The organism is Candidatus Babeliales bacterium, from assembly GCA_035455925.1.
In the GTDB taxonomy this organism is placed as follows: Bacteria; Babelota; Babeliae; order Babelales; family Vermiphilaceae; genus SOIL31.
In genome coordinates, this window is sequence record DATIEE010000016.1 from 1 (window position 1) to 40,797 (window position 40,797).

Annotated in this window: 33 protein-coding genes; 9 read left to right on the plus strand and 24 right to left on the minus strand. The window is 31.7% G+C overall.

The features are described 5' to 3' along the window. Nucleotides 1–38 precede the first annotated feature (38 nt). The 5 genes from VLB80_02620 to VLB80_02640 form a co-directional block, all read right to left on the minus strand. Complete coding sequence (locus VLB80_02620) at nt 39–260, minus strand: hypothetical protein (GenBank protein HSC25087.1); 222 nt, start codon at nt 258–260, stop codon at nt 39–41. A gap of 571 nt (nt 261–831) precedes the next feature. After that, nucleotides 832–2,328: an ankyrin repeat domain-containing protein gene (locus VLB80_02625; GenBank protein ID HSC25088.1), complete on the minus strand. Its 1,497-nt coding sequence runs from the start codon at nt 2,326–2,328 to the stop codon at nt 832–834. Nucleotides 2,329–2,516: 188 nt separating this feature from the next. Continuing rightward, nucleotides 2,517–3,755, minus strand: coding sequence for a cell division protein FtsZ (gene ftsZ, locus VLB80_02630; GenBank protein HSC25089.1), 1,239 nt, complete (start codon nt 3,753–3,755; stop codon nt 2,517–2,519). Between the two features lie 33 nt (nt 3,756–3,788). Next, the gene (gene ftsA / locus VLB80_02635; GenBank protein ID HSC25090.1) at nt 3,789–5,021 is read right to left on the minus strand and encodes a cell division protein FtsA; all 1,233 of its coding nucleotides are present in this window, start codon (nt 5,019–5,021) and stop codon (nt 3,789–3,791) included. 14 nt (nt 5,022–5,035) lie between these two features. Then, nucleotides 5,036–5,731, minus strand: a complete 696-nt coding sequence (locus VLB80_02640; protein HSC25091.1) for a hypothetical protein — start codon at nt 5,729–5,731, stop codon at nt 5,036–5,038. Nucleotides 5,732–5,881: 150 nt separating this feature from the next. Here VLB80_02640 and VLB80_02645 point away from each other — a divergent pair, with 150 nt between their 5' ends. Then, complete coding sequence (locus tag VLB80_02645) at nt 5,882–6,247, plus strand: hypothetical protein (GenBank protein ID HSC25092.1); 366 nt, start codon at nt 5,882–5,884, stop codon at nt 6,245–6,247. A gap of 128 nt (nt 6,248–6,375) precedes the next feature. Here VLB80_02645 and VLB80_02650 read toward each other — a convergent pair whose 3' ends face one another. Beyond that, the gene (locus VLB80_02650) at nt 6,376–7,119 is read right to left on the minus strand and encodes an RNA methyltransferase (GenBank protein HSC25093.1); all 744 of its coding nucleotides are present in this window, start codon (nt 7,117–7,119) and stop codon (nt 6,376–6,378) included. Between the two features lie 117 nt (nt 7,120–7,236). Between VLB80_02650 and alr the strand changes: the two genes are divergently transcribed. Together alr and VLB80_02660 are read left to right on the plus strand one after the other, a co-directional pair. After that, entirely contained in the window at nt 7,237–8,331 is a 1,095-nt protein-coding gene (gene alr / locus VLB80_02655; GenBank protein ID HSC25094.1) for an alanine racemase, read from the plus strand. A gap of 67 nt (nt 8,332–8,398) precedes the next feature. Then, a complete protein-coding gene (locus VLB80_02660; protein HSC25095.1) occupies nt 8,399–8,878 on the plus strand; it encodes a deoxynucleoside kinase in 480 nt (159 codons plus the stop codon). An 8-nt stretch (nt 8,879–8,886) separates the two neighbouring features. Here the strand turns inward: VLB80_02660 and VLB80_02665 are convergent, their stop codons facing one another. From VLB80_02665 to VLB80_02725, 13 genes are all read right to left on the minus strand, one after another. Further along, nucleotides 8,887–10,137: a hypothetical protein gene (locus VLB80_02665; protein ID HSC25096.1), complete on the minus strand. Its 1,251-nt coding sequence runs from the start codon at nt 10,135–10,137 to the stop codon at nt 8,887–8,889. A 42-nt stretch (nt 10,138–10,179) separates the two neighbouring features. Further along, nucleotides 10,180–11,409 (minus strand): hypothetical protein, encoded by a 1,230-nt coding sequence (locus VLB80_02670; protein ID HSC25097.1) that lies wholly within the window; start codon nt 11,407–11,409, stop codon nt 10,180–10,182. Between the two features lie 38 nt (nt 11,410–11,447). Continuing rightward, nucleotides 11,448–12,851, minus strand: a complete 1,404-nt coding sequence (locus VLB80_02675) for a hypothetical protein (GenBank protein ID HSC25098.1) — start codon at nt 12,849–12,851, stop codon at nt 11,448–11,450. A 168-nt stretch (nt 12,852–13,019) separates the two neighbouring features. Next, a complete protein-coding gene (locus tag VLB80_02680; GenBank protein HSC25099.1) occupies nt 13,020–14,258 on the minus strand; it encodes a hypothetical protein in 1,239 nt (412 codons plus the stop codon). 152 nt (nt 14,259–14,410) lie between these two features. Further along, the gene (locus VLB80_02685) at nt 14,411–14,815 is read right to left on the minus strand and encodes an Hsp20/alpha crystallin family protein (GenBank protein ID HSC25100.1); all 405 of its coding nucleotides are present in this window, start codon (nt 14,813–14,815) and stop codon (nt 14,411–14,413) included. Between the two features lie 212 nt (nt 14,816–15,027). Next, nucleotides 15,028–15,762, minus strand: a complete 735-nt coding sequence (gene truB / locus VLB80_02690; protein HSC25101.1) for a tRNA pseudouridine(55) synthase TruB — start codon at nt 15,760–15,762, stop codon at nt 15,028–15,030. Between the two features lie 10 nt (nt 15,763–15,772). Beyond that, entirely contained in the window at nt 15,773–16,978 is a 1,206-nt protein-coding gene (gene tyrS / locus VLB80_02695; protein ID HSC25102.1) for a tyrosine--tRNA ligase, read from the minus strand. Between the two features lie 10 nt (nt 16,979–16,988). After that, nucleotides 16,989–17,705 carry a hypothetical protein gene (locus tag VLB80_02700; protein ID HSC25103.1) on the minus strand — a complete coding sequence of 239 codons (717 nt, stop codon included), beginning with the start codon at nt 17,703–17,705 and terminating at the stop codon, nt 16,989–16,991. A 95-nt stretch (nt 17,706–17,800) separates the two neighbouring features. Further along, a complete protein-coding gene (locus tag VLB80_02705; GenBank protein HSC25104.1) occupies nt 17,801–18,616 on the minus strand; it encodes a hypothetical protein in 816 nt (271 codons plus the stop codon). A 79-nt stretch (nt 18,617–18,695) separates the two neighbouring features. Beyond that, nucleotides 18,696–19,061: a hypothetical protein gene (locus tag VLB80_02710; protein ID HSC25105.1), complete on the minus strand. Its 366-nt coding sequence runs from the start codon at nt 19,059–19,061 to the stop codon at nt 18,696–18,698. Nucleotides 19,062–19,402: 341 nt separating this feature from the next. Then, nucleotides 19,403–20,407, minus strand: coding sequence for an HAD family hydrolase (locus VLB80_02715; protein ID HSC25106.1), 1,005 nt, complete (start codon nt 20,405–20,407; stop codon nt 19,403–19,405). A 110-nt stretch (nt 20,408–20,517) separates the two neighbouring features. Beyond that, nucleotides 20,518–20,910, minus strand: coding sequence for a 4'-phosphopantetheinyl transferase superfamily protein (locus VLB80_02720; GenBank protein ID HSC25107.1), 393 nt, complete (start codon nt 20,908–20,910; stop codon nt 20,518–20,520). Beyond that, on the minus strand, nt 20,907–22,439 hold the full coding sequence (locus VLB80_02725; protein ID HSC25108.1) for a YifB family Mg chelatase-like AAA ATPase: 1,533 nt from the start codon (nt 22,437–22,439) through the stop codon (nt 20,907–20,909). The genes VLB80_02720 and VLB80_02725 overlap by 4 nt, the downstream gene beginning before the upstream one ends. A gap of 209 nt (nt 22,440–22,648) precedes the next feature. On the opposite strand from VLB80_02725, the gene VLB80_02730 reads away from it, so the two are divergent. Together VLB80_02730 and VLB80_02735 are read left to right on the plus strand one after the other, a co-directional pair. After that, on the plus strand, nt 22,649–25,456 hold the full coding sequence (locus tag VLB80_02730) for a hypothetical protein (GenBank protein ID HSC25109.1): 2,808 nt from the start codon (nt 22,649–22,651) through the stop codon (nt 25,454–25,456). 43 nt (nt 25,457–25,499) lie between these two features. After that, nucleotides 25,500–26,762, plus strand: coding sequence for a hypothetical protein (locus tag VLB80_02735; GenBank protein ID HSC25110.1), 1,263 nt, complete (start codon nt 25,500–25,502; stop codon nt 26,760–26,762). Nucleotides 26,763–26,851: 89 nt separating this feature from the next. Here VLB80_02735 and VLB80_02740 read toward each other — a convergent pair whose 3' ends face one another. Next, nucleotides 26,852–27,835: a hypothetical protein gene (locus VLB80_02740; protein HSC25111.1), complete on the minus strand. Its 984-nt coding sequence runs from the start codon at nt 27,833–27,835 to the stop codon at nt 26,852–26,854. Between the two features lie 243 nt (nt 27,836–28,078). On the opposite strand from VLB80_02740, the gene VLB80_02745 reads away from it, so the two are divergent. After that, on the plus strand, nt 28,079–28,903 hold the full coding sequence (locus tag VLB80_02745) for an alpha/beta hydrolase (GenBank protein ID HSC25112.1): 825 nt from the start codon (nt 28,079–28,081) through the stop codon (nt 28,901–28,903). Here VLB80_02745 and nusB read toward each other — a convergent pair. Next, nucleotides 28,825–29,328, minus strand: a complete 504-nt coding sequence (gene nusB / locus VLB80_02750) for a transcription antitermination factor NusB (protein HSC25113.1) — start codon at nt 29,326–29,328, stop codon at nt 28,825–28,827. The genes VLB80_02745 and nusB overlap by 79 nt on opposite strands. A 40-nt stretch (nt 29,329–29,368) precedes the next feature. Beyond that, nucleotides 29,369–29,935: an elongation factor P gene (efp, locus tag VLB80_02755; protein HSC25114.1), complete on the minus strand. Its 567-nt coding sequence runs from the start codon at nt 29,933–29,935 to the stop codon at nt 29,369–29,371. A gap of 172 nt (nt 29,936–30,107) precedes the next feature. Here efp and glyA point away from each other — a divergent pair, with 172 nt between their 5' ends. Together glyA and VLB80_02765 are read left to right on the plus strand one after the other, a co-directional pair. Next, nucleotides 30,108–31,337, plus strand: a complete 1,230-nt coding sequence (gene glyA / locus VLB80_02760; protein HSC25115.1) for a serine hydroxymethyltransferase — start codon at nt 30,108–30,110, stop codon at nt 31,335–31,337. A gap of 258 nt (nt 31,338–31,595) precedes the next feature. Continuing rightward, entirely contained in the window at nt 31,596–32,381 is a 786-nt protein-coding gene (locus VLB80_02765) for a hypothetical protein (GenBank protein HSC25116.1), read from the plus strand. A 93-nt stretch (nt 32,382–32,474) separates the two neighbouring features. Here the strand turns inward: VLB80_02765 and VLB80_02770 are convergent, their stop codons facing one another. Then, entirely contained in the window at nt 32,475–36,065 is a 3,591-nt protein-coding gene (locus tag VLB80_02770; protein ID HSC25117.1) for an ankyrin repeat domain-containing protein, read from the minus strand. Between the two features lie 160 nt (nt 36,066–36,225). On the opposite strand from VLB80_02770, the gene VLB80_02775 reads away from it, so the two are divergent. Further along, a complete protein-coding gene (locus VLB80_02775) occupies nt 36,226–37,524 on the plus strand; it encodes a DUF1343 domain-containing protein (protein ID HSC25118.1) in 1,299 nt (432 codons plus the stop codon). A gap of 121 nt (nt 37,525–37,645) precedes the next feature. On the opposite strand, the gene VLB80_02780 is transcribed toward VLB80_02775, so the two are convergent. Continuing rightward, on the minus strand, nt 37,646–40,797 hold a 3,152-nt coding region (locus tag VLB80_02780), incomplete at its 5' end, for a hypothetical protein (protein HSC25119.1).

Sequence of the window (40,797 nt, forward strand, 5' to 3'; positions counted from 1 at the left end):
CACCGCCCATAACAATGCATATTCTTTTTGTTTTTTGGTCAAAGAATATGAATTACAAGAAAGAATTCTATCAAGATTATGATGAGAGCAAAGATAATTAAACCTTGATGAGGTCTTCCTAATGCATTTTTTGTTTGTGTATCACAAAAAGTAATTACATATGTGGCTGCATCTGAACATTTTATCAATTCATCCATAGCAAAAACAGTTGATTCAAAAAAAATCATTATCCATAACAAAGCAATATAATATTTATTCATAAAAACTCTTTTGATATATTAATTAGAAAGTTCTAATATGAAGTGCAAATTTTTAAGTGATAAACTGTTTCTGAAAAAAAATAAACACTACCAAAAAGGTTACATCTGAAAGTTTACACTCAATTGAAAATCGAAGAAAGAAAAATAACATTTGATTTATGACAAAAAAGAACAAAGTTTAAAAGTTATTGGAAACATAATTGATCGGAGTAAATCAACTATTTTACAAGAGCTTAGGCGTAATAGATACGATAAGAAAATACCATATTTGTCTGATAGAGCAGATCAAATGGCAAAAAGAGCGTAAAAATAAACTTCTACCAAAATTGGACCACTTTGATAATGACGTGGAAACAAAAATATCAACCGAAACTATCTATCGGTACGTTTATTCAGAAAAGTATAAATCTTTAGGGTTTTACAAATATCTCGCCACAAGAAGAGAAAAACACTCAGAACAAGCGGAAAACAAAATGCAGTTATTTGTTTATATTAGTTAATATGCTTTAACTAACATTTTTAATTACACCAGGTCGATACAACAAGAATAAATCAATCTACTAAAAATTGTTCACCATATTGATCTCACAACATTCCAACAATTAAAAAGATAATATTTACTCCACAAATCTTTTTTACACAAAGCACCATGCTTACGTAAAATTTTTGTAATTTTAATTTTGTTCAATTTAACTAGATCAAGAGGCGTTTTATTGTCATCATTAACACTATTGATATTAACTTCTTTTGTATTTACTAATAATTTAATGATTGCTGTATCGCCGAATTTTACAGCAATATGTAAAGGGGAGTTACCATCTATATTACATTCATTTATTACATATGGACTATGTTTTAACAATATCGTAACAATTTCAGAATGCTTATTGTGACAGGCAATAGAAAGAGGTGTTTCACCTCCTAACGTTTTTAAACTTGTATTAATATTCTTGTAACTAAGTAAATGTTTCACTATTTCTATCTGACCATTGTATGAAGCAACATGAAGTGGCGAATACTTAAAGTAACATATATTTATTGCGTTTGGGTTTGCAAGGCATAATATTTTTACACAATCAAGATGTCCCTGTTGTGTGGCAACGTAAAGAGGAGTTGCTTCACCGGTAAAAATAGCGTTTATATTTTTATCCGTTAAAAGAAGTTGTACTGTATGCATGTTTCCTTTAAAAGACGCAATATGTAAGGGGGTATGTTTATTGTTAAATAACTCGTTTACATGAATCTCTTTGTGTGCAAGTAAAATTTTTATAACCTCATTATACCCATTTTGTGCAGCTACATACAAAGCAGAAGGTTCTTCAGAATTTGCCGAGTTAAAGGTGATAGTTTTTTGCGCAGCCAAAAGTTTTATAATTTCAATATGATTTAGAGAAACAGCTATTATAATAGGTGTCAATTTATATGTATTTGCTATATTAAGTTGTTTACACCAAACTTCTTCTTTAAGAAGAATCTCAAATATATTAGCATCTCCTAGTACTGCGGCGATATAAAGTATATTATTATTGTTCCAATGCTTACAAACATAATGTTGTTCATAGTTTTTTTCTTTTATGCATTTTTGTAGAGCCTGAATATCTTTAGTAAAAGTTGCAATAACAAAAGGTGGTATTATAGGAGCATTAACCGAAAGTGCGCTGCCATAAGATTGTAAAAGTTGAATCATGTGAGAATCATTATTGTGCTGCGCAATTGTTAATGGATGAAGTTTTAAAAAAAGATTATTTGCATTAGCGTCAGCGTCACATTTAAGTAGATTTTCTACCGTTATATATTTTTTTCTTTGCACCGCCCATAACAATGCATATTCTTTTTGTTTTTTGGTCAAAGAAGATGAGTTACAAGAAAGAATTCTATCAAGATTATGATGAGAGCAAAGATAATTAAACCTTGATGAGGTCTTACCTAGTGCATTTTTTGTTTGTGTATCACAAAAAGTAATTACATATGTAGCTGCATCTGAACATTTTATCAATTCATCCATAGCAAAAACAGTTAATTCAAAAAAAATCATTATCCATAACAAAGCAATATAATATTTATTCATAAAAATTCTTTTGATATATTAATTTTATTAGCAGTAATAATTACAAATAATATATCATGCAATGTTATTATAAGCAATTAGGCATAAAAATATAAGGCCAATAAACTTATACTTATATAATTCATTTACCTTATATTTTTATGTAATTGAATTTTATCAACATCCACTCATACTCATGCAAAAAACCACTAATTCTTTTGACGCATAAATGTTGGTATATCTAAATCGTGCGAATCTCTTGCTCCACCGAATGTATTCACCTGCTCCAACGAATCTGTATGATGTTTTGATGTATGATATTTTTCTTTATCTGTAATCATTGAAGTTTCAATTTCTTTATTTAAAGATAATGGTACTGATGCATTGAATGATAATGCTGCTTCATTGTTATGCATAATTTTTTCTTGATATATATGCGTCTCTTCCATTAATATCTCTTCATTTTTCTGTGTAGCGGGGCATTCAAAATCAGTAGCTATAATAGTAACAATAACTTCATCATTAAGATTCTCATCTATAACAGAACCAATAATAATATTGGCATCCTCATGCGCTTGCTCATAAACAACTGATGCGGCCTCACTAATTTCATGTAAACCAAGTCCTTTGCCACCCGTGATATTGCATAGTACTCCATGCGCGCCAACAACACTCATATTTTCAAGCAAGGGGGATGATATTGCCTGTAAAGCTGCATGACGTGCACGTCCAATACCTGAAGCCTTTCCTGTACCCATTACCGCAAGACCACGATCTTTCATAATGGTACGAATATCAGCATAATCAACATTAATGTGTCCTGGTCTTGTAATAATATCGGATAATCCACGCACTGATTGACTCAAAATTCCTTCGTTAATCATTGCAAATGCATCAATCATTGAAACATGCTGATCAACAACTTCAAGCAATTTTTGATTTGGTATAACAATTAATGTATCAACGTCGTGCTTAAGTCGTTCAATTGCTGCCTCTGCTACTGATGCACGACGTTTACCTTCAAATAAAAAAGGTCGTGTTACAATAGCAATTGATAAAATACCTTTTTCACGCAATGCTCGCGCAATTACAGGTAACCCCCCAGAACCAGTTCCACCACCCATGCCACCAATAATAAAAACAATGTCAGCTCCACTAAGAGCTTCCATTACTTTATCCAAATCTTCTTCTGCCGCGCGCTTACCAATCTCTGGATTTGCCCCAGCCCCCAACCCTTTTGTGGACTTAACACCAATCTGAATTTTATGTTGTGCTTTTGAAAATTCCAATGCTTGTGCATCAGTATTTGCAACAACAAACCCAATTCCCTGGCATCCTGCTTCTATGATACTATCAACTGCGTTACCTCCAGCACCACCAATACCAATCACTTTAATCGATACCATAGACTTTGGACGCTGTAGCGATTCTTGTTCAAATTCTATCATTATCTCTCCCTTTTTTTTATATTCATTGCTCTATTAAAAAAAATCTGATACCCATGATTTCATTCGCTCAAAAATGCGTCGTCTTAATCCCTCATCTTTCAAATGCATTTGCATCTTTTTATCATTATGTAAAACATACACTAATAATCCATACCCTGTTGCATATAATGGGCTTTGTAAAGTTTCAACTAAATCAAATAAAACACGTGGTTTGCCAATACGTACGGGACAATCAAAAATTTCTTCCGCTAATTCTCGTACGCCTGCTAACAAAGAACCACCACCAGTTAATACAATTCCGTTCGTCATAAATTGTTGTAAATTACCTTTTTTAATTTCTTCATTAATTAAACTAAATAATTCTCTCATGCGTGGTTCAATAATTAAAACCAGATCAGAAAGACGTACAATTTGTAAATCCTCTCCTTGCATCATTTCAACTTCAACAAGTTCCTCAACTTCAATAAGGCTGCTCATCGCAAATCCATAACGCTTTTTTATTCTTTCCGCTTCGTTTTTCATAATCCGCAATCCAATTGCTATATCATTGGTAACATGATTACCTGCTACAGGAAAAACCATAGTGTGTTGTACGGCACCATTTTTATAAAACGCGACATCTGATGTCCCACCACCAATATCAATAATACCAACACCCAATTCTCGCTCATCTTCACTCAATACAGCATCTGCTGATGCTAGTTGCTCTAATATAATATCATTAACGAGTACACCAGCGCTTTGGCAACAATTTAATAAATTTTGCACCGATGAAACGGCACCAGTAATAATATGAGCAAGGACTTCAAGACGTACTCCATACATGCCAATGGGATCTTTTACGTAATCTTGACCATTAACAATAAATTGTTTTGGTAAAATATGTAAAATTTGACGACCTTCAGGAACGGCAATTGCTTTTGCCGATTCAAGAACATTTGTAACATCAGATTGTCTAATTCGATCATGTTTAATGGGAGTAACTCCCGCAGAATTGAGTACGCCAATATGGCTACCAGAAATACCAATATATGCTGATTCAACCGTAAATCCCGCCATCATCTCAGCTTCTTTTACCGCACAAGAAATAGAGCTAATCGTTTTTGCAATATCAACAACTACTCCTTTTTGTAAACCATATGACGGTGATTTTCCTATACCAATAATTTCAATTTGATCGCCCATTTTTCGTGCGATAAGAACACAAATTTTTGTTGTACCAACATCAATAGATACAATAATATTATCCTTAATAAGTCGTGCCATAATCACTCCTTTTTTTATGTCTTATAAGCAATAATATAATGAGCAAATCGCGTATCTGCTATCCAAGTAATTCCTTTATTAAATCCATTTCGTGTATCAATATTTTGTTTTATCAATACACATTGATCGAATGTATTGAGTAATTTTTCTTGATCAACGGAAAACACAATAATAAATTGAGGATATTTTTTATCAATAAGATGAATACAATGTTCATTTATCAATTCAAGATTATATGTTTCATAAAAATTTACTGGTAAACTTTGCAATACGGAAGAAATAATTAGCGGTTTTTTAAGAAGAGCATCATGCAAAACTGTAATTTTTGGAATTGCCTCAATAGCATGTATAGAAAAAAAATCACGCGAAAGAAGTTTATTATAAGACGTAAGAACTAATGTAGTGTTGATGCAACATAGTGGTTTTTGAGAATGTATTTTAATAGCAACTTCTTCGGGTCGATAGGAAAGCTCTATTGCGGTAAGTACAGGAAATTGCTCTTTTAAATGATCGATTATTGCATGGGCAGATAGATTTTTTTGTAATAAAATACCTAAAGAGTCATTTATTGCAGAAAAACATGCATCAGAAAGAAGGTTACTTTGTGAACACCGATATTTTTCAACAGAAAAAAAAGTGGCTGAATTCCATCTCAGCCCAATAACAATCATTAGCAATAACGTAGCAACAATTAATATATATTTTCTCACCTTATCCCTCCCTATCTTTATTGTATTACTCTTTTGGGAGCAAAATAGTCAATAATTAATCTCAATTTTACTAAAATTGACAAAATAACAATTATTGCCACACTGATATCTGAAATATAAATATATAACTTATCTATCAGAAAGATTATTGTGAAAAAATTGTCATATTTGTCATTTTTTATTGCATTGTTAACAGGAAGCTATAGTGTAGCTATGGATTCATTAAGCAAACATAATGGAATCTATCCCTATCAAGTAGAAATAACGGTCAATATTACTGACTGTCGTCAAGAGCCAATTAAAGAATATAAAGTAAAGTGCAACGTCCCTCTCACAAACGGTTTTTTGTCTTCTATAAAGAATATAAAAAATACTTTAGCCACTGCAACGGGATCTGACAACGCACAAATTATGTTCATGATTGGTGACATAGCAGCGGACAATGACGCGATTTATCTTTATGGACATGATCTTTATATACAACAAAACAAAGCTATAATCACGTGCAAATCTTAATATAACGGTTGGATATTTTTGCCTTTATAATTTAAAATTTTATAAAAAATTAAAAAACAACTATCAACACAAATTAATCAAATAATTTAATTCGTTGATAGTTGTTTTTTTTTATTAAATATTTATTATTAGCTATTTTTTTGACGATATTCGGAAATCAAAAATAATAAAATTCCCGCAGCAACAGAAGCATTATATGAGATATCGCTTTCTTTTTGTGGTAATGTTACATGAATGCCTGATGATAAAATTGATTTGGAAATACCAGTTCCTTCACCACCAATTACTGCACATAATGGCATTTTATATTTACATGTTACTGCATTTTCACCATCAAATGTTGCTAAATAGGGAGTATAGCCAGCGTTTTTCAATTCAATAATTGCTGATGAAGCTGATTGTGCTACATACATATCAAGATGTTCACTTAAACCTGCTGATGATTTAATAGCAACACCAGTTAACTGCGCTCCACCACGTTTAATAAGAATTGCACCATCAACACCAGTACAATATGCTGAGCGTAAAATGGCACCTAAATTACGTGGATCTTGTACCCCATCAATCATAACCAAAAATTTATGCTTTTTAGGATCAAAAAATGATTTACGGTAAGGAAATGCATGGGTCCATGCGACAACACTCTGATGATCAGTTGTTCCAACCATGCGATCAAGTACTTCACGAGCAACATATTGAATAGGTACAGGATACTTAGGCCATAATTTTTGAATTTCTTCAAATGACTGTGGTGTTGGTTTGGTTGTATAGAGTGAAATAAGCTTACGTCGCTTGGCTTTTAATAATTCTACAATTGGATGAATACCAAAAATAAGTTCACCTTTGGTCTCTTTATCTTTCTTTTTTATCATGGAAATAGTCCTTATGTTTTGTGCAATTACACAAAAAAATGAAATTTATATAGAGTATATTATACTATAATAACGACAATTTGCCTATTAAAGAGCTGAAATAAAACAGGAAAATAAATGTTAAAAGAACAAACATATATTACCATTAGTAAATCCGCTTTTAATCATAATGCTGTTTTTTATAAGCATATAATTGGACCTTCGAACAAAATTGCCGCGGTTATCAAGGGTAATGGATATGGTCATGGCCTTCATCAAATGGCTCTTTTATGTAAGGAAAATGAATATATTAATGTTTTATGTGTTGCGCAGTTATCGCAAGCGCTTGCTATACAAAATTGCAGCAAGCCAACTCTTGTCCTTGGTTATAGTGATACCAATCCTGAACTAGCTATAAAAAAAAATATTCACTTTATGGTTGATAGCATAGAATATGCACAGCAATTCAATGATTTAGGTAAAAGACACTCATATCAATTTCCTGTTCATGTAAAAATAGATACTGGTCTTTCGCGAATGGGAGTTCTTGCCAGTCAGGCGGTAGTATTACTTAAGCAGTTACGAAAATTAGATTATATACAAATAAGTGGGATTTTTAGTCATTTTGCTGCTTCTGATAGCAATCCTGAATTTACTATGCATCAATACAATCAATTTAATACAATTCTTGAGGAACTCAAAGACAACAATATTACCATTGAAAACATACATATGAGTAATACTGTTGCAATTACAAGCGTTCACTATCAACCTTACTTTAATTTTTTTCGCATAGGTGCTGGGCTTTATGGGTTTGGACCTGAATCATCTCAATTGCGACCAATTATGACATGGAAAACGCATATAACTGCTATTAAAATAATTCCCGCTAACTCATATGTTAGTTATGCTTGTATCTACCAAACAACCCGCATCACCAGAATTGCGCTTTTGCCTATTGGTTATTATGATGGATATCAATTTCGATTTTCAAATAAAACATTCGTAAATATTAATGGTTTTTATGCGCCTGTTATTGGTCGTATCGCAATGAATGTAACCATCATTGATATAACTGATATTGATGCACACATTGGAGATGAAGTAATTATTCTGGGTGGAGAACACTCTAGAATTGATGCACATAATCTTGCACAAATTGCTGAAATTAAAAATGTAAGAGAAGTTTTAACAGGAATAAACCCAGAGATTCAACGTATTATCATAGAATAACGTTTAAAATAACACTTTATGATATAATTAAATAATGTAACATTTCATAAAAAAAACAGGATAAATTATGCTTATCTTTGACGGTACCATTGGCGCTGATATAGATATTTTTTTAACACGTGTGCGCGAAGAAACTCTCTTTTGTACAGTTATGCTTTATGAAGATTGGCTCGCAACACATAGTAACTGCTCAAATCATCACGAAGATCATCCTGATGGTATAGTTTATTTACGCGTATCGCCAGAAATAGCTTTTACACGAATACAAATACATACTTTATCATCAAAATCCGCATTATCTTTTGATACTATTCAACAGATTTATCAACAAAAAGAAGATCTTTTTATAGAAAAAAAGAATAATCCATCATTATTACAGCATCTTCCTGTTTTAGTTTTGAATGGCAATAACGACTTTCAAACAGATTTTGCACAATTCTATAATCATCTTTTTTATATAAAAAAATTTTTAAAAGAAATACAAGATCAAAAAGATATATCACAGGGTATATATAAAGAAAAAACCCCTCATCGTCATTGTTGCTAACATCAAGCCTATCTAGTATTTTGCTGCATTTTTTCTCTAATTATTTTTTGAAAAATAGTTTCAAACTTATCATGATATTTTTTTAATTGCTTTGATGTTGCAGTAGAATAACGAAATATTTTAACTCCTGATTGAGGATTAAGCAATATATTTGAAGTTAAAAAAAGGCGAGCTTGATACCTATTAATATTTTCGATACGATCTGGATAATTTCGATAAAATTTTAAAAAATATCCTAAACTAAAGTCATTTTCATCGATACGTTCTAATAAGTTTTTAAAAACAATATTATTCTCTTGTTCTCGTTTAAATTCTTCTGCATAATGGACTATCGCTGGAGCAGTTTTGGAGAACTGTTTATTTGTTACACTATCCATTATTAAATTTATAGTTTTTTTATGCGCAGGAATACCACGAATCCATGATAAATAACCGACTTCATCAACTTTATTTTTTGGAATAAATAGTTGTACTATAGTTTGCTCCGATGTTTTATACAGATCAACAAGGGCAATTAATGTATCAATATATGTATGCGGCAACCCAAATTTATCCATAATAGCTATATAGGTTGCACGCGTAGGACGTAAATGACCGCGAGATTTTATAAAATATTCCCAGGCGCACTCAGGTTGCACACCAACATTACCAAAAATTGCTAAATTAACAGATAAAAGCAATTGCCCTAATTCATGATCATTAATTAAACCGTTTTTTTTTAACTGAGAAATTAAAAAAGTTTGCACTATGGATGGTATTTGTATGTCTTCAAATCGTAAAAATATAAACTGTTGTAGTAACGTCTGAGGTAATCCATTAAAATGAAAAAATAATCGTGTATAAAGATCTTGCGGAACACGCCAAACATTATCTATACCATGATAAAAAACATAATCATCACTATATTTCTTTTCTTGAGCTAACATTGTATCAATAATCTTTTGATAAGGCTTTATATTATAATGCGATGCAATTAATTTTTGTATTTCTGGTAAAGACATATGTGCCTCTGACTGCGTAAATCGATCTTCATGTACAACATTACTACCTCTAGTTATATTATTACGTAATTGTCCTTGTTCTGATGAAAGTTCATGAATTTGCTCCAAAGATAGTTTTGTTGCTGGAAGCACTATTTTTTGATTGCTATCTTTATGTAAAACAGCAGAACAAAGAGCACTATCAACTACCGTTAATAACAATAATATTAAAGCAATAAAACCTATTTTTTTACATAATGCATGCACAGTAAGTTTCACTCTATTACTTTCTTGTTTTAATACATATTACTTACAATCGTATTATTTTTTTGTACTAATAATTTTATCAACAATAGCATTCAAGCGATTTTCATATTCCTTCATTGTCTTGTTATCAACTTCATTATGTCTAAACATCATCACTCCTGACGTAGGATTTAATAAAACATCATCTGCAAAAAGAAGTCGTGCTTGAACATAATTCATATTTGGTACATTTAAAGGATCACTACAATATTTATTGAGATAATCATTCAAACTATAATAACCCTTTTCAACCTCACTTATCATCTCTTTAAATAGAGGATTTTTACTTTGTTCTGTTTTAAATTGATCTTTTAATCCTGCCAGTGCCCATAAAGCTCCGGGTTTACCAGCTTTGCCTTTATAAGTCCTGTTGGCAATATTTGTCCTTACCCAATCAATTGATGGTTGATGCGCAGGAATACCAGTAGCCCATGCTAAATAACCAATATCATCAATCAAATTTTTAGGAACAAATATTTGTAAAAGCGTTTGTTGCTTTGTAGTAAATAATTTTTGTAATGCTATTAATTCTTGAATGTATACATCTGATACACCAAATTCATCCATTACATCTTTATATAATGATTGGTTAGGTTCTGAATGTTGTTTTGGTTTCATAAAATATCGCCATGAACTTTCACTACCAAGTCCAGTATTACCAAAGAGCGATAAATTTGCTGATAATAATACACCACGAGCTTCATTATTATCATCCACAAGACCACTTTCGGACAATGAACTTAACAAAAATTCTTTTGCTTCTTGCGGTACTTTTCGACCCCTAATTCTCATAAAGGTAAAATTTCCCTTTTTTTCTGCTGGATTAAAATGATTAAAAAGCTTTGTTAACGTGTCTTGCCATACGATCCAAGCATTACTCATGGTATGATAAAAGGCCCAATGACCCTGCCTAAATTCTGCCTCTTTAGCCATACAACGCGAAACAATATTCATATATCGGACGACCTCAAATGTGCCGGTAAATTCTTCAGTAACCATTTTTCTTAATGTTGGTACTTGAAAATAGGCTTCAGTTTGGGTAAATTTTGTTTGTGTTTCTATAGACTCTTCAGATGCAGGAATAGTTGGTATTTCTATGGAAGGAATAATTGGAGTATTTATAGGTTGCTGACGATTCTCTACTTGTGTTGGAATATTCGTTACTCGCGGTAAAACACTTGTCCAAAAAAGTACTATCAAAGATAATGCTAATCCTCGCATATAATAGAATTTACCTATAAACATTTTAATCTCCTCATTAATCTTTCAATTTTTTATTTTTTTTAATGGTTTGGTAAAGCTGTCTTTTCATGTGCTTTAACTTCTTTTGCAGCTTTCTTAGCTTCCGCTTCTTGCGCATCAGCTTCTTCTTTAGCTTCTGCCTTTATTCTTTCAAATATTGCTTCATTTTTCGCACGATCAGCAGTTTTTTGCGCAGATGTTTTGCTATTTTCCTGAGCAATAATTTTTGAAACTAGAGTATCAAGTTTTTTTAAATAGGCATCTTGAATATCTTGTGGAGTTGTAAAATAACTAAAAATTTTAACCCCTGATGCTGGATTTTGTACTATATCTTTTGTTATAAGAAGTCTCGCCTGCAACTCATTGGCATTCTTAATTGCAAAGGGATCATTCCGAAACACATCCATAAATCCGCTAATTCCAAAGTCACCATTATCCGCAGCCTGTATCAATTCTTTGTAAATAGGATTATTTTCATCTCTTTTAAACTGTTTCATTACCGATTTCACTGCTTTACCCGTAAAATGACCAACTCTTGGTTTATCTGCCATTCTCTCTTCCATAAGTGTCATTGATTTTGGATGGGCAGGAAAACCAAGGATCCACGCCAAATAAGCAACGTCATCAACTTTATCTTGCGGGATACAGAACTGCAACAAAGTTTGTTCAGAACTTGCATGCGAAAGCATATCTGACAATTCACCTGTTTCCTTTATTAATTCATCGAAATTATAGGTTACATCAAAAGAATCTATAACTTGTTTATAATTTTGTGGAAATGGCCACTTATGACTTTTAGGTTCTATAAAGTAATTCCAGGTGCATTCTCCCGGAGAACCAACATTACCAAACAATGCAAAATTGGTTGAAATTAAAACGTCCCTGACCTCTTGCGCATTGTCATTTATACCAGCATATTCCACAAGATGTTCACGTAAATAATCTTGAGCCTTTATACTTGGCAAATCACTAAATCGCACAAAGGTAAAATCTTTGACTGAAATTTGTGGATTATAATGCGCATACAATCCTTTATACAAATCTTGTGGTACACGCCACCCATTACTAGTACCATTATAAAAAACATAATGACTGTTTTTTAATTCTACTTCTTTATTTAATGCCGCTGCAACAATATTTAAATATGGAGTAACCATTTCATTAGGAGTCTTTTGATTTTCCGGTTGGTTAATATCTCCCGGTACCCGCATAATAAATTTCGACATTTTTTCTTTCACTTCATCCAGCTGCATATGAGCTTCAGATTGTACATATTCATCATTTTCAGATTTTATTATAGCAGCGCCTTGTTGTTGCGCCTTTGCAAGCTCAGTTGTTAGCGCTTGAGATACAACTCTCGCTTTGCTAACAATAAAAAATAAAAGTAAAACTACACAAAAACTTAATTGTCCTTTTCTTACTATATTTCTCATCAGATTACTCATCGCACCCCTTTCTTTTTTTTAATTCAAACAAAAAATATTTAAATTAATTTTTAAATAAAAATATATACCTGATATTATTGTAATTAAAATAAATACAAATCAGCAATAGTTTTAATAAAAAAAGACCGGAATTAACTTCGGTCTTTTTTTTATTAAAAATTATGACAGTTATTCTGATAAAACTTCAACCTGAACTGGTTTGATTTCTTTTTCCGCAATTAATTTATCAATAATGATATTAAGCTTTCTATTGTATGCTCTTAATTTGTCTTGCTCAACCATTGAAAAACGATAAAACTTAACATCTGATTCCGGATTGAGTAACACATTCGGTGTAAATAGTAAACGTCCGGTTACATCATTGATTTCTTTAATTTTCCATGGAGTATTGCGATAAATTTTTAAAAATGATGCTAAACTAAACTCACCCTCTTCAATACCTTCCATCATATCCTTGTATAATGGATTTGTATTTTTTTCCTTAGCAAACTTATCAGTTAATTTTTCCATAAGCGGACTTACGTGCCTTGTGAAGCTTTTTGATTTTGCATTTTTTAAAATCCAATTGATAGTGTCGCCATGAGCAGGAATACCTTTTACCCATGCTAAATAACCAATTTCATCAATTTTGTCTTGCGGAACAAGTACCTGAATAATAGTATCTTCCTTGGTATCATATATATTAACCAAGGATATCAGTTCATCAATATAGTTATGACTTAAGCCAAATCGATCCATCATATTCTCATATAATTCACGATCAGGAGTTTTATGTCCTTGCGGTTTTACAAAATACTCCCAAGAACATTCACCCGGAAATCCTACATTACCAAACAAAGAAAGGTTTACCGATAAAAGAATAGCGCCTGTTTCTGTGTTATCATCAACAAGGCCCTTAGACTTAAGTTCATTAATTAAAAAACTTTGTGCAGTCGAATTAATAGCTTCATTACCAAACCGCAAAAATTTAAAATCTTTTTTAACATCTATCGGGTTTTCATATGCATATAGACGAGTATATAAATCTTGTGCTAATCGCCAAACGTTAGATGTGGTGTTATAAAAAGCATAATGCGTATTTTTATATTTAGCTTCATTAGCTAAAACAGTTGCTATAAGACCTAAATACGGCTCAACTTGATAATTTTTTCTAATTAACTTTCTTATATTTTCTAGCTGTAAATGTGCTTCTGTTTGTGTATAACGATCAGACTTCAATGCAACAATTTCTTCATTTTCCATATCATTTGTTGCATCGCGCTCTAACTGAGAAGATTCTTCTTTCCCTAAAGCTAATCTACCTGAAACATTAATATCTCTCCCACTAATACTAACAAAAAATACTAGTAAATTAACGAAAAAGGTTACTTTGTTTTTTTTAAAAATACGACTCATCAAGGTGCGCATGATATTCTCCTTTTAAACAATAATGACAATAATTATATTAAATTTCTAACTGATATTATTATAATTAAGATAAGTACAAATCAGCAATAGTTTTAAAAAAAATTACCTGGAGTTTATCTCCAAGTAATTTTTAACTATAGAAAAAATAGTTCTTATCTGCGCATAACTTTAATTTTTTTAGTTTCTTCTTGTTCAATCTTTGGTAAGGTGATTGTTAAAACGCCACCGTCAGATAATTCTGCAACTATACCTGATTCATCAACAGCACATGGCAAAGTTATAAAACGAGAAACACTACCATACTTAATCTCTTTATGGTAATAATCCTTGTCATTAACCTCTTTTTTTTCTTTACGCTCAGCTGAAACATGTAATTCATTATTATCAACATGAACATTGATATCCTCTGCATCGATACCTGGAACATTCATTGTAACAATGATATTACCATCTTTCTCATACATATCATGTGCCAAATCAAAATCCTGAGATCGCATTTTTTTAAATTCCCATAAATCTTCAAGATCAGCAAATGGTCGCCACTTAATCATAGACATATCATTTCCTTTTTTATTAAAATAACTCATACTACTACCAACCTGCAAGATACAAAATATAAAAAAAATAAATATCTTTATATTTTTCCGTATAATCATTTAAACTCCTTTTAAAAAATCTATTAATTCTATTAGAACTTATTATACGAAAAGTAAAACAAGCAAATCAAGAAACTTTTTCAAAAAAATTTATTATATAAGAAAAAAATTAATTAACAGTCTGGCAACATAGTATCAACAGAAATAATAAATCGATTAATATCCTCAATAGAAATGATAGCTTTTAAATCTATTGCCTGACTAATTACAAATGGACCAATTGCAGTGCGTGCAAGCTGATACGTTGTTGCACAACTTCCTACATTAATTGCAATATCATTAATAAGTGTACGAATATAGGTACCACGAGAAACACGAGCTTGAATAGTAAAATAAGGCATATTATATGATAATAATCGCATATCATATAATTGTACCTCTTTACGTTTACCTTCGGCAACCTCACGCAATTGTTCTACGCTTATAATTTTTTGACGTGCTAGCGCATATAATGGATTACCATGATATTTAAGGGCAGAATAAAGCGGGGGAACTTGTTCGTATGAAGAACCAAAAGAAATTAATGATGCATACAAGTCCTCTTGTAATGGAATTTTATCAGAAATTGAAACAATAGTACCCGTGTGATCAAGAGTGTCAGTTAACTCACCGCATTTGCCGGTGGCAATATATGTTTTTTCCATCAACATAAAGCGCGCAAGATGACGAGTTGCTTCACGCCCTAGCGCAATAATAAGTAGTCCTGATGCGAAAGGATCAAGCGTTCCCGCATGACCAATTTTAATTTTTTGTCTTAAAATTCTTTTAAGATAACCTATGCATCCATACGAACTAATACCGATAGGTTTATTAATTAATAGAAATCCTGACGTAATAAACATATTCATAAAAACTATATTATGTTTTTAACCCTATTTTATAAATACGATGTTTACCAACCTTAATAATGCTACCTGTTTGCCATGATACAATAGCTTTAAAATCGGTAATTGTAACATCATTTAAATGAACCGAACCAGATTCAATAAGTCTCTTTGCTTCAGATGAGCTTATTACCGCTCCTACGATTTTTAATAATTCGACTATCCACACAGGATTAGCAAAATTATATGGTAGCAATACTTGTTCAGCCTGTGAATAATCACGATTTTGAAATAATGCTTCAAAATGAATACGTGCTTGCTGCGCTTCATTAATAGACCAAAATTTAGCCACAATTTCCTGTGCCATATTTTTTTTTAAATCCATGGGATGAATTATACGTGCAGCAACGTTTCTTTGTAATTCCTCAATTTCATGCGTGTTTTTTGCCAGCAATAATGAAAAATAATGCCACATTAAAGTATCTGATATAGACATTAATTTACCAAACGCGTTATGTGCTAATTCATTTAATCCAATTGAATTACCTAATGATTTTGACATTTTATGCACACCATCAAGTCCAATAAGTAATGGCATAGTGATGGCAATCTGTCCTTTTTGACCATAGTGCTCTTGTAAAAAACGCCCCATTAGCAAATTAAACGTCTGATCAGTGCCACCTAATTCTATATCTGCCTTAAGTACCACTGAATCATATGCTTGAAATACAGGATAGAGAAGTTCATGCAGCCCAATTGACTCATTATTTTTAATACGTTTATCAAAATCATCACGTTCTGTAATACGAGCAAGTGTTACTTTAGACAGTAAAGCAACTACATCAGCATTTGTTAATTGTGATAACCATTCACTATTATATCGAATGGTGATACGTCGTGGATCTAAAATTTTACCAACTTGATCAAAATATGATTGTAAATTAATCTTTATTGCTTCAGCACTTAATGCAGGACGTGTTTTATCGCGACCAGTTGGATCACCAATCTGAGCGGTAAAATCACCTATTAAAAAAATAACTTCATGTCCAAGATCTTGAAATTGCTTTAATTTCGAAAAAACGACAGTATGTCCTAAATGTAAATCTGGTGCAGTTGGGTCAGCACCTAATTTTATAATAAGTTTTTTTCCACTTTTTAGTGCATCAATGAGCTCAGTTTCAGAATAAATATTAACAGTTCCGGAATATAGTTGTTCAATTGTTTTTTCTATTGTATTCATAAAAAGCTACCTATCCTGCAATGCCTATCACGTGAGCTATAATAAGACCTATGTGTGAAATTAAATAAACTGATAATAAACGTAATAAGGGAGAAAAAAATAAAATAAGCAAAATGGGCAAACCAATCGTTATATAATGAGCATATTGAGCAATCTTATCATAACGGTTTGCAAGCACAAAAAGCAGATAATTACTAAAATTAATAATAAAATATAAAGTACCCAAAACTACATTAAGATAGACGAATGCAAATACAATAAACCCGATAGAAATTGTTAATGATGATAATCCTGGATACATATTTGCAATAGGTAAATGTGATACATTATAGGTTAAAACCATATACCGCATCACCAAAAGAATATTAACATCAAAAATAGCTAACAATGCAATTATACCTAGAACACTAAGCATAAAATTCATCACTGTATCAGAAAGATACGCTGCAGCAAGCTTTAATGTGCGATATGGTGCGGTAATTAATAAAGGATTAATTGGCACCATTCGTCCCCATCCAAAATAAAAAGTAAACAGAAAGAAAAGTCCAATAGGATCAATGTGTACCATTGGATTAGGGGTTAGAAATCCTAAACGAACCCCTGTTTCATCCCCCATCTCATATGCAACCCATGCACGAAACATATTCGAGATTGTAATCACCACAAGATAAGCAACAAAAAAAGTAATAATACCAATAAACATTTCAGCAGTATGTGATGTAATCATAATGGTTATAAACTCATAAATTAAATAGTACCAACAGAAAAAGTTTACCTTGATTTAATACATGGGTCAAATTAGATATCTATTTTATTGCCATGTTATCTTGATGTTGTTAACCATTCAGCATCATCTTTATATAACTCATGTACATCTGATTCTAATGACCATGTTGCATCGCGGGCGGTTTTGCCAGGCATAAAGGATTTAAGTTTTTTCCCTTGCTGATCTAAGTATGGATTAGTTGTACTATCCATACTAGTGCCATCAATAAATTGCCAAGGTGATTTTTTTTGAGAATTATATTGACCCTTTTTATTGGGAAAATAATCAACCTCAAAAGGAAATTTAAACCATACAACTCTTTCTTTTTGACCTGTTTTTTGTTCATCAGAACGTATACAATGCGAAGGTTTCCATAAAGAACCTTCTTGCATTTCACCTTCACTCAAAATTTCACGAAAATAAGGGCTGTACTTGCGTCGATAAAACCCATACGTAGCCTCACTATATTTAAAATTATGATCTGTATATACTGGTTGTTTTTTTATACCTGACTTACAGCGAATCCAATTTTGCGTATACAATTGATTCCAATTACATTCAACAGCATATAAAACATTACTCATATCTTCATGAATGCTTACTGATGCAAAAGGATGATTTAGTTGAATTGTAGTTTGTGGAGGAGAACTTTCTAACCATGCATACCAACCATTACTCCATGACATAGCGAGTATAATATCTTTAAGTGAAACTTGATGAAAGCTATCTTTTAAAATAGGAATTATATGGTTTATAATTATATCTAATGGTAAGTCTTGATTGAATAACTCTTTACTTATGGAAATATCTTGTTTTTTAAATACTAAAGCTATTTCATTAATCTGCTTTTGTGCCACATATGAACGTTTCAATCTCACAGCCATTGCTGTAAGGTTATTAAAAGCATCAATTACATTATAATAATAATCATTATTATAAGATGGTCTTTCTTTAATAAAAAAAAAACAAATATGATAACAGATACTTTATCCAATCATAATGGTTTTTATCATCTTGTTCCTCAATCATTCTTTTTACTATAGTACGCCGAGTATTTATTTGATTAAGAGCATTATCACGTAATGATTCATATATATGTTGTTCCACTTTAATTTTTTGATCTGTTGGCATAGCTTTAATAAAATCAAAAGTAAAACGCGGTTTAAAATCTCCATACATAATTTTCTCTACTTCACTGATGGAATCATATTTTTCATTTTCAGGACAATCGTAGTTTTTATCCATAAAAGTAACTGCATGAAATAAATGATTATAACAACTTAATGCCAAACAAAAACAAACTAATTTTTTAAACATTTTTTAAAAAGTTTTCAGAAAAATTTCATAAAAAAATCATACACATATCTTACAAGAATGAATATAATAGTAGTATTTTTAATTTTTATGTCAACTAAGCGTGTTTTTTAATAAATATTTTATTCTCCATACTCCGCGTCAAAGTGGAAAAACAACGGCAATTCAAATGTTTATTAATCAGCTGAATGCTGAAAGCGCATATATAGCATTATATATAAATGTGGAACCTGCCCAAATCGCACGAAGTAGCATCAGGGATGAAATGGAAATTAGGCATTTAATTTATTGTTGATTGAACAAAAACTATAGAATTCAATCAACAAAATATCAATTCATCTCTTTTAAAGGCTGCTTGCCGGTATGGTGTGTTCTCTATTGCTCTTTAATTTTTTTATGTACAATCTAATTTTTCCTATTATCCCTGGATAGCGAATTTCATCAAGAAACATACTATCTGTTGTTTCTGATAAGATATTACATTGAACCAATTCATTAGCAAGTTGTAGTGGATCTTTGAAGTGTATGCCTTGGCGCAATCGATCAGTAGATTCTTGTAATGTATTAAAACCTTCGCTATTAGTTTTTTTATCATCAACAAAGATCATGTTCTTATCTACATTAACTACTTGTGCTACATAATGATAATAAGCAAGTTCAGGTTTTTTGGAGGGAGCATGAAAAATAATATTTGTTGGACATACGGTCAAAGTTTTTTTAGCAAATTCTTTATAACTGGAAGGAGTAGTTGGTTCATTTGCAAAATCTTTTATTTGCGTAATAGTTGATTCATCATTGCCGGGATGAGCTACGAATATTTTGGTTGGAATGTCCGTAAAATCAGCACCAAATGCTTTAGCTGTCATGTCATACGAAATGCGATCCTTATTTGTTGCAAATACAATTTCATAGTTTTTTGCTTTAAGATAATCTAATATTTTTTTTGTTCCATCAATAAAACATCGAGAATTTTCCATAGTTTCAACGAGCCATGCAACATAGTCAGCCAACTGTGGGTTACGCACAGCATGATAAAGAAAATGAAAAGTGAGACCATTTATTGCATTGCCATTTGTATCACAAAGACTTTCCTTAATCCCATCAGCATCTTTTTTGTATTCCTTTTTTATATTCCACAAGGCATTAAGATAGCTTATAGCATTAAAGGTATCTTTTTTTATGCCGCCAAAAACAATATTTAACTTATGTAGAAATGTTTTTTGTATAACAACATCATCAAGATCAAAAATCAAAACTGTATTCTCCGGAGTTAATGTTAGAGCAGATAATCCGACAGTGCTACAAAGAATACCTATAAAAAGAACAACTGATTTATATGTTGTTTTCATATTTTTCCTTATTTTATATTTGTAATACATAATAAGCTTATCATATTTTTACTAGCATTACAACTGCCCTAAAAACAGACTACTAAACCTAAACATGCAAATAAAAAAATTTAATAAAAATATCTTTTCTCAATAACAACAAATGCCGTTGCGGTGGTACGTGAATGTGATAAAGAAAGATGAATAGCAACTGAAGTAAGATCAATTTTTATACCATCATTGATTATTATATAAGGCCGTGTGTCTATTTTGGCAATAATTGTTTGTGCACATAAAGTTAAAAAGGGAATTTTTTGATCAGGATATGCATAAGAAAGTGCTTTATATAATGCTTCTCTTGCAGCAAAACGTGCTGCAAATCGCTCAGCGCTTTTAAGCTTATTTTCTAAACAATAATCAATTTCTTCTTGCGAAAAAATACGCAATAATTTTTTGGATAAATATGTATGCCATAACGCAAATCGCTGTATATCAATAGTATCAACGCCTATTCCACAAATCATTTCATTTCATTTTCAAGATATTGATCTAATGAACGATACATAATAGCTTCTTGAATATGTACAACATCTATTTCATCTGATGCTGCTAAATCAGCAATAGTACGAGCAACTTTTAAAATTTTATGATAGCCACGCATACTTAAATTGAGCTTATCAAATGCTTTCTTAATAATAACTTCTGCTGCCACTGTAAGAATACAATACTTTTCAACCTGATCTGCCGTCATAAAGTTATTATACATTTGATTATTACCAAATCGTTGCATTTGCTTAATGCACGCATTATTAACTTTTTCATACAATACATCGCTACTGTGAACATCGCCAACAGCTTTAATAGAATCATATTCAATAGATTGAACATGTACTTGCAAATCAATACGATCTAATAATGGTCCCGATAACTTACTAATATATTTAACTATTTGTTGACGCGTACAAGTACATTGTCGCTTTTTATCACCAAAAAAACCGCACGGGCAAGGATTAAGTGCTGCCACTAATAAAAATGATGCCGGAAATGAAACACTTTGCGCAACACGCGATATTGAAACAGTTTTACTTTCTAGTGGCTGACGTAATGCTTCTAATGTATCACGTTTAAATTCCGTTAATTCATCTAAAAATAAAATACCATGATGCGCAAGACTAATTTCACCGGGCTGTGGATAAGATCCACCACCAACAAGCCCTGCTTGAGAAATAGTATGATGAGGATTTCGAAAAGCTCGCTGCGTTAATAATGATTGATTAGTAAGCTTTCCGGTAATCGAATAAATCTTACTTGTCTCTAAAAGTTCATCAAATGTCATTGGTGGCATAATTGATGGCAAACGCTTTGCAAGCATAGTTTTGCCTGAACCTGGTGAACCAATAAAAAGAATATTGTGATGACCTGCTGCGGCAATCTGTAACGCCCTTTTTGCCATGTGTTGGCCTTTAACTTGTGCAAAATCAAGCGTTTTGTCATGATCAGTTACTATATATGCATGTTGTGCTGGTGTAATAGTTATTTCATTTCGTAAGTAAGCAATTAATTCAGTTACATGATCAACACCAATAACCTCTAAATCTTTAATTAATGCAGCTTCTTGCATATTTGCTTTAGGAAGAATAATACGTTTTTTTCCTAACTTTTGAGCATCATACGCAATTGCTAATGCGCCTTTTATAAAACGAATACTTCCATCAAGGGAAAGTTCACCTAAAAATAGCGTTTCGTATAAAAAGTCTGGAGAAACTTCGAGAAATTGATTTGCTACCAAAATCCCAATAGCTATAGGCAGATCAAATAATGTTCCCTCTTTTTTTAAATCTGCGGGAGCTAAATTCACCGTAATGCGTTTAGCTGGAAGACGAAAACCTGCATTTTTTAGTGATGTTAAAATACGCTTACTACTTTCTTTGATCGCCGTGTCAGGCAGCCCAACAATATAAAAGTTAACTAATCCAAATGATACATCAACCTCAACTTCCACTAAATGAGCGTCAACTCCAATTGTTGTTGCAGAAAATATTTTTGCATGCATGGTGCAATTTCCCATATGTAACTATTTACGATTTTAAACAAACTTAATAATTAAAATATATATCATAAATTTTGATAATTGGAAATAGATATTCTTAGAGATCCTTAGACAATATATACAAAAGCATCATTAATAAGGGTGGTAGTTTTTCAAAATCATCGTAAACTAAGCAATGTCAATGAGCAACTCAGCAGAAATATGGAGATCGTATGAATAAAAAAATAATTATTTTTCTTGTAATATTCTCATTATATTCATCTTTTAATGGTGCGATACTTATCAAAGGAGATAAAGATGCTTCTGAGGGACATACTTTCTCTTTTAATGTATATCAAAATATTTTTAGTCCTGCAGGAAATTTTTATGAAGGTAGCAATGAAGTTCTTACTACTAATCAAGAATTTTCTCTTTCTAGGCTATTACGAGGAACGAATGCATTTATGCCTCTTATCCCTGAAATAGTAACCTTAAATGGATCTAGTGATGTGGCAAATCCACTTTTTGGTGATAAAATAATCGCGCTTGGTATGTTAGAAACTGAAGACGGATTTTCTGTTCGAGACATGCCAGTTGTAGTTGGTTCACATAATGAATCTACTGTATACCTTCTGGAGAATATCAATAAATTTAACGGTACGATAATGGCTTCATCTAACAATACTCGTGACGCGCTTGGCAGCATATCTCGTGGTATTGTTAACCTTACCACCAACACTACGAGTCATGTGTTTGCTGCTGTAAAGCCCCATATAGGTGAATTTGGTGATCTTAATAGTGGCATCGCTCTTCTGATCCGAGGAACAATTAATAGTTCTGACGCAAAAAATGCTTCAGCAATTAGAATTTTCAGTCAAGTTAATGCTAATACCGGTGCTATTGTTCCTCCACAAGCATTACAACTTGATCCAACATCGCCGGCACTTTTTATTGATACTATCCTTGCAAGTATTACACAAAATAAAATCGCTATGCACTGGGACAATTCATTAGAATCTCTTTTTGTTGGATTAAATGTTACGGCAAATAGTGGAATCACTGATGGCGCTCGTGCCGTTGCTATTGTAAAATTCACAGAAAATGGTGGCATAACTTTACAAGAAATTGCTCCCGACACCGTTTTTTCACCCGGAAATAGGAATAATATTATTGGTGCTCGTGAGGCAGATGTACACGTATCTATCAATAGACTTAATTCTATGTATACAAGTACCGCGCTGAATTACCTCATTACCGTTGGTAGTGTTGGAGATGCGGCTACGGTAAACAATATAGTTTCTGCATTGCCACTTGTTAATACAGGACAATCAAAAAGTATGATTGCACAAAAAAATGCTCTACCAGTGAATATTTTTAAAAATTCTTCTGTGCCTCGTCTAATTGGACGTACTATTAGCGAACCTGCTACTACTCCTGAAGAAATGACGCAATTGACTGATAGTGCAGCACAAGTTGGTGGTGGACCTCTTTTAGCAGGACCTATTAGTAATATTATTGTTCGTGATGACACAGTATTTGCTTTTGTTGGTGAAAATACTCCTGGTGTATATTCATCGCAAGCAATTTTTGATCCTTCAGGCAAAATAAATTCATGGACATTATGGCAACGTGCTGCAGGAACGACCGATACTATTTTTGGTGCAGCGCTTAATGCATTTGATGGCAATTTTATTTTAGCATCAGGTTTAACTGCACAAACCGTTAACACACTACAAAAAACAATATGGTCTGACGGCTCTGCTGAAAGTTTACAGCCTCTTACAGCTATTTTAAATACAACATTTGCTCTTGATAATGGTGGTATACAAGGATTACAAACTTTTTTACCAATTACCCCAGGTTTAAATAAAATTGCTGTTTTGGCAGCTGGCGGCATTGGAACTATTGCGCTTGCACAAACAGGAATAGCAAACAGTAATGATATTATTATTCCAACAGTTGGAGCTGATTTTAATAACGTTGCTGAATTTAACAACGGCATTATTACCACAGATGTTACTGCAACAACAGTAATTATTTCTGGTGGTGAATTAACTAATATTGGACCAATTACCGCACTAGAAATCGCAGCAACTACAACTAATGGTTGGCTATTTGTTGGAGGATCGAATGGCCTTGCAATTTTAGCTAATTCTGATGGAACAGGATGGGATCCTACAACAAATTTAGGTAATAATTTTAGTGGATTGCACAATGGAATGAGCTTTAAAATCATTGGTAATTATAATTTTGTAAAAAAACTTATATATGATGATAATTTTTTATACGTTATTGCGCACAACACTGTTGATCGAATTAACCTCATTACCTCTGATTTCAGCTCTAATAATCTTGATGTCACTACCATTGCATCAAATGGCATTAATACTATTGCTCAAACAGGCGGCTTTCTTGATGGTATTTTCTCTCAAGCAAGTGGTATTATTGCAACAACTAATGGATTATTTCGAATTGGTAACAATAAGGATGTACGTATAATAATTAGTGAATCGGACGCACATTGGACACCGCTACCAATTGGTGAAAGTGCAGGCGCACCGACCTCATTATATGCAGTGACGCAAACTAATCGCGCACAAGATATTACAAGAGGAAATGGTGGTTATTTTTATGTTCTTACTGCTAATGTTGGTATTGACCAATCACGTATTAACAGATTTACAGTACAACCACTTTCTTCTACTGATGTGATGACTGCAACAACTATACAACCATTTGATGATATATTTGTACAAAACATTCCTTCTTTTTTACTTTCATTCGGAGAATTTAGAAGTAATTTTGCAACGGATGGAGCTCTCTATTTTGCCACACGTAATCAAAATAATATTATTTCGCCAATAGCGCTTATTACACCATCATTTCCGGTCCCGCGTGTTGGAGTTGGTAATGTTGGTGATCGTAGTGTACCGGTACAAATAAATTTTCAACAAGGAACCGAAATAAATGCATTTTTACGCAGTCAAGCTTCAGGAAGCTGGATTGCAGCAGGAAATTTTAATACACAAGTACTTGAATAGTAAAATATCATAACATTTTTTAGAAATAACGTAGGATGCTGCAATGACGTGCAGAAAAAAAATAACACTTTCACTCATTCTTATATCATTTACTTGCTCTAACAATACTATAAAATCAATGAATATTGTTAATACATTGTGGCCATATGATACATTAATTCGACCAACATTTAACAATCAACGTTCGTGGCAATTAGCATGGTATTGTGAAGGTGGTTTTCATGACGCTAAAGGATTTAATGATGATGGTGATATAGTTAATCCACTTCGTATTTGGAATAAACAACAAAATTCACTTGCTATGCTTGAAGGCTTTCCTGAAAATAGTCCTATCGCTCAGCTACGTACAGCGCTACTTGATTGCGATAATGGTATTCGTGGCAGATTTAACGTTTGTGGTGACGTGCAAATGAACTTTAATAATTCGTTTGCAGCTCGTTTCTTTTTTGCTAATGATTGGTCTATTGGTCTCTATTTACCCGTGTATCAAATGAAGTTAAAAAATGTTACATTTATTGATCAGACACCAAATCTTGATAATCTAGATAAACTTGTACATACATTACTCACTGATAATTTAGCGCACAATGTACAACAACTTGGATGTCTTGATATAAGCGATTGGAAACGTGATGGCGTTGGCGATCTCACCCTTCTTGTTGAATGGTTTCGTGATTTTTATCAAAATAAACAATTTTTAAAATGCGTACGAGTGAATTGGCGCGTGGGATTAGGCTTTCCAACAGGATTACGTGAAAATATAAACTTATTATTCGCGGTTCCGTTCGGCTATGATGGAGCAGTTTCTATGCCTTTTGGTCTTGGAATTGATCTTACACTGGGAACAAATTTTAAATGCGGTATAGATGTACAATTAACCCAAATTTTTGGCCATACGCGTATACGACGAATAAAAACAGATGTGGAGCAAACAGAACTACTCTTATTACAAACAGCTGCCACATTTAGAGATTATGGTTTAGTGCAACGATTTAATTTGTATGTTGAACTATTTAAGTTTATCAAGGGTTTATCATTCAAGGTGGGATACCAGTTTCTTAAACATGGTGAAGATGAAATTTCATTAAAAACACAGGTATTTTCAAATATTATAGCAAACAGTTCACCGCGATTAGATGAATTCACTATGCATCATGTAATTACTAAATTTACGTATGATTTTGGTGTACATTTACCTGAAGGGCGCACGCGACCTGAATTAGGCTTATTCACTCGTCAGCCATTTAATGGTAAAAATGTTGCTCTTGTGCCCACTATTGGCATAGTACTTTCTGTAGACTTTTAAATAAATTTTTTGAATTTTTATCTTTAATACAAAAAAAAAGCTTGGGACATAAACGTCCCAAGCCTGTCGATTTCTTTTCAAGAATATAATTATACTTTTAACCAATTATTTTTCGATCTTTCTATTTTATTTGCTACCATATCAATAGCAGATGCAACATCATCGAGAATGTTTTTATATGTTTTTGGAACATTTTTTAGTTTTGATCTAAGAGAATGCATTTTATTTAAAACTTCTTTTGCTTGATTAAGTTGCGATGCGGTAATAATATCTTTTGATATAATATCTGATTGAGCAATAATAAAATTCCATTCTTCTATTGCATCATTAAATTCTTTTGCTTCCATGCTACCATCTGGAAATTTTGGTAAAATCATATTCTGCTCATTTTTTCTCATCATACCAGATATGTATCCTTTATTAATTCTTGCACGATTGCCTTGAAAATACCAATTAATTCCATAAGAGATACCAAAGGAAGTACCAACCAATAGACCATTAATTGCGTGTTTTATGGCATTGCTCCACTCTTTCCCCAAAATCCTTTCTTGTTCGAGTATTGCGATTTGTATATCTTTTAATTTATAGTGGAGTTCTCTGAACTGTTTTTGAGCATGACTACGTGTTTCTGTCTGCCCTGGCATTGGACTATCCCAAACCCATCCTTTAATCGTTTTTTCATCTATTTCTGTTCTCTTGCCTTTAATTTGTGTGTCAAGTGCATTTCTGCGGGTTAATAATTCTGATAATGCTATTGCTGCTTGTCGTATTTGTTCTGGAAGATATCCCCTTACTACATCATTACCAAATGTTTTAACATCATTAAGAGCATTAAGTAACTCCTGAGCCGCTATTTTTGCAGATCTAATAGCTTCTTTTTTTTCAACTATCCCTTGAGCTAGTTGAAAATTATGAGCTGTTGTTTTTATTTTGTCACCCAATTCTCGTATCAATTGTTGACCAATTAATGTTGCTTCTGAACTAACATGAATTTTTGTTGGGACAGCATCAACAATAAGTGTTGATAGTGAAATTACCGTTACAAACGCAGTTATATAGACTACCTTTTTCATGAAATATTCCTTTTTTTTACATTAATAACGTAATATTAAACGCGTTGCATTTAATATAGATTAATTTGTTTTAATTTATCAATAAGTTAAAAAAAGTTATATTTTATAATAAAAAAATAGTCATGTATGAACTTTATGAAATCATATATGAAAATAAAACAAATTTAATTTTCATATAAAAATTTGACTGTAAAAATAGTACACTTATGATAAATATAATAGGCCTTTAGAAAAGGAACATATATGTATATTATAAAAAAGATTATTGTCATTATCTGCTTTATTTTTTTATCTACTCAAGCACAATCTGTTTTTATTATTATTCATGGAACATGGGGAGCAGATTGCAGTTGGCATTCACCAAAAGGTGATTTTTTTGATGCTTTAGAAAACGCTGTTTGTCAAAAAAACAGTGCTGTGGTTTCTTTTCGCTGGAGTGGAGGATGTGGGCATGAATCACGCGTAAAAGCTGCAAACAATCTTATAAAACTTATCAAAACATATGCTATTGATACGCCACTCTTTATTATTGCCCATAGCCATGGAGGGACTGTAGCAGTATTAGCATCTCAATTTTTAGCTCAAGAACAAGACAATAAATATAAGATTTGCGCATTATTCACTTTAGGTACACCAATCATGAGTAACTATTTACCTAATATGAATGTTATAGGCTATGTTTATAATCTATTTTCTTTCGAAGATCTTGTCCAAACTGTACTGGGAATTTCCTCTCGAGAATACCCAAAGCATAAAAGAATAGCCAATTTACGCATAATGATTAATGGAAAAGCTCCTGATCATGCTGGCCTACATCATCCGATAGTTGGCAAATGGATTGCATATATCCATCATTATTTTAAAAAATATTTAAATAACCAAAATATTACCAACTACATATCAGAGCCCAGCATAGTCTATTTTAGTGATATCAAGGCTCCTGAATATGCATATGATGAAAAACGAAATGATTTGTTTATAAGGGATCATCAACTTTCGGTACTAATACTTGATTCTTTCCGCAATTCCTTAGAAACCGGATCCAATATACCATTTACAAATTTATAAGCATCTATTTCAGCAAAGCATTTTGCAAGTTCAACGGCTTCATTGATAATAATTCGCTCATCGGTGGGCGTATATTTAATTTCCCAAATAGCAAATAATAAAATTAATTTAGTGCAAACACTAATTCGCTCAATACGCCAATTTGCTAAATAAGGCTCATAAATCTTTTCAAGAACATCTCTATGTTTAATAATTTCATTAGTAATCATAAAAAGTTCCCCGTCCACAGGAATAGAAAGGTCAAATCCTCGATTAAAATTATGTATAATAGATTCTAAAGATTCTTCATAATTAAATGCTTCTGCAGCATATAAAAAATGAAAAATAAGAGAACGAATATCTCGTCGTGATAAATCTTTATATAATTTAGGAGATTGAAAATCTTCCTGCATTATAGCGCCTTCAGCAATAAAAAGTGAACTCATAGCGATACCCCCCACAATAGTATCTTAATCAATAATTTTATTATTTTTTAACTCGTTCCATGTAGCTTTTATCGCGTGTATCTATTTTGACAATATCACCCTCATTAACAAATAAAGGAACTTGAATAACTAATCCTGACTCAAGAGTTGCAGGTTTTGTTGCACCACCCTGAGCTGTATCACCTCTAACTCCTGGCATTGTTTCTTTAACTGTCATTTCCATGAACATTGGTGCAGTTACTGTTATTGGTTTTCCTTCAAAATTGAGAACAGTATACACTTCTTGTTCTTTGAGAAAATCTAATACATCTTCAATTTGTTCTTTATTAAACGACACTTGATCAAAAGTACTTTGATCCATAAAGTGATAGAGCCCACCGTCTGAATAAAGATATTGCATTTCATTATATTCTAAATCTGGTTGATCAAATTTTTCACCAGAGCGAAAGGTATCTTCCCATATAAGCCCTGTTATCATATTTCTCATTTTTGTTTTAACAAAAGCTCCACCTTTTCCTGGTTTTACGTGATGATAATCAAGAATTATGTATGGCGCATTGTTATAAAGGATTTTCATACCTTTTTTGAAATCTGTTGTAGCGATCACTATATCTTCCTTATTGTTTGGGTAATTACTTATATTTTTAGTATAAAAAAAGCCTTTAAAAAAGGCAAATTGACTAATACAACAAAAAATCATTTCAATCTTATTTGATGCGATATCCATCCAATGGTACGCTATAAACGTTAAAAAACATTTTAAAACTTGGAAATCCATTATGTCTTTATATATAACTGATCCACGTATTTATCAGCTTATTGAATCTGAAAAACGCCGCCAGGAAGAAACAATAAACCTTATTGCCTCAGAAAACTACGTATCAGCAGCTGTTATGGAAGCAACAGCTTCAGTATTAACTAACAAATATGCCGAAGGTTATCCAGAAAAACGTTATTATCCTGGCTGTACTGTTATTGATAAAGTTGAATTACTTGCAATCGATCGTTGTAAGCAGTTATTTCATGCAGAACATGCTAATGTACAACCACATTCAGGTTCACAAGCAAATATGGCTGTTTATTTTTCATTGTTAAAGCCGGGCGATACCATTTTAGGCATGAGTTTAAGCTCTGGTGGGCACCTTACCCATGGGCATAATGTAAATTTTTCGGGTACATTGTTTAAAAGTGTGCAATATACAGTATCACCAGAAACAGAACTATTAGATTATAATGCTATTGAACAACTAGCGCACGAACATATGCCCCGACTTATTGTTTCAGGAGCATCAGCATATTCCCGCATCATAGATTTTGAACGCCTTGCTGGTATTGCTAAAGATGTTAACGCTTTATTGCTTGCTGATATAGCACATATTGCTGGATTAGTTGCAGCCGGACTTCATCCAAGTCCCATCAATTACGCAGATTTTACTACAAGTACAACCCATAAAACATTGCGTGGACCTCGTGGGGGACTTATTATGACATCTGCTGCTCATGCAGCTAAAATTGATCGTGCAATTATGCCAGGTATGCAAGGAGGTCCTTTAATGAATACAATTGCTGCAAAAGCTGTAGCATTTAATGAAGCATTACAACCATCATTTATTGACTATCAAAAACAAATTATATCTAATGCCCAAGCAATGGCTGATGAGCTCATTATATTAGGGTATCGCATTGTGGCGGGTGGTACTGATAATCATCTATTTATTGTTGATATACGTTCAAAAAATATTACCGGATTAAAAGCTGAAATTGCTTTAGAAAAAGCTGGCATCACCGTAACGCGTAGTTGTATTCCCTTTGATACAGAAAAACCATGGATTACAAGCGGCATTCGCCTTGGAACTCCTGCAATTACTACACGCGGCATGCACGCAGTTACCGCTCGTCAGATTGCGCATTTAATTGATGATGCAATTCGACACCATGATAATGATGTTGTATTGAATGCAATTAAAGTTAAAGTTCGCGCATTATGTACAGAATTTCCTATTAACTAAAAAAATAAATTAGAAAACTTAGAAAGTGGTCCTGAAATGCATATTCTATAGGCACAAATAGCTACTTTTTTAAACCAACTAAATATCTTTATTTCTATTTTCTGTAGCAATCTGGTGACAATCGTTTGCATATTTTAAAATTAGCTGTACTTTCTTTCTAAGGCTTATGACATTACATAATGTATTGCACAATGATACAAAAATTGTTATAACTTAGTTATATCATTGTATAATATTATTGTTGTCTTGGAGAGAAAAATGCTTAAAAAACTTGTTAAATATGGTAATAGTAATGCATTAATACTAGATCGGGCCATTTTAGAATTACTTAATATTAAAGAAGGTGCAATTGTAAAACTTCATACAGATGGTATATCGCTTATAATAACACCGCACAAACCAGAAGATTCAACAAATTTATGGATGGAAGGACTGGAAAATTTGAACGATAATAAAAATTATCAACAAGTTCAAGCTACAAATAAACCTACTTTACAATCTGATACTGCTATAAATCTTTCAAAAGCCATAGACAGTATTATGAAAAAATATCAAAATGATCTCGATTTACTCACAACAGAATCTTTTCTACATAAATTTCATGCTCTTACCGAAAAATATAAAGGCGATACATCATCGCCTGAATTTATTAAAAACTTTCAAACTCTTCGATTACAGGAGGCACCCAATCTTGCTAAATTTGATAAAGAAATGCAAAATATTTCAGAGCAACATAGTAAAAAAGATCCAGTAAAATATACAAAAATGAAAGAATGGGGGCCCGAAACTGATAATAATAAAAAACTTTCTCAAGCAATAAAAGATATTGCAAAAAAATACACTGAGGATCTTGCAGTATTACAATCTGAAGCTTTTTTATATGACGTTGATTTATTAGTGAAAAAATATAAAGATGATAAGTCCTCACCTGAATTTATGAATGATTTTTTTGCTCTTCGATTGCGGTATACTCCAAATATTATTCATTATGATCAAGAGATACAAAAAGCCTTAAAAGATCTCAACATACCTGATAATTATTAAAGAATAAGAGATTATTCGAAAGTTAATTAAGGATACGTAAACTATCAATTTAACTGGTGTAACTATCTTAAAATTTAGTAAAAAACAGGGGGCTTAAAAGCCCCCGCTTTGCTTTCTTTGTTGTTTTCTCATCTCAACTTCAAATTCTTTTTTAAGATTTTCTTCTATAGTCCACATATTTATTATTTCTTTATCCTCATCAGTTTGTAGGCTTGATGAAAGTTCATCAATTGTCTGATAACCCTTTTTTCTCATACCATGAATAATCTTTTTAAGGGCTGCCTGCCTTTTTTCTTTAGTGTCATCAGAATCAGTACTGCTATCAATTACTTTTTTTTGCTTTTTTTCCAGTAAACGTAGAGCACATTCAAAATCTGTTTCTATAGCTTTTTTATCTGTAAAGATTCTGATAGCAGCTTGTGTTGATCGCTGTTGTGCCAATAGGTAGCTTAACGCAATTTTAGATTTTTCTTCTTCATGAGAACATTCATTCAACAACGTCGCATATTGCGCAAGCGCTTGTGAATTGAGTGTTTTTAATTGATCTATATTAATAGGATGGCGTTGCGCACAAGAAGATGGTTGATATGTATAATGAGCTGCAGACGAGCCTTGTTGAGTATCTTGAGACAGTTCCCTATTACTTGCAATAAGACCATAAAGTATATCTTGTTTGGTGAGAATATTTGTATATTCTTGTTGTTGCGCATGCAATTCTTCATCTCTACGTTTTTTTTCATACTCTCTTTGTTTTTTTTCTGCTTCTTGTTGCTTTTGTAATTTTTCTTCTAATTGTTGAATTGATGTTATGTTTTGTTCAATGATAGTATTTTCTTGTATTTCATGATGTTTATAACATAAAAGAGCATTATAATATTCATCTCTTTTGCTGGAATCAAGTTGCCAAATATCATTGAAATTCTTTATCGGTTCTTGTATAGCTGAGCTCGGCTTATAGATATATCTATATTCAGGATACTTAGTAGATGTTTTTTCTGAGAGTACCCTATCACGGTTTTTATTAACGGCAATAAAGTTTTGTACATTATTATGTAGATCAATAATTTTTCTACATTCTTTTTGCCTATCTTCCATTTTTTGGTTTAAGAACCGTACAATCGCTGGATGATTACCCCATTGTGCATGATTGATTGCGCGAGTAACTTGATCTGTTATAAAATCTTTGTCCTTTATGATTAATTTTACTACATCTAAATGTCCATTACTGACAGCAGATATCAGTGGAATTTCATTTTTATTATTAACATCATCACTCTGTAGTCCCTGTTCCATTAGATATTTTATTTTTTGTGTATCTCCCCTTTTAGCTGCAAGATGGAGTAATGTATCTCTATCATTTGTTCGTAGAGAAAGTGAAGCACCATAGTGCTTATGCAATTTTTTCATTATTTCAATATTTGCCGCATGCGCAATAACAGTAAAACCTTTATTATCCTGTTCATCCACATAAGCACCGTACCTCATATATAAATCAATGTTTGAAACATCTCCTAATTGCGATGCTGTCATCAGTGCCGTTTCTCCATTATTATTTTTTAGACGGATATCAGCCCCATTTTTTAACAATTCTTCAGAAAAGGATAATCGTTTATGTGCTGCTGCTTGATGAAGAGAAGTCTTACCTAAACAATTTTTTTGATTAATCATGTGTGGTTGTTTTACAAATAAACTAAATGCTTCTTTATTATTACTTTCAATCGCCATATGTAAACAATTATTATCTTGTGCATCGTTAATAGTGTTGTCTGCTCCAGACTGTAGCAATTGTTCAATAATCTTTTTTGGGGCAAAATAATGTATAGCAAGATGAAGTACCGTTAATTGTTTATCGTTTTTTTTGTTAATAATCGTTTGATCTAGTAACTCTTTTATGCATTCAAAATGTTTATTCATAATAGCTACTGATAATGGTGAATTATTTCTGTTGGTAAGATCGGTTATTTTTTCTCCGTGTACACGAAGTTTTTGAATGACAACAGAATGTCCATTTGCAGCTGCGTCATGTAAGGGAGTCCAACCGTCTATATCTTTTGTTATAGCAGCATTTTTTTGTAAAAGATAATCAGTAAGTTGCGATAATCCATGCTTAGCTGCTTGATGCAGTAGAGTTCTACCTGCATAATATGATTTATTAATTGGCGAACCTGCATCAACTAATAAAATCGCAAGTTTTTCATGTTTATTTGATATTGCAATATTAAGAGGAAGTTGATCATCATTATTTGGCATAATAAGTGAAGATTTATCTTTTTTTATAAGTAATTCAACATTCATTTTATTGCCACATTCTGCCGCTTTATGAAGTGCAGTATCACCAAAGTTATCAGCAGCTGATATATCAGCTTTATCATTATGCAATATTTTATCAATACCTTTATAATCTCCTCTTTCTGCTGCTCGTATCAATGAAGTTCTTCCTTTATTATCTTTGCTGTTTATATCAGCATCAGGATGCAATGAAATCAAATCAATAAGATCATCTTGATTGTTATCCAAAGCGATAGCAAATGAGCATTTTCCTTCACTATTGCAAAGAGTTATGTCGATTTCTTTTCTATTTAATAAGTAATTCGTTATTTCCACATTATGATCAATTACTGCCTTATGTAATAATGTGTTTTTATTATTGTCTTGCATATTAATATTAAAATTGCTCTGTGGATGTTCAATCAGCAATGCAAGATTCTCAATATTTCTACTTTGGACTGCAATATGACCAACAGTAAAACCACTATTATTCTTTTTATTACTATCACTATTTTTATCTAAAAGAGGAATAATAAACTCTTTTTTGTTTTCTTCAAAAGCATGATGTAAAGCTGTTTTTCCGGATATATCAACTTCATTAATTTTAGCATTATAGTTTAAAAGTGTTATAAAAAGTTCAAGATTATTATGAAGTATACAATCATGAAGAAGAGGCAACTTATTTTTTGAATATATTGCAATATCAGCACCACTATCAATCAGTATACGTGCTATAGCATTATTATCTGCTTGATTGCATTGATCTTGATTATTAATAGCATAGTGCAACGGTGATAAATGATTATCATCTTGTGCATTAATAAATTTTTTATCGGCTGCAAGTTGCTCAATAAGACTAAAATGTTTTTCTTCTATAGCACTATGTAAAATATTTTTTCCCTGATCTTTTTTTGCATAATAATTTTCGGGATTTATTTCACCGATTGTTTTAACGGTAGCACAATCTCCTTTTTTTACTGCCAACAGCAATGGTGTTAATCCCTTATGATTGGTTATTTCCAAGTTTTGCGTAGTAACTTTCGATAATAATACAGCACATGATTGATTTTTACATGAACTAATAGCGCAATGGAGTGGAGTATCTCCACTATTATTTTGCTCATTTCCCGTAGGCAATGTTGGACCACAGGTATAATACCATAACCAACTACATGAATCATAATAATCTGTTATTAATGTGATAATGTCTGCATATCCTTGTTGAGCGGCGATATGTAAAATTGTATCACCATTATCATTTTTGATAGTACAATCTTGTCCATTATCAAGATAATCTTGTACAGCTTGTTTGTTTCCTTCGTATGCATCATGAAATATACGGGGAACCTCTCGTGATATAATAACATTGACACTATAAAGTAATAAACCGAGCAGGACATAATTAATTTTTTGCATGTTTTTTTCTTTTTCGATTGTATAAAATTCTATTTATTATGCAATAGTATAATGTATTGTGTCAGTTTATGTCAAAATACAATCAAGCGTATCTGTAAATGTTATTGCTATCAGATCTTAGGTAAGCGTATGTTAATTATATATAAAAAGGAGTACTAATATGAAAATAAAATTATATAAAAAAATGATTTGTCTTAGTCTTCTTATAACGGGAATTAACATATTTTCTGAAGTTGTGCCTTTTAAGCTTGGCGTTGAAAATATTCCAGTATCTTTATTAAAAAAAGTCTGCCCCCATAAAAAAAAAGATTCATGCATGATTGGCCTAATCACCAATCAAACGGGTGTTGATCAAAAAGGAAAAAGAACAATTGATATTCTTGCTGTTGATCACTATGCCGTGCGATACATTTTTGTTCCCGAACATGGACTAAATGGAACATTAGCTGAGCGCGATGTCCATGATTCTATTGATAAAAAAACAGGTATTTCCATAGTCAGTTTATATGGTAATGGTTCAGGTAAAATGATTACGCCTGAACATATGAATAATATTGATGTAATAATATTTGATATTCAAGATTCTGGTATGCGCCATTATACATATATTTCTACCTTACTTACTACAATGAAAATAGCCGCGGAATACAATAAACCATTTGTTGTTTTGGATCGACCAAATCCATTAGGTGGAATTATGGAAGGTCCACTTGTTGATCCTAATCTTATCTCATTTATTTCCATTGCACCTATTCCATTACGTCATGGAATGACAATTGGTGAATTAGCGTGGTATTTCAATAAACATGTACTAGAAAAACGTGTGTCATTGCATGTGGTAAAAATGAAAGGATATGATCGATCACAAGGTTTTATTGGAAACTTGATACATCAGTTATCACCAAATTTGCAATCATTACAATCATGTTATGGCTATAGCTTTTTAGGATTATTAGGAGAAATAGAACCATTTAATGTTGGCGTTGGAACATCTATGGCATTCCGCTGTATTACCTTACCAGAATCTATGCATGTATCTGATGAAGTATGGAATCGTCTACAAACAATTTTGAATTCATTTAACATTAAAAGTTATCATTATCATTATATTAATAAAAAAAATAAAAAAACTAATAAAGGTTTACGATTAGAATTTTCTGATATAAATAATGTACATGCGTTTGAATTATTTATTGTAATATTACAGTTCTTTAAGAATGAAAAAATATCATTTTCCTTTTCTCGATCATTTGATAAAGCTATTGGCACTACCTCAGTACAAAAACTATTGGATGGCACACTTTCTGAAAAACTATTTTTTAATCATATTCATAAAGATTTACAACGATTTTATAAACATGCTCAAGATTCATTTCTTTATCAACCGTGGCCAACTATTAAAAAGGCAACATATTTTATACAAAAAAGTAAAAAAGCCCAACAACAGGAAATTTCATAAATTGTATAATTGCTTCATGAATATCACGACTAAGAAGTATCATTGCGCTCTTTTGTGCTAATATAGTTGTTAACTACCAGATTAGCACAAAAATAAAGTTAATTAAAAGTAAAAATTTTTATTACGCTTTTAATATCAAGCTGCTTAATAAGTGCAAAGTCCATGATATTGGCGATACTATTATTGTGTTCCAAATCCATGCTATTGGTGAAAATAGTGTTGCCAATAAGCCACCACTAGGCTCCTCTTTCTTTTCTGAGGATGAATTATTGCCACTAAGTTGCTCCTCACTATGCGAATCATAATCTTTTTCGGATCTTTTATTTTCTATGGGTAATTTTGTCGTATTGTCCTTATTATCTATTCCGCTGGCAGATGATAGTGATTCTTTAAATTCCCTACGTTTTATTAGTTGGGCTTCTTCACATAGCAATTTAAGATCCTCTATACTTATACTTAGATAATCTAAAGGATCACTATAAATTACTCGACCTATTGTTTTTTGTAATGATTGATCAAGAGGTAAATCCGGTTGCTCTTTCATTTGTTCTTCTTGTTGTTTTTGTTCCCAAGGTTTTTCATTAAACAATATTTCCCAGGAACTTCGTAATGACTGCAAGCTTACTTCTTTTTGCTCTTGCACCATATCAGAATCTTGCTTAATATAATCTGCAAGATCTTCATAATTAACCCACTCTTTTATTATTTTTCTGTGGTCATCATTAAAATCATTTTCATAATTATTATATGAAATTGCCAAGTCAATTATGCGGCTTATAGTACCATAACGGTTGTTCGAACCCCCTTGTATATTATTGACCAATTCATCTAACTCATTTTTTATATTTAATACCAATAATTGTGGTAGTGTTGCGTCATTGCCTACTTTGATGATTGTTGATTGTATCTGTGGCTCTTGCACCTGTTTTAATTCGTCATAACTCATTAATGTATTTTTAATTTTATTGTCTGCGTCTGTTAATGTAGAATCACCTTGTATGATTTGTTGATAAAGCGAGTCTTTATGTATAATATCTAATGCTGTCATATCGTCATTTTTTAGACAATTCACTGGTAAATCATTAAGAATATTTTGTAATTTTTCGATATTTTCTTTTATTAATTGTGTATTATTTATATCTCTTAGCTTTTCATTAAGTTCATGTATAATTGTCGTGCAATCTTTTAAAAATTGATTAACAAAAAGCTTATCCCATGAATCTTTAAATTTCTTTATTGCTGCATCATTTTTAGGAACAAGAGCTAAAAGCTCTTCATACTTTAGTAACTTTTTTAATTGGGTAATGTTATTTTTATCGTTTTCATCAGGAATAGCACTTTCGATTAAACTTCCATATGCATTCGCTAACGTATTGATATTTCCTATGGTTTTTAGTGATATTTTATATTCAGGATCACTTAAAAAACTAATTAATTTTTTACTTTCTTCTTTAAATGTTTTTTGTTGCACCGGCAAGCTCTGATTCATCATCTCCAATAATTTGGTTAATGATTGTTGAAAGAGAATATTATCGTTTTCATCTTGTAAAAGGACTTTAATCTCATCAGTATCTTTTAAAGCGAGAATAGTAGGTTTCAAACTTAAAAGATTGTTTTTCATTTTATTGTCAATTGAATCATTATGTTTCGCTAAAAAATTAACACAAGATATGAAGTTTTCGAGCAAATCACCTTCATACTGACTATCAGTTTTTATGGTTGTTATAAAATTAATTATACAGTTAAGGTACATATCTGTTCTGTCATTATAATCACTCCAAGGATCTTTTTCAGTAAATGTATACCATGATTGTTCAAATTTTTTTAAATGCATATCGCTAGCTAGAATCGTTATAGCAAATGTAAAAAAAGATTGATTTTTAATTAATTCTTGTATTTTTATTAAATCAGCTTGAGAGGTTTTAGTATAATTTTTTGCTAAATTTCTTATACTATATGTAGCATAATAGAAAGAATTATCAAAAATGTTACGTCGTAAGTTTTCTATATCTGATTTTATGCTTTCTTGTATAGTAAGTTTATTCGTAGCATTTTGTTGCAATGCTTTTTGATTTTCATTTAATTTTAAATTGATATAATCACATGCTGTTTTTAATTTTTCATTATTTGTAGATTTGCTTACTACGTCTTTAATTTTTTGATGATTGTAAAGACTTTGTAGTTGATTGGTACATTCTTTATTTATATCATCACCTTCTGATAATTCACAAAGGGCATTATGTATTTCTATGAAAAAATCAGCTATTATTTCGTCTTCTGATATAGAATTTATACTGTCTAACAATGTAGATATTAGGTTAGAGGCTGTGAATGCATTCTGTGATAATTCTTCTACTTCTGACTCCGCACCACTATTGGATAATTCTTCTGAGGCATTTTCAATTAACTCAACCGCTGTTGCATCATCTTTGTTTGCTGATATATTTTTTATTTCATTAAGAGAATCTATTTTTTTAGAAATCAGTTCAAGGGTTTCTTCATATTGTTTTTCTGTCTCTTTTCCTTTTTCAGTCGTTAGCTCATTTTTCAGAAAAATATATGCTTCTAACCCCATTTTGTATTTATTTAATTTCGATAAAACTTCATCAATATCATCTACGTGACATTCTTTATCTTGTATAATTTTAACTGTTTTCCTTAGGTTTTCTTCTATTATTTTTTTACAGACAAGTTTATTCTTATTAAAATTTTTTTGAACTTCAGCTCTTAATTCTTTATTAGTTTCAGGTATAATATTCAAATATATTTTATAAACCTGTTTATAACTTTGTAACTCTTTTAAAGAAATAATTTCTTTATCTTTTTGCTTCTTTTTTATTAATTTGACTGTTTCAAAATAGTTATCTTTTGCAATATTAAAAGTATTTTCATTAAATGTTTTATTTATAATATTTTTTAATTCTAAATTAATATTCTGCGGAAGATCTTCTAATTTATAAATAATTTTTAGAAATCGACATTGATTTCCATTATCAATAATGGAAGGAGAACAACTTTCCATATCTCTCAATGCATTAGAAAAAGTTTTTCTTTGTTCTTCAAAACCCTCGCGTTCTTTTTCATATTTTTCTTTAATAATACTTATATCATCAATACTTTTTTCTTCTTTACAATCTCTAAAAAACTGTCTTTCATCTTTTTTATTATCAAGCTTATCTTGAAAAGTATTCCACCATAAAAGTTGCAAGATAAATATTTTTGTTTCATTATTCCAACCTTGTTGATTAATATATGTTATTTGACCTTCAGCAT

What these genes read in the sequence shown, in the direction of transcription:
- VLB80_02620 (HSC25087.1), bottom strand. Translation starts at nt 260, where the DNA reads ATGAATAAATATTATATTGCTTTGTTATGGATAATGATTTTTTTTGAA.
- VLB80_02625 (HSC25088.1), bottom strand. Translation starts at nt 2,328, where the DNA reads ATGAATAAATATTATATTGCTTTGTTATGGATAATGATTTTTTTTGAA.
- ftsZ (HSC25089.1), bottom strand. Translation starts at nt 3,755, where the DNA reads ATGATAGAATTTGAACAAGAATCGCTACAGCGTCCAAAGTCTATGGTA.
- ftsA (HSC25090.1), bottom strand. Translation starts at nt 5,021, where the DNA reads ATGGCACGACTTATTAAGGATAATATTATTGTATCTATTGATGTTGGT.
- VLB80_02650 (HSC25093.1), bottom strand. Translation starts at nt 7,119, where the DNA reads ATGATAAAAAAGAAAGATAAAGAGACCAAAGGTGAACTTATTTTTGGT.
- alr (HSC25094.1), top strand. Translation starts at nt 7,237, where the DNA reads ATGTTAAAAGAACAAACATATATTACCATTAGTAAATCCGCTTTTAAT.
- VLB80_02660 (HSC25095.1), top strand. Translation starts at nt 8,399, where the DNA reads ATGCTTATCTTTGACGGTACCATTGGCGCTGATATAGATATTTTTTTA.
- VLB80_02670 (HSC25097.1), bottom strand. Translation starts at nt 11,409, where the DNA reads ATGTTTATAGGTAAATTCTATTATATGCGAGGATTAGCATTATCTTTG.
- VLB80_02675 (HSC25098.1), bottom strand. Translation starts at nt 12,851, where the DNA reads ATGAGTAATCTGATGAGAAATATAGTAAGAAAAGGACAATTAAGTTTT.
- VLB80_02680 (HSC25099.1), bottom strand. Translation starts at nt 14,258, where the DNA reads ATGCGCACCTTGATGAGTCGTATTTTTAAAAAAAACAAAGTAACCTTT.
- VLB80_02685 (HSC25100.1), bottom strand. Translation starts at nt 14,815, where the DNA reads ATGTCTATGATTAAGTGGCGACCATTTGCTGATCTTGAAGATTTATGG.
- truB (HSC25101.1), bottom strand. Translation starts at nt 15,762, where the DNA reads ATGAATATGTTTATTACGTCAGGATTTCTATTAATTAATAAACCTATC.
- tyrS (HSC25102.1), bottom strand. Translation starts at nt 16,978, where the DNA reads ATGAATACAATAGAAAAAACAATTGAACAACTATATTCCGGAACTGTT.
- VLB80_02700 (HSC25103.1), bottom strand. Translation starts at nt 17,705, where the DNA reads ATGATTACATCACATACTGCTGAAATGTTTATTGGTATTATTACTTTT.
- VLB80_02710 (HSC25105.1), bottom strand. Translation starts at nt 19,061, where the DNA reads ATGTTTAAAAAATTAGTTTGTTTTTGTTTGGCATTAAGTTGTTATAAT.
- VLB80_02715 (HSC25106.1), bottom strand. Translation starts at nt 20,407, where the DNA reads ATGAAAACAACATATAAATCAGTTGTTCTTTTTATAGGTATTCTTTGT.
- VLB80_02720 (HSC25107.1), bottom strand. Translation starts at nt 20,910, where the DNA reads ATGATTTGTGGAATAGGCGTTGATACTATTGATATACAGCGATTTGCG.
- VLB80_02725 (HSC25108.1), bottom strand. Translation starts at nt 22,439, where the DNA reads ATGCATGCAAAAATATTTTCTGCAACAACAATTGGAGTTGACGCTCAT.
- VLB80_02730 (HSC25109.1), top strand. Translation starts at nt 22,649, where the DNA reads ATGAATAAAAAAATAATTATTTTTCTTGTAATATTCTCATTATATTCA.
- VLB80_02735 (HSC25110.1), top strand. Translation starts at nt 25,500, where the DNA reads ATGACGTGCAGAAAAAAAATAACACTTTCACTCATTCTTATATCATTT.
- VLB80_02740 (HSC25111.1), bottom strand. Translation starts at nt 27,835, where the DNA reads ATGAAAAAGGTAGTCTATATAACTGCGTTTGTAACGGTAATTTCACTA.
- VLB80_02745 (HSC25112.1), top strand. Translation starts at nt 28,079, where the DNA reads ATGTATATTATAAAAAAGATTATTGTCATTATCTGCTTTATTTTTTTA.
- nusB (HSC25113.1), bottom strand. Translation starts at nt 29,328, where the DNA reads ATGAGTTCACTTTTTATTGCTGAAGGCGCTATAATGCAGGAAGATTTT.
- glyA (HSC25115.1), top strand. Translation starts at nt 30,108, where the DNA reads ATGTCTTTATATATAACTGATCCACGTATTTATCAGCTTATTGAATCT.
- VLB80_02765 (HSC25116.1), top strand. Translation starts at nt 31,596, where the DNA reads ATGCTTAAAAAACTTGTTAAATATGGTAATAGTAATGCATTAATACTA.
- VLB80_02770 (HSC25117.1), bottom strand. Translation starts at nt 36,065, where the DNA reads ATGCAAAAAATTAATTATGTCCTGCTCGGTTTATTACTTTATAGTGTC.
- VLB80_02775 (HSC25118.1), top strand. Translation starts at nt 36,226, where the DNA reads ATGAAAATAAAATTATATAAAAAAATGATTTGTCTTAGTCTTCTTATA.